The sequence below is a fragment of the Thermococcus sp. SY098 genome (genome assembly GCF_035621495.1).
In the GTDB taxonomy this organism is placed as follows: domain Archaea; phylum Methanobacteriota_B; class Thermococci; order Thermococcales; family Thermococcaceae; genus Thermococcus_B.
In genome coordinates, this window is record NZ_CP141821.1 from 226226 (window position 1) to 282058 (window position 55833).

The 55833-nt window shown below is 41.7% G+C and carries 60 protein-coding genes and 1 tRNA gene (2 of these 61 only partly in view); 33 read left to right on the forward strand and 28 right to left on the reverse strand.

Features of this window, described 5'->3' with window-relative positions; genetic code table 11:
• The 8 genes from VFC49_RS01190 to VFC49_RS01225 form a co-directional block, all read left to right on the forward strand.
• Nucleotides 1–94: the end of a 2-oxoacid:acceptor oxidoreductase subunit alpha gene (locus VFC49_RS01190; RefSeq protein WP_324735831.1), read on the forward strand. Its footprint begins 1094 nt before the window's first position; the window shows 94 of its 1188 coding nt (coding positions 1095–1188); its start codon lies beyond the left edge, outside the window; the stop codon is at nt 92–94.
• A gap of 1 nt (nt 95) precedes the next feature.
• Nucleotides 96–959 carry a 2-oxoacid:ferredoxin oxidoreductase subunit beta gene (locus VFC49_RS01195; RefSeq protein WP_324735832.1) on the forward strand — a complete coding sequence of 288 codons (864 nt, stop codon included), beginning with the start codon at nt 96–98 and terminating at the stop codon, nt 957–959.
• Nucleotides 949–1461 carry a 2-oxoacid:ferredoxin oxidoreductase subunit gamma gene (locus tag VFC49_RS01200; protein ID WP_324736565.1) on the forward strand — a complete coding sequence of 171 codons (513 nt, stop codon included), beginning with the start codon at nt 949–951 and terminating at the stop codon, nt 1459–1461. Before VFC49_RS01195 ends, VFC49_RS01200 begins: the two co-directional genes overlap by 11 nt.
• Nucleotides 1458–2621, forward strand: a complete 1164-nt coding sequence (locus VFC49_RS01205) for a 2-oxoacid:acceptor oxidoreductase subunit alpha (protein WP_324735833.1) — start codon at nt 1458–1460, stop codon at nt 2619–2621. Before VFC49_RS01200 ends, VFC49_RS01205 begins: the two co-directional genes overlap by 4 nt.
• Nucleotides 2612–3457: a 2-oxoacid:ferredoxin oxidoreductase subunit beta gene (locus VFC49_RS01210; RefSeq protein ID WP_324735834.1), complete on the forward strand. Its 846-nt coding sequence runs from the start codon at nt 2612–2614 to the stop codon at nt 3455–3457. The genes VFC49_RS01205 and VFC49_RS01210 overlap by 10 nt, the downstream gene beginning before the upstream one ends.
• Nucleotides 3454–4020, forward strand: coding sequence for a 2-oxoacid:ferredoxin oxidoreductase subunit gamma (locus tag VFC49_RS01215; RefSeq protein ID WP_324735835.1), 567 nt, complete (start codon nt 3454–3456; stop codon nt 4018–4020). Before VFC49_RS01210 ends, VFC49_RS01215 begins: the two co-directional genes overlap by 4 nt.
• A gap of 64 nt (nt 4021–4084) precedes the next feature.
• Nucleotides 4085–4552 carry a DUF192 domain-containing protein gene (locus VFC49_RS01220; protein WP_324735836.1) on the forward strand — a complete coding sequence of 156 codons (468 nt, stop codon included), beginning with the start codon at nt 4085–4087 and terminating at the stop codon, nt 4550–4552.
• A 5-nt stretch (nt 4553–4557) separates the two neighbouring features.
• On the forward strand, nt 4558–5232 hold the full coding sequence (locus tag VFC49_RS01225) for a nucleotidyltransferase domain-containing protein (RefSeq protein ID WP_324735837.1): 675 nt from the start codon (nt 4558–4560) through the stop codon (nt 5230–5232).
• On the opposite strand, the gene trm5b is transcribed toward VFC49_RS01225, so the two are convergent.
• The gene (gene trm5b / locus VFC49_RS01230; RefSeq protein WP_324735838.1) at nt 5229–6221 is read right to left on the reverse strand and encodes a tRNA (guanine(37)-N1)-methyltransferase Trm5b; all 993 of its coding nucleotides are present in this window, start codon (nt 6219–6221) and stop codon (nt 5229–5231) included. The two genes, VFC49_RS01225 and trm5b, sit on opposite strands and share 4 nt — an antisense overlap.
• A gap of 88 nt (nt 6222–6309) precedes the next feature.
• On the opposite strand from trm5b, the gene VFC49_RS01235 reads away from it, so the two are divergent.
• Nucleotides 6310–6387, forward strand: a tRNA-Glu gene (locus VFC49_RS01235).
• A gap of 56 nt (nt 6388–6443) precedes the next feature.
• On the opposite strand, the gene VFC49_RS01240 is transcribed toward VFC49_RS01235, so the two are convergent.
• Nucleotides 6444–8492 (reverse strand): hypothetical protein, encoded by a 2049-nt coding sequence (locus VFC49_RS01240; RefSeq protein ID WP_324735839.1) that lies wholly within the window; start codon nt 8490–8492, stop codon nt 6444–6446.
• Nucleotides 8493–8590: 98 nt separating this feature from the next.
• On the opposite strand from VFC49_RS01240, the gene VFC49_RS01245 reads away from it, so the two are divergent.
• Nucleotides 8591–9589 carry a FecCD family ABC transporter permease gene (locus tag VFC49_RS01245; protein ID WP_324735840.1) on the forward strand — a complete coding sequence of 333 codons (999 nt, stop codon included), beginning with the start codon at nt 8591–8593 and terminating at the stop codon, nt 9587–9589.
• Nucleotides 9582–10298 carry an ABC transporter ATP-binding protein gene (locus VFC49_RS01250; RefSeq protein ID WP_324735841.1) on the forward strand — a complete coding sequence of 239 codons (717 nt, stop codon included), beginning with the start codon at nt 9582–9584 and terminating at the stop codon, nt 10296–10298. Before VFC49_RS01245 ends, VFC49_RS01250 begins: the two co-directional genes overlap by 8 nt.
• Here the strand turns inward: VFC49_RS01250 and VFC49_RS01255 are convergent.
• Both VFC49_RS01255 and VFC49_RS01260 read right to left on the reverse strand, forming a co-directional pair.
• The gene (locus VFC49_RS01255) at nt 10295–10810 is read right to left on the reverse strand and encodes an NTPase (protein WP_324735842.1); all 516 of its coding nucleotides are present in this window, start codon (nt 10808–10810) and stop codon (nt 10295–10297) included. The genes VFC49_RS01250 and VFC49_RS01255 overlap by 4 nt on opposite strands.
• Before the next feature lie 61 nt (nt 10811–10871).
• On the reverse strand, nt 10872–12125 hold the full coding sequence (locus tag VFC49_RS01260) for a hypothetical protein (protein WP_324735843.1): 1254 nt from the start codon (nt 12123–12125) through the stop codon (nt 10872–10874).
• Nucleotides 12126–12423: 298 nt separating this feature from the next.
• On the opposite strand from VFC49_RS01260, the gene mtnA reads away from it, so the two are divergent.
• The 4 genes from mtnA to VFC49_RS01280 are packed head-to-tail and all read left to right on the forward strand — an operon-like array spanning nt 12424 to nt 15926.
• Nucleotides 12424–13488 (forward strand): S-methyl-5-thioribose-1-phosphate isomerase, encoded by a 1065-nt coding sequence (mtnA, locus tag VFC49_RS01265; RefSeq protein WP_324736566.1) that lies wholly within the window; start codon nt 12424–12426, stop codon nt 13486–13488.
• 54 nt (nt 13489–13542) lie between these two features.
• Nucleotides 13543–13719: a hypothetical protein gene (locus tag VFC49_RS01270; RefSeq protein WP_324735844.1), complete on the forward strand. Its 177-nt coding sequence runs from the start codon at nt 13543–13545 to the stop codon at nt 13717–13719.
• Nucleotides 13720–13725: 6 nt separating this feature from the next.
• The gene (locus VFC49_RS01275; RefSeq protein ID WP_324735845.1) at nt 13726–14748 is read left to right on the forward strand and encodes a hypothetical protein; all 1023 of its coding nucleotides are present in this window, start codon (nt 13726–13728) and stop codon (nt 14746–14748) included.
• Nucleotides 14749–14789: 41 nt separating this feature from the next.
• Nucleotides 14790–15926: an iron-containing alcohol dehydrogenase gene (locus VFC49_RS01280; RefSeq protein WP_324736567.1), complete on the forward strand. Its 1137-nt coding sequence runs from the start codon at nt 14790–14792 to the stop codon at nt 15924–15926.
• On the opposite strand, the gene hepT is transcribed toward VFC49_RS01280, so the two are convergent.
• Both hepT and mntA read right to left on the reverse strand, forming a co-directional pair.
• Nucleotides 15917–16330, reverse strand: a complete 414-nt coding sequence (hepT, locus tag VFC49_RS01285; RefSeq protein WP_324735846.1) for a type VII toxin-antitoxin system HepT family RNase toxin — start codon at nt 16328–16330, stop codon at nt 15917–15919. The two genes, VFC49_RS01280 and hepT, sit on opposite strands and share 10 nt — an antisense overlap.
• On the reverse strand, nt 16323–16688 hold the full coding sequence (gene mntA, locus VFC49_RS01290; RefSeq protein WP_324735847.1) for a type VII toxin-antitoxin system MntA family adenylyltransferase antitoxin: 366 nt from the start codon (nt 16686–16688) through the stop codon (nt 16323–16325). Before mntA ends, hepT begins: the two co-directional genes overlap by 8 nt.
• Nucleotides 16689–16739: 51 nt before the next feature.
• Between mntA and VFC49_RS01295 the strand changes: the two genes are divergently transcribed.
• Nucleotides 16740–19517, forward strand: a complete 2778-nt coding sequence (locus tag VFC49_RS01295) for a DEAD/DEAH box helicase (protein ID WP_324735848.1) — start codon at nt 16740–16742, stop codon at nt 19515–19517.
• Nucleotides 19518–19543: 26 nt separating this feature from the next.
• Here VFC49_RS01295 and VFC49_RS01300 read toward each other — a convergent pair whose 3' ends face one another.
• Nucleotides 19544–20938 (reverse strand): ATP-binding protein, encoded by a 1395-nt coding sequence (locus VFC49_RS01300; protein ID WP_324735849.1) that lies wholly within the window; start codon nt 20936–20938, stop codon nt 19544–19546.
• Between the two features lie 127 nt (nt 20939–21065).
• Complete coding sequence (locus VFC49_RS01305) at nt 21066–22118, reverse strand: M20/M25/M40 family metallo-hydrolase (protein ID WP_324735850.1); 1053 nt, start codon at nt 22116–22118, stop codon at nt 21066–21068.
• A gap of 170 nt (nt 22119–22288) precedes the next feature.
• On the opposite strand from VFC49_RS01305, the gene VFC49_RS01310 reads away from it, so the two are divergent.
• The 4 genes from VFC49_RS01310 to VFC49_RS01325 all read left to right on the forward strand — a co-directional run bounded on the left by VFC49_RS01310 (nt 22289) and on the right by VFC49_RS01325 (nt 24367).
• Nucleotides 22289–22978 carry an MBL fold metallo-hydrolase gene (locus VFC49_RS01310; protein WP_324735851.1) on the forward strand — a complete coding sequence of 230 codons (690 nt, stop codon included), beginning with the start codon at nt 22289–22291 and terminating at the stop codon, nt 22976–22978.
• Nucleotides 22975–23238 carry a DUF504 domain-containing protein gene (locus VFC49_RS01315; protein ID WP_324735852.1) on the forward strand — a complete coding sequence of 88 codons (264 nt, stop codon included), beginning with the start codon at nt 22975–22977 and terminating at the stop codon, nt 23236–23238. The genes VFC49_RS01310 and VFC49_RS01315 overlap by 4 nt, the downstream gene beginning before the upstream one ends.
• Nucleotides 23239–23313: 75 nt before the next feature.
• Entirely contained in the window at nt 23314–24075 is a 762-nt protein-coding gene (locus tag VFC49_RS01320) for a YchF/TatD family DNA exonuclease (RefSeq protein WP_324735853.1), read from the forward strand.
• Nucleotides 24076–24079: 4 nt separating this feature from the next.
• Nucleotides 24080–24367: a DUF3216 domain-containing protein gene (locus tag VFC49_RS01325; protein WP_324735854.1), complete on the forward strand. Its 288-nt coding sequence runs from the start codon at nt 24080–24082 to the stop codon at nt 24365–24367.
• 98 nt (nt 24368–24465) lie between these two features.
• On the opposite strand, the gene VFC49_RS01330 is transcribed toward VFC49_RS01325, so the two are convergent.
• Nucleotides 24466–25986, reverse strand: a complete 1521-nt coding sequence (locus tag VFC49_RS01330; protein ID WP_324735855.1) for a dihydropteroate synthase-like protein — start codon at nt 25984–25986, stop codon at nt 24466–24468.
• Nucleotides 25987–26051: 65 nt separating this feature from the next.
• Nucleotides 26052–28622, reverse strand: a complete 2571-nt coding sequence (locus VFC49_RS01335; RefSeq protein ID WP_324735856.1) for a hypothetical protein — start codon at nt 28620–28622, stop codon at nt 26052–26054.
• A 197-nt stretch (nt 28623–28819) separates the two neighbouring features.
• Between VFC49_RS01335 and VFC49_RS01340 the strand changes: the two genes are divergently transcribed.
• The gene (locus VFC49_RS01340; protein WP_324735857.1) at nt 28820–29581 is read left to right on the forward strand and encodes an ABC transporter ATP-binding protein; all 762 of its coding nucleotides are present in this window, start codon (nt 28820–28822) and stop codon (nt 29579–29581) included.
• Between the two features lie 9 nt (nt 29582–29590).
• Nucleotides 29591–31072, forward strand: coding sequence for a hypothetical protein (locus tag VFC49_RS01345; RefSeq protein ID WP_324735858.1), 1482 nt, complete (start codon nt 29591–29593; stop codon nt 31070–31072).
• 5 nt (nt 31073–31077) lie between these two features.
• Here VFC49_RS01345 and VFC49_RS01350 read toward each other — a convergent pair whose 3' ends face one another.
• The 4 genes from VFC49_RS01350 to VFC49_RS01365 are packed head-to-tail and all read right to left on the reverse strand — an operon-like array spanning nt 31078 to nt 33985.
• A complete protein-coding gene (locus VFC49_RS01350; RefSeq protein ID WP_324735859.1) occupies nt 31078–32154 on the reverse strand; it encodes an ATP-binding protein in 1077 nt (358 codons plus the stop codon).
• A 56-nt stretch (nt 32155–32210) separates the two neighbouring features.
• Nucleotides 32211–32564, reverse strand: coding sequence for an Mth938-like domain-containing protein (locus tag VFC49_RS01355; protein WP_324735860.1), 354 nt, complete (start codon nt 32562–32564; stop codon nt 32211–32213).
• The gene (locus VFC49_RS01360; protein WP_324736568.1) at nt 32561–33085 is read right to left on the reverse strand and encodes an NUDIX hydrolase; all 525 of its coding nucleotides are present in this window, start codon (nt 33083–33085) and stop codon (nt 32561–32563) included. The genes VFC49_RS01355 and VFC49_RS01360 overlap by 4 nt, the downstream gene beginning before the upstream one ends.
• Before the next feature lie 48 nt (nt 33086–33133).
• Entirely contained in the window at nt 33134–33985 is an 852-nt protein-coding gene (locus VFC49_RS01365) for a carbohydrate kinase (RefSeq protein WP_324735861.1), read from the reverse strand.
• Between the two features lie 87 nt (nt 33986–34072).
• Here VFC49_RS01365 and dapA point away from each other — a divergent pair, with 87 nt between their 5' ends.
• The gene (gene dapA, locus VFC49_RS01370; RefSeq protein ID WP_324735862.1) at nt 34073–34957 is read left to right on the forward strand and encodes a 4-hydroxy-tetrahydrodipicolinate synthase; all 885 of its coding nucleotides are present in this window, start codon (nt 34073–34075) and stop codon (nt 34955–34957) included.
• Nucleotides 34958–35054: 97 nt separating this feature from the next.
• On the opposite strand, the gene VFC49_RS01375 is transcribed toward dapA, so the two are convergent.
• The 4 genes from VFC49_RS01375 to VFC49_RS01390 form a co-directional block, all read right to left on the reverse strand.
• Nucleotides 35055–35822, reverse strand: a complete 768-nt coding sequence (locus VFC49_RS01375; RefSeq protein WP_324735863.1) for a 7-carboxy-7-deazaguanine synthase QueE — start codon at nt 35820–35822, stop codon at nt 35055–35057.
• Complete coding sequence (locus VFC49_RS01380) at nt 35812–36060, reverse strand: hypothetical protein (protein WP_056933565.1); 249 nt, start codon at nt 36058–36060, stop codon at nt 35812–35814. The genes VFC49_RS01375 and VFC49_RS01380 overlap by 11 nt, the downstream gene beginning before the upstream one ends.
• Before the next feature lie 10 nt (nt 36061–36070).
• Nucleotides 36071–36574, reverse strand: coding sequence for a hypothetical protein (locus VFC49_RS01385; RefSeq protein WP_324735864.1), 504 nt, complete (start codon nt 36572–36574; stop codon nt 36071–36073).
• 195 nt (nt 36575–36769) lie between these two features.
• A complete protein-coding gene (locus VFC49_RS01390) occupies nt 36770–37090 on the reverse strand; it encodes a cupin domain-containing protein (RefSeq protein WP_324735865.1) in 321 nt (106 codons plus the stop codon).
• A 96-nt stretch (nt 37091–37186) separates the two neighbouring features.
• Between VFC49_RS01390 and topA the strand changes: the two genes are divergently transcribed.
• Nucleotides 37187–39370 (forward strand): DNA topoisomerase I, encoded by a 2184-nt coding sequence (topA, locus tag VFC49_RS01395; protein WP_324735866.1) that lies wholly within the window; start codon nt 37187–37189, stop codon nt 39368–39370.
• Here topA and VFC49_RS01400 read toward each other — a convergent pair.
• Genes VFC49_RS01400 through surR form a run of 3 tightly spaced genes read right to left on the reverse strand, consistent with a single transcriptional unit; the run spans nt 39367 to nt 41464 of the window.
• The gene (locus VFC49_RS01400; RefSeq protein ID WP_324736569.1) at nt 39367–40554 is read right to left on the reverse strand and encodes an NAD(P)/FAD-dependent oxidoreductase; all 1188 of its coding nucleotides are present in this window, start codon (nt 40552–40554) and stop codon (nt 39367–39369) included. The genes topA and VFC49_RS01400 overlap by 4 nt on opposite strands.
• A gap of 7 nt (nt 40555–40561) precedes the next feature.
• Nucleotides 40562–40759, reverse strand: coding sequence for a DUF362 domain-containing protein (locus VFC49_RS01405; protein ID WP_324735867.1), 198 nt, complete (start codon nt 40757–40759; stop codon nt 40562–40564).
• 15 nt (nt 40760–40774) lie between these two features.
• Nucleotides 40775–41464 (reverse strand): sulfur metabolism transcriptional regulator SurR, encoded by a 690-nt coding sequence (surR, locus tag VFC49_RS01410; protein WP_013466931.1) that lies wholly within the window; start codon nt 41462–41464, stop codon nt 40775–40777.
• 146 nt (nt 41465–41610) lie between these two features.
• Between surR and pdo the strand changes: the two genes are divergently transcribed.
• Together pdo and trmY are read left to right on the forward strand one after the other, a co-directional pair.
• Complete coding sequence (gene pdo / locus VFC49_RS01415; protein ID WP_324735868.1) at nt 41611–42285, forward strand: protein disulfide oxidoreductase; 675 nt, start codon at nt 41611–41613, stop codon at nt 42283–42285.
• 37 nt (nt 42286–42322) lie between these two features.
• On the forward strand, nt 42323–42928 hold the full coding sequence (trmY, locus tag VFC49_RS01420) for a tRNA (pseudouridine(54)-N(1))-methyltransferase TrmY (RefSeq protein WP_324735869.1): 606 nt from the start codon (nt 42323–42325) through the stop codon (nt 42926–42928).
• Here the strand turns inward: trmY and VFC49_RS01425 are convergent.
• Nucleotides 42925–43383, reverse strand: a complete 459-nt coding sequence (locus VFC49_RS01425) for a single- stranded DNA-binding family protein (RefSeq protein ID WP_324735870.1) — start codon at nt 43381–43383, stop codon at nt 42925–42927. The genes trmY and VFC49_RS01425 overlap by 4 nt on opposite strands.
• A 57-nt stretch (nt 43384–43440) precedes the next feature.
• Here VFC49_RS01425 and VFC49_RS01430 point away from each other — a divergent pair, with 57 nt between their 5' ends.
• The 4 genes from VFC49_RS01430 to VFC49_RS01445 are packed head-to-tail and all read left to right on the forward strand — an operon-like array spanning nt 43441 to nt 45527.
• A complete protein-coding gene (locus VFC49_RS01430; protein ID WP_324735871.1) occupies nt 43441–44115 on the forward strand; it encodes an adenylate kinase in 675 nt (224 codons plus the stop codon).
• Between the two features lie 50 nt (nt 44116–44165).
• Entirely contained in the window at nt 44166–44429 is a 264-nt protein-coding gene (locus VFC49_RS01435; protein WP_056933573.1) for a ubiquitin-like small modifier protein 1, read from the forward strand.
• 4 nt (nt 44430–44433) lie between these two features.
• A complete protein-coding gene (locus VFC49_RS01440; protein WP_324735872.1) occupies nt 44434–45111 on the forward strand; it encodes a class I SAM-dependent methyltransferase in 678 nt (225 codons plus the stop codon).
• Nucleotides 45108–45527, forward strand: coding sequence for a ParB/RepB/Spo0J family partition protein (locus VFC49_RS01445; RefSeq protein WP_324735873.1), 420 nt, complete (start codon nt 45108–45110; stop codon nt 45525–45527). The genes VFC49_RS01440 and VFC49_RS01445 overlap by 4 nt, the downstream gene beginning before the upstream one ends.
• Here VFC49_RS01445 and VFC49_RS01450 read toward each other — a convergent pair.
• Together VFC49_RS01450 and glmS are read right to left on the reverse strand one after the other, a co-directional pair.
• Nucleotides 45524–48367 (reverse strand): peptide transporter, encoded by a 2844-nt coding sequence (locus VFC49_RS01450; RefSeq protein WP_324735874.1) that lies wholly within the window; start codon nt 48365–48367, stop codon nt 45524–45526. The two genes, VFC49_RS01445 and VFC49_RS01450, sit on opposite strands and share 4 nt — an antisense overlap.
• Before the next feature lie 10 nt (nt 48368–48377).
• On the reverse strand, nt 48378–50186 hold the full coding sequence (gene glmS, locus VFC49_RS01455) for a glutamine--fructose-6-phosphate transaminase (isomerizing) (protein WP_324735875.1): 1809 nt from the start codon (nt 50184–50186) through the stop codon (nt 48378–48380).
• A 270-nt stretch (nt 50187–50456) separates the two neighbouring features.
• Between glmS and VFC49_RS01460 the strand changes: the two genes are divergently transcribed.
• On the forward strand, nt 50457–50663 hold the full coding sequence (locus VFC49_RS01460) for a PCNA-inhibitor (protein WP_013466942.1): 207 nt from the start codon (nt 50457–50459) through the stop codon (nt 50661–50663).
• 51 nt (nt 50664–50714) lie between these two features.
• Nucleotides 50715–51506, forward strand: coding sequence for a winged helix-turn-helix domain-containing protein (locus tag VFC49_RS01465; RefSeq protein ID WP_324735876.1), 792 nt, complete (start codon nt 50715–50717; stop codon nt 51504–51506).
• Between the two features lie 3 nt (nt 51507–51509).
• On the opposite strand, the gene VFC49_RS01470 is transcribed toward VFC49_RS01465, so the two are convergent.
• Nucleotides 51510–52640 carry a 50S ribosomal protein L11 methyltransferase gene (locus VFC49_RS01470; RefSeq protein ID WP_324735877.1) on the reverse strand — a complete coding sequence of 377 codons (1131 nt, stop codon included), beginning with the start codon at nt 52638–52640 and terminating at the stop codon, nt 51510–51512.
• 77 nt (nt 52641–52717) lie between these two features.
• Here VFC49_RS01470 and VFC49_RS01475 point away from each other — a divergent pair, with 77 nt between their 5' ends.
• The gene (locus tag VFC49_RS01475) at nt 52718–54361 is read left to right on the forward strand and encodes a dolichyl-phosphate-mannose--protein mannosyltransferase (protein ID WP_324735878.1); all 1644 of its coding nucleotides are present in this window, start codon (nt 52718–52720) and stop codon (nt 54359–54361) included.
• Here VFC49_RS01475 and rnhB read toward each other — a convergent pair.
• The 3 genes in view from rnhB to VFC49_RS01490 are tightly spaced (at most 10 nt apart) and all read right to left on the reverse strand, a layout consistent with a single transcriptional unit that may run on beyond the window.
• Nucleotides 54306–54983 (reverse strand): ribonuclease HII, encoded by a 678-nt coding sequence (gene rnhB / locus VFC49_RS01480; protein WP_324735879.1) that lies wholly within the window; start codon nt 54981–54983, stop codon nt 54306–54308. The genes VFC49_RS01475 and rnhB overlap by 56 nt on opposite strands.
• A 10-nt stretch (nt 54984–54993) precedes the next feature.
• The gene (locus VFC49_RS01485; protein ID WP_324735880.1) at nt 54994–55815 is read right to left on the reverse strand and encodes a metal ABC transporter permease; all 822 of its coding nucleotides are present in this window, start codon (nt 55813–55815) and stop codon (nt 54994–54996) included.
• A protein-coding gene (locus tag VFC49_RS01490; RefSeq protein ID WP_324735881.1) for a metal ABC transporter ATP-binding protein crosses the window boundary here: on the reverse strand, nt 55812–55833 show its final stretch. 767 nt of this gene lie beyond the right edge of the window; 22 of the gene's 789 nt are visible here — the last part of the coding sequence; the start codon falls outside the window, past its right edge; its stop codon occupies nt 55812–55814. Before VFC49_RS01490 ends, VFC49_RS01485 begins: the two co-directional genes overlap by 4 nt.

A 55833-nucleotide genomic window follows, 5' to 3' on the forward strand; every position in this document is an offset into this window, starting at 1 on the left:
TGTGAACGATGACGTAATTCTAAAGGGAGTTAACAAGATCGGTGGAGTTCCTTTAACGGTTGAAGAAATTCTCCGCGAGATAAGGGGTGTGTGAGATGGCCAAGGAGATTTACACCAAATATAAAATGGCAAGATATCTGAGAAAAGAGGCTTTGCCGACAGCTTTATGCCCCGGATGTGGTGGTGGCACTGTTCTCAATGCCTTTGCAAATGCAGTTGACCAGCTCAAGATTGACCCAAGGGATTTGGTTGTTGTGAGCGGAATTGGCTGTTCAGCCTGGATTGCGTCACCGTACTTCTTAGCTGACACCCTTCATACAACCCACGGAAGGGCAATAGCCTTTGCAACAGGTGTTAAGGTTGGTCTGCCAGATAAAAAGGTCGTCGTGATTAGTGGAGACGGCGATTTAGCTGGGATTGGAGGAAATCATCTCATTCACGCGGCGAGAAGAAATATTGACATAACAGTCATCTTGGTGAACAACTTCATTTACGGAATGACTGGCGGTCAAGTGGCTCCAACAACGCCTTTTGGTGCCAAAACTACAACAACCCCCTACAGGAACATAGAGCATCCTTTGAACATAGCCGAAGTTGTGGCTGAAGCTGGAGCGAGTTATGTTGCAAGGTGGACAACTGCTCACGTTTACCAGCTCATTGAGAGCATAAAGAGAGCTCTCCAAGTGAAGGGCTTTTCACTTGTTGAGGTCATCTCACAATGTCCAGTCCAGTATGGCAGGAGGAATAAGATGAAAGAACCGGCTGAGATGCTCAGATGGTTCCTTAAGAACTCCATACCAATAAGCAAGGCAAAGAGCATGAGCAAAGAAGAATTAGAGGGCAAATTTGTGATTGGAGAATTTGTTAACAGACAAAGACCAGAGTTTACGGAAGAGCTTAATAATCTGATTGAAGAAGTTGCCGAGCACTTTGGTCTGGGTGATGAAGATGCAGATTAGGCTTGCCGGTATAGGTGGGCAGGGTGTTGTTTTGGCAGGTGTAATTTTGGGTGAAGCCGCTGCAATTGAAGGACTAAATGTTGTTCAGACTCAAGATTACAGCTCAGCTTCAAGAGGTGGACACTCAATAGCTGATGTTATCATTTCAAAGGAACCAATCTACGACTTGATTGTCACCAAGGCTGATGTTCTTGTGGCTTTGGCTCAGCTTGGCTATGACACTACAAAAGACTCACTCAGAAAAGATGGGCTTTTGATAATCGATACCGATTTGGTTAAGCCAGATAGAGAGTTTATTGGGGCTCCTTTTACAAGATTGGCGGAGGAAAAAACAGGACTGGCTTTGACAGTCAATATGGTGGCTCTTGGTTATCTGGTTGCCAAAACTGGAGTTGTTAAGAAAGAGAGTGTTGAAGAGGCCATAAGGAGGAGAGTTCCAAAAGGAACCGAAGATATTAATCTGAAAGCTTTTAGGGTTGGTTATGAGGAGGGATCGAAATGAAATATCCATTTCCCGTTGGCAAAAGTGATTTTATACAGGGTGATGAAGCTATAGCAAGGGCTGCAATTTTAGCGGGGTGTAGATTTTATGCAGGTTACCCAATAACTCCCGCAAGTGAGATTTTTGAAGCAATGGCTCTCTACATGCCCCTTGTCGATGGTGTATCTATTCAAATGGAAGATGAATTAGCAAGCATTGCTGCTATTATTGGTGCCTCATGGGTTGGAGCTAAAGCAATGACTGCCACAAGTGGTCCAGGCTTTAGTTTGATGATGGAGAACTTAGGTTATGCCATTATGACTGAAACACCTATAGTCGTTGTTGACGTTCAGAGGAGTGGTCCCTCGACGGGGCAGCCCACTTTAGCAGCTCAAGGTGATGTTATGCAAGCAATTTGGGGAACTCACGGAGACCACAGCTTAATAGTATTAACCCCTGCAACCGTTCAGGAAGCTTTTGATATGACCATTAGGGCATTTAACTTGGCTGAAAAGTACAGAACACCAGCTATTCTGCTTACGGATGCTGAAGTTGGACACATGCGTGAAAAAGTTGACATACCTAATCCAGAAGATATAGAATTAGTTTATCGCAAGTTGCCCTCAAATGAAGAGGAAGCAAAGTATCCATTTGGTGATATTCACGGTGATTTAATACCTCCAATGCCGATCTTTGGAAAAGGCTATCGCACCTATGTTACCGGACTTACCCACGATGAGAAAGGGAGACCAAAGACAGTAGATGCCGAAATTCACCGCAAGCTTATTGAAAGAATTGTAAACAAGATTGAAAAGAACAAAAAAGATATCATCGATTATGAAACTTTTGATCTTGATGATGCTGAAGTAGCAATAATAAGCTATGGAATCGTTGCTCGTTCTGCAATTAGGGCTGTAAAGATGCTCCGCAGTGAGGGAATTAAGGCAGGCTTGCTTAAGCTCAACGTTGTATGGCCTTTTGACTTTGAGATGATCGAAAAGATAGCAGAGCAGGTAAATGCAATTTACGTTCCGGAGATGAACCTCGGGCAGGTGTACCATCTTGTCAAAGAAGGAGCAAATGGAAAAGCAAGAGTTGAACTTATTCCGAAGATTGGTGGAGAAGTTCATACACCTCAGGAGATTGTTAAAGCCGTTAAGAGGTGTGAGAAATGTATCTGAAGCTCAGCTATGAAATTAGAGACAAATATCTAAGAAAGGACATGCTTCCAACGATTTTCTGTCCTGGCTGTGGTATTGGTTCAGTTTTACAATACACACTGAGGGCAATCGATGAGCTCGGTTGGAGCAAAGATGAGGTAGTTTGGGTGAGCGGAATTGGATGTTCGTCAAGAGTTCCAGGATTTGTGGACTTTGATGGTCTGCACACAACTCACGGAAGAGCTTTAGCCTTTGCCACTGGAATAAAGATGGCAAATCCAGATTTGAAGGTCATAGCATTTATGGGAGATGGAGACACAGCAGCAATTGGCGGAAACCACTTCATCCATGCAATCAGGAGGAATTTGGATGTCACTGTAATACTCATCAACAACTTCACATATGGAATGACGGGAGGACAAGTAGCACCAACTACACTTAAAGGACTTAGAGGAACCACGGCACCATACGGAAGCTTTGAAAATCCATTTGACATCGCTGAACTTGCTGTTGCCGCTGGGGCAAACTATGTCGCAAGATGGACTGTCTTTAACTATATTCAGGGTATAAACAGCATAAAGAAAGCTTTACAAAAGAAAGGTTTCAGCTTAGTTGAGTTCCTTTCACCCTGCCCAATCAGCTTCGGAAGGAGAAACAGAATGAAAACTGCCCCCGAGCTGATAAAGTGGTACAACAAGATTACAGTGCCAATAAGCAAAGCAAAGAACATGAGCCCAGAGGAACTTGAAGGTAAGATTATTATTGGTGAATTTGTTGACAGGGACAGGCCGAGCTTGGATGAGGAATACGAAGCGTACAAGAAAAGGGCAAAGAAGATAATGGGGTGGGAAGAATGAGGAAAGAAGTCCTCATCAGCGGTTTTGGCGGTCAGGGTGTCATCTTGGCAAGTGTAATTCTCGGAAGAGCTGCAGCAGTTTATGAGGGTCTTTACGCTGTTCAAACTCAGTCCTATGGTCCCGAGTCAAGAGGTGGGGCAAGCAAGGCTGAAGTTGTTATAAGTGATGAACCAATTGACTATCCAAAAACTTTACGTCCAGATTATGCAGTTTTCTTATCACAAGAAGCCTACCAAAAATACCTCACTCATCTAAAGGAGGGCGCCATACTAATCATCGAGAAGGATTTGATCCCACACAGAAATGAAGAAGTCGAGAAAAAATTGAAGCTCAAAGTTTATGCTTTGCCACTTACTAAAATTGCTGAAGAAACAACAGGACTGAGCTTAACGATGAACATTTTGGCATTGGGGTTATTTGTTGCATTAACTGAAATTGTAAGCAGAGAAGCAATAGAGAAGGCAGTTTTGGATGCTGTTCCAAAAGGAACAGAGCAGATAAACCTGAAAGCTCTCCACAAGGGATTTGAGCTTGGAGAAAAAGCTCTAAAAGGCGAGCTTTAATTTTCTGTTTTTCTTAAGTTTTCCTCACGGAAACTTTATCAATCATGACTTTTAATTATTGAACATGCTAATCAACGAAACTAAGAACAGGGTGTGGCACGGAAAAGTCAAATTGGCGGACACTTTTTTTAAAAGGTTTAAAGGTTTAATGCTTACTCCCCACGTCAATTATGCTCTTGTGTTCATTCTGCCAGCCGAAACAAGGGCAAATGCTTCAATACACATGTTTTTCATGCTTCAGAGCATTGATGTCATATTTCTGAACTCAGCAAGAGAAGTTGTAGATTTCAAAAAAGCCAAGCCATGGCGTGTTTACATCCCCAGGGAAGCTGCAAAATACATTATTGAGGGACCCCACGGAATTATCAAAGCTCTTGAGGTGGCAATAGGAGATAAACTAAGCTGGATAGTGGAAGATGAAAAGGAAAAAGCTGTGCCCTCACCAAGTAATGTTATTAATGGAGTGTCATTTAAGAAAATTAACGGAACGATAAGCTTAGCTGAGCCGAAGCCAAAGCTTAAAGAGCCGTGATATTTATGGAGTTTTTAGAGTGCATTAAAAAGCGGATCATCCAAGATGATGAGCTAAAAAATGGGCTTTATTCCTTAATCATTTATGGTTCATTTGTAAGGGGAGATTTTCTCGAAAATGTAAGCGATTTGGACTTTTTTGCAGTGATAATAAAAGACGAGTCAATTATCCCAAAGCTTAAGCAGGTCTTGGAGGATTGCATCAAGGAAGTCAATGCCGTTGAAGTTGACTTGGCATGGGAATATCTGGAGAATATAGGCGATCCACTGAGAAAAGGAGTTCCTTTCAAGTTTTTGACCATCTATCAAGAAGATTTTCTTGAAAACCACATCGTCGTTTACGGCAAGGATATAGCAGATGTTCTGCCAAAATATAAATTTGAGGATCTTCTGGACTGGAGAATAGAGCGAATTTTAAAGCTGATCAAGAGATCTAAGGGGAATACAAAGCTGATGCATATATTAGCTGGAGAAACCGCAAGACTTTTAGCCCTAATTAATGGAGCAAAAAGCCTCAGAAAGAATGATATTATGAACATTCTTGAGAAGATTCAAGATGAGGAGGCAATTGAGATTTATAGGGCCTATCTGGATGGAAGAAAACTTAAGTTTGATGAGAACTTCCTTGTGAGGTTCATAGAGTCAAGAATGACAAAGACAAAAATGGAAAGGCAATGTTAATAAACTATAAAGTCAATAGCGATGTTATATTGGTAGGGGGCATAAGGCCTAACCTTCCTTCGCTCCAAAAATTTGACTTTTTTCCCGAGCTCTCTTGCAACAGTCTTGATTCTCTCTTCATGTTCCCCAAACAAGTTATCTTCATGGGAGAATCCATAATAGTGTACTATCCCCCCGCTCTTTACACTCAGCATAGCCTCTCTTAAAAATTCATGTGCGAACTTTGGAAGGTTCATGATGACCCTATCGGCTTTAATCTGACCAGCAACTTTTCTGACGTCTCCCAAGATTGGAATTACATTGGGCGTTTTATTCAGTCTCTTATTTTTTTCTAAATATTTTACCGCCCAGGGATTGATGTCGCATGCAAAAACGAGCCTAACTTTTTTTGCAAGCAAAATTGAATAAGGGCCAACACCAGCAAACATATCGAAGACTATTTCTCCCTCTTTAGCTTTTTTAAAGATTCTCATTCTTTCTGTAGCTAAGCGAGGGGAGAAATAAACCTTCGCAACATCCAGCTTAAGCTTTATTCCATTTTCTCTATGCAATGTCTCTGTCCTCTTTTCCCCCGCTAAATGGATGAGCTCTCTAATCCTAAATTCTCCAGAAACTGCGCTTCCTTTTGCGAAAACAGCTTTTATATACTTGTGAACTTTTAAAATTGCCTCTCCAATTTGTTTTCCATACTCCATAAGTTCCTCTGGGAGTTCAATTACTGCTATATCTCCAATTATATCGAAGGAAGAGGGAAGAAGAGATCTCAGACGGTCGGGAATATTCACAACCTCCCGATAGCTGTGGGGTCTCTTTTCAATCGGTTCAAATTCAGTCTCAACGATTTCAAATCCCTCAACTCTCTCTTTTATGGGAAAAATTAGGAAATCTCCTTCTCGCTTAACTTTGTAGTTTTTATCCAGAACATCAAGCTCGATAAGCTTTTTTCTTGCTTTTTCACCTTCATGTTTATGAACTCTAATTCCAAGCATTTTTCATCAAATTCAGAAGGGAAGTGCAAATTTAAAAGAATTGTGAACGAAAACTTTTTAAATGGACTTAGGGCTTAAGATATTGGACGCCCCGGTGGTGTAGCCCGGTCAAACATGCGGGCCTTTCGAGCCCGCGCCCCGGGTTCAAATCCCGGCCGGGGCACCAAAACTGCTTGCTTTTTGCTCTTTCGGAAATATTAATAAAAACACACAAAGTAAATTTTACTCCACAAAGAACTCTGCAAGAAGATCTATGTATTCCTCATTTACACCACTTAGGTATTTGCTTACTTTTTTTCCTGTTTGATTTCTGTCTTTTCCAGCAAGAATTATCACAATTTGCTTTTCTGTCCAGACATCTCTTTTAATAAATATCCCCTGCTCCCCTTGGATAACCCTCTCCTGCTCTTCTAAGCTTAGTGCTTGTTGTACATATTTTCCCACTCCATCGTATGCTTTTGGACCCCCAAGGATTATTATAAATCTCGAGCTCTTGAACTTCTCAAACTCCTGAGGTCTTGCTCTAATAACCATTACTCCAAAGCTTTCTAAGGATTTCTTGAGTTCTTTTCCTTTTATCTCCCAATCAATGTCATTTGCAAGTATAACTGTTTGTACAATTGGGGCAAATGTCTTAATGGGTCTAAATTCCGAAGTCCATTCAATCAAGTCCTTTAAGACTTTGAACTCTTTCTTCCCACCAGCTTCAACTTCAAAGGAAACATATGCACTCCTGAATCCGTCTCCTCTATGTTTCTGATCTCTTGTTATTATTGCTCCCATGTAGTCAGTTGAAAGCGCCACTATGTCAATGATATCGGGATTTATTGCTTTCAGCAATCTAATTCTTTCGATAATCTCCTGAGATGCAGTTAAATTGAGCGTTTTAAAACCAACAGGAATTGAAATTTTGTCGTCTAAGATTTTTGAACCAATGATTTTGTCAATCAGTGTGAAATCTAGTGCGGATACGCTTTTTAGATAATTTGAATTCCCAAAAAGCTCTTCTTGAAGTTCGGCAAACTCCTTAATGTCATCTTTAACATCAAGCTTTAAACTCCGAATCCTATCCTTTGCAAACTTTAAGCTTTTAGGAGGCAGCAAATATTGCCATCCAAAAGCAGTTCTTGTCTCATTTGTGAATTCAAGAAGTGAAGTACTCTTGATGATTTCTCTGTTCTTTATTCCGATCTTGGCAGATGAAGGTATAAATGGCAAAATTGAGGGTATCTCCGCTAAGTAGGGCATTCCCAATTCAATTGCTTTCAGCTTTACCTCCTCGATGAAGGGTAAAAGCTCAAGTCCCAAAGCTGTTGCTATACTGCCGTTTTTGTACGCTTCAAATCCTCCAATATGTTTACTCGAACCTAACTTTATGAGTTTGTTGTTAAATACCGTCCCATCATACAAAGTACCGTGGGTCACTATTAGTCCAGCATTGTTTGCTCTAAGATATCTGAGAAGCTTGTATATGTCCTTCATTGAAATTTCCCACTCTTTCATCCACAAGTTAGATAAAATAATCACATCTGGCTTGAACTCTTCTAATGCAGAGGACAGTTCATTGGAAGTTATCACCGCAATGTTGTATTCATCAGCGAGATATTGCCAGTTGTGGAAACTCAGGAAATCGGGGTGTTTACCAAAAGGTCTGAGTATGGAGAGAACATCTTTGTAGTCACTCATGTTATAATGATATCTTTCAAAGGAGAGATTGACCATCAAATCCAAATCCTTGAGATTTTGAACCATTCCCCAAAGTTTTAGGGAAGGATCAACTATAAGTATCTTTTTGCCCCCAGGATTCGGAACAAAATATATCCCTACAGGACTTTCAACAATGTTTCCCTCTTTGTCCTCAATAACTGCCTTGAATTCAACTAAACTTCCTGGAGGTTGAGGGGGTATAGCTACCTTTCCATAAAATGTCGTGAAATTGAATTTCTGGGTTAAGAACCTACTTGTTATTATGTTATACATAGTCTCATTTTCGTTTACCGTAGCTTCTGAAGCATAGAGCCACTTCCAATTTCCTCTGTTTACCCTATAGTAAATTCCCATCTTTACAATTCCAATGTCATCTATACCGTAAAGATAAACTGTATATGAAATATTTGGGGAAACAGTAAGGAATTTTGGATAAAGGTTTCCAACAACTATAACTGGAGGACGTGGATTTTTTACAAGAGCAACAACCTCAGCATGAGTAGGAGGCAAGGCAGTCAATATCATTATCATCAACAAAAATAATGGGATATGTATCCTCCTCATTTTTCATCACCAGTAAAATTGTTTAGACTTCATAGTATTTAGCCTTTTGTTGAGTTAGATTTTTAAGAAAAAGATGGACAAATAATCCAGGTGGAAATATGAAAAAATTCATGACTCTGGTGTTGTCCTCACTCATCCTTATCTTTACCGGCATAGCTTTTGGATCAGTTAATTTGCCTTTTTCTAAGATTTTGGGTACATTCACCCTTGAAAATTTAAAATTGGCAGTATATAACCCCAAGAAACTTGGCACAACTGAGACGATAATACTTCAGATAAGAATGCCCCGTGTGTTACTTGCATATCTTGTGGGACTCAGCCTTGCCTCTGCTGGAACAGCTTCCCAAGCTCTGTTTAAAAATCCTCTTGCAGATCCTTACATATTAGGAATAAGTGGTGGAGCTGCTGTAGGTGCCGCCTTGGCGGCTTTGTATTTTCCAACACACATGGGGGTTTTTGCCCTTATTGGTGCTTTGATCTCAGTTGCTATTGTTTACAATATTTCAAAAGTTGATGACCACATACCGGTGGATACTCTTTTATTGGCAGGAATCGCCTTTGGGTTTTTTGCTCATGCTGTAACTTCGTACCTCCTTTATGTTGGAAGAGAAAGAATCCACATGGCAATTTTCTGGCTCATGGGGACATTCAACGGGGCAACGTGGGATGATGTCAAACTTGTTCTTTTTTCATCTATTGTGGGATTTTCATTTTTGATGCTTAGGTGGAAAGAGTTAAACCTTCTGCTTTTTGGAGAAGAGAGCATAGCACTCGGCTTGGATTTGAACTTCTATCGAAAAATTATAATATTTGTGATCTCCATGCTTACAGCGTTTGCTGTTGCAACAAGCGGAATAATTGGATTTGTTGGACTCATAAGTCCCCATGCCATGCGTTTAGTGTTTGGACCAAACCACAAAAACCTCTTACCAGCAGCAGCTCTCTTTGGAGGGTCATTAATGGTATTTGCAGACTTACTGGCAAGGATAGTACTAAAACCTGCTGAAATACCTGTAGGCATAATAACGGCTCTGTTTGGGGCGCCTTTCTTCATTTACCTCCTTATGAAGCGTAAAAGGGGGGAACTTTATGCTTGAAGTTAATGTTTCATTCTCATATGGTTCACGAAGAATCCTTCATGATGTGGAGTTTTCTGCTCAAAAGAACTCTCTCCTTGCTATCATTGGCCCCAACGGTGCGGGCAAGTCCACTTTGCTGAAGTGCATGGTGGGTATTCTTAAGCCTGAGGGGTATGTGAACTTTAATAACATTAACTTGATTGAGTTAAAACCTAAAGAACGGGCAAAGTTTATCACCTACGTTCCTCAAACCTCTGTTCCGGAATTTGCCTTCACGATTGAAGAGTTTGTTGAAATGGGCACATATGCAACAAGGGGCGATATAAAAGAAGCCCTAAGGAAAGTTGGGATGTGGGAAAGAAGAAAAGAATTTGTGACGAACTTAAGTGGCGGTGAATACCAGCTTGTCCTCATTGCGAGGGCATTGGCTCAAGGAAGCGAGATAATTCTTTTAGACGAGCCTACATCTCACTTGGATATCAACCACGCCCTGCTTGTAATGAACCTCCTAAAGGACATCAAAGAGGAGAAGATAGTTATAGCTGTGATGCATGACCTAAACTTGGCATTACAGTACTCTGATGAAATTATCCTACTAAACAAAGGGAAAGTTGAGTGGAGGGGGAATACAAAAGACCTCAAACCAGAAGTTTTGGAAAGAGTGTATAGTGTCAAAGCCAAGATACTTGAGGTCGAAAGTAAGCCAATAATTCTGGTAGAGATTTAAGGACTTAGTACTTTCAAAAGCTCATGGGAGATTTCTTCTCTTATCTTTTCCCTGTTCCCAACTGTTAGGACATAGAGCTTTCCCCTGTTTTTGAATCTATGCACCCATCTCCTATGCAGAGTTGCCAGCAGAGGCTTTTCACTCCTCAAAGCTTCCTCTATAACCTTTGCAAACTCCTTGCTCTTGAACTCCATCGCACCAATTTCGTCAATTATTATGACATCTGCATTTCGGATGGCCCTTCTTATTGCAGAAACCCCTATTTTGTCTAAATCTTCAACATTCACGACGTACTTTCCAACCCTGGGATAGCCTTCTCCAACCCATGCCAAAATACCCTCCTCGTTAGTATCAAGCGCTCTGATCTTAAATCCAACTCTCTTTCCCTGTTCTCTAACTTCCTGTGTGACCATCCCGCCTATCCTAAAGCCACTTTTTCTGAGATCTTCTGCAATTTTAAGAACAATGGTCGTTTTCCCAACTCCAGGCACTCCCGTTACAAAAATCTTCATGGCACCACCAGACTCTTTTAACATTGCTAAAGATTAAAAAATTGTGGAAATCAAAGATGTGTCAGCCGTTGTTTTCTTCGCCACTCTCATTATGGTGGTCTTCGTGGTGTCCCTCTTCATGATGGTTCTCTTCCTTGTGCTCCTTGCCTTCTCCGTGGTGCTTTTCTTTTTCCTCCCATCTTGCCCTTATGAGCTCTTTTTCACCGTGATACCTTGTTTTTATCATATCTCTAAGCTGAGCTAAAAGTTGCTTAGCTAACTCATAGTCCCCATTATCATATGCTTGTTCTACTTGTTCCAATAGGCTCTTCTCCTCCGTTACATTGAATCCAAGCTCTTCAAGTCTCTCAATTATGTCTTCAAGTTTTTCCAGCTGTATCTTAAGCTTCATAGTTTCATTTTTGTGCATCATTACCTGCATCTCTTCACTGCCCATTTTTATGACGACCTCTGCAAGTGATTTGGCTGCAATGGCAAGTCCGTACGCTTTTCCATATTTCGTTTCATTATATGCCTCTTTAGCTTCTTGGAGATGATCCTTTGCCTTCTCGAGGAGTTTTTCGGCGGCAGGAATAGAGGTGTTTGCAATTAATGATTCAGCAAGGGCTGTTCTGTTCTCTGCAATTTGAATAGCAAGCAAGGCATCTTCTGCGGATATGGTTACATTTTCACAAGTTACATTGGCGTTAAGCTTTTCACGAACTCTTTCCCTGACCTTTTCTGTAATATTCCCTGAGTATGGAGTGTTTATTATAATGACCCCCGTTATGTTTAGCAAATTGAGTATTTGAGTCTGATTTTCAAAATTGTCCTTATCCACATAGATTATGATTGTCCTTCCTGTTATGTTTTCAGCTTTTCTAATTGCCGTTACATCTTCTCCGTAAACGATGACAACTTTAACATTTTTCATCAATTCGGAGTAGTTTTCAAATAGGTACTGAAGTACTGCAAGGTTGGTTTCATATCTGTTTGCTCCCCATCTCCTGACATATGGTATTCCAAGATCTTGGAGGTCACTTAGATATTGATCAACTACAGCATTGGGGCCTCCGATTACAAGAACTAAGTCGGGAGCTCTTGCAACTATCTCCGACGTAACATTTGGATCGTAGATTCCCCACGGTGTTACGACCACAGATGCATTTAGGTACTCAGCAATTTTCTCAGCCAGAGCATGGTCAGCTTCATTATCACTCACTAATATTACTAAATTTAAGCTGGTTGCTGTTTCACTCTGAGCCCTTGATAAGGGTGTTGCACTCGCTAAAACCAAAAACCCAAACAAGAGGGCAAGTATTTTTCTTCCCATCATGCGCTTTCACCTCACTTATTTTTACTAAAAACGTTGTATTTAAGCTTTTTTCACGAAATCGTCAATTAACATTCACGTTTGTTTATAAAAAAGTCCCCATATCACTTTTTGTCCTTTTTATCGTTAACAACCGTTTTTAATCGTTTATTATTGTTTAACCTCGAAAATAATGTTCGTTTTTAGAATTTTAGTGGTTAGCTACAGCAAATCTCAGATATATTCGCCACATCTTTGATTTTTAAATTTATAAAGAACAAAGCTTAAATCGGAAATTTGAGAAGTTCATTAGGTGATGAAAATGAAGCTTAAGTACAAGCCAGAGGAACTTACAAAGCTCCCAAGGAGTGTTGAGTATAAAGATAAGAAAGTTTACCTCATTGATCAGAGGCTTTTACCCCGGGAGTTTAAGGTCATACCTCTAAGCACTGTTGAGCAGGTTGCAAAAGCCATAAAGACAATGCAGGTGAGAGGTGCTCCAGCTATAGGAGCAGCTGCTGCTTTTGGTTTAGCCTTATATGCCGAGAGGAACAAGGCAGAAACAAAGGACAAGTTTTTTGATGGGTTTTACAGGGCATATGAGATCCTGAAAAACACCCGTCCAACAGCGGTGAACCTCTTCTGGGCATTGAATAGAATAAAAAAACTTGTCGAAGAACATAGAGAGGACAGCTTAGCTGAAATAAAGCGTTTGATAGTCAGGGAAGCTCAGAAAATAGCGGATGAAGATGTTGAAGCAAACCTAAGGATGGGACACATTGGAGCTGAAATTCTGCCAGAGGGAAATGTACTAACTCATTGTAACGCCGGAAGCTTGGCAACTGTTCATCTCGGCACTGTTGGTGCTGTTCTAAGAGTTATGCACAAAGAAGGAAAGCTCAACTTACTGTGGGTTGACGAGACAAGACCGGTTTTGCAAGGTGCTCGCTTATCTGCGTGGGAGTATCACTATGATGGTATCCCACTCAAGCTCATTGCCGATAATATGGCTGGCTTTGTGATGCAGCAGGGGAAGGTCGATGCCATAATTGTTGGTGCCGATAGAATCGTTGCAAACGGCGACTTTGCAAATAAGATTGGAACTTATACTTTGGCTGTATTAGCTAAGGAGCACGGGATTCCATTCTTCACAGTTGCACCGCTATCAACAATTGACATGAGCCTTAAGAGCGGCAAGGAGATACCAATTGAAGAGCGCAGCAGGGAGGAAGTGCTGACATGCGGCGGCTGTAAGATCGCTCCAGACGTTGATGTCTACAACCCAGCTTTTGATATTACGCCTCACAAGTATCTGACGGCAATAATAACAGACAGAGGCGTTGTTTATCCTCCATTTGAGAGGAACTTAAAGAAGTTGTTTGAGTAATCTTTTCTATTCATAAAATTTTATAAACCTTTTAGATTAGTAATTCTTGGTGATGTGATGAAAAAACACTTCATAGCCTTGATGCTCCTTCTGATGATTAGCATTGCATCTGCACAGACAAACAATTTGATGTGGATCACCCAAATTGAAGGTAGACCTGTTTATTTTGCCTCTTCGGACAGTAGTATCGTTATTGGGAGCTTTATTTACAATGGAAGCTGGACAAGCTGAGTTTACATGATTAAAAATGGGATCATCCTTTGGAGCAATGAATATGAAGGCAGAAGGATAACTGGAATCCTTATGAGTGGTGAGTTGGTTTACATTGCTCTACCCAATTCCGTGGAGATTTTTGACTCAAGTGGAAACTTTGTCGGAAACTTCACTCCAAAGGGTAGAATTCTGGGTATTCAAAAAACTATCAAAGGGGTCGTGGTAAGGACATCTACGGGTTTCTACGTCCTTAATGGGAGCAGAGTCATTGAAAAGCATGAGGTGGGAGTTCCAGTTGCATACGTAAATCTTGAGCAGAAAAAACTCCTTAGTCTTACATCATATACCCCAAAACTCACCTGTTATGATTTGAATGGAAATAAGCTCTGGGAAAGAAACTTTTCAAAGAACAGAATCCTTACGATTGTTGCTGACGAAAACGGCATAGCAGTCAGTCATGGGCATGCCAAAGAAGAGCTAGCTTATGGGTATATTCAGATTGGCTACGTTAGCTACATGAACTGGGAGGGTGATCTCATATGGACGCAGAAGATAAAAGCAGAAATTGCTGGTTGGGCGCGCTTCTTAGCAATGGACAATGAAAGAATTTTAGCTGGTGCTGGTGTTGTTCACTTGCTTGACAGGAAAAACGGAAAAATCATCACTAGGATTGAAACACACGAAGACAGTGCAAGGGTGTTCTTAAAAAACGGTGTTGGTGTTTTAATAACCCAGAATATGTGGAGGAACTATGGGCTTGTTTATCTGCTTAAGGAGGATAATGGACGGGTCTTGTGGAGTTTAAAAACCGATCCGATACTTGGAGGATACTTTGATGGCAGATACATATATGTCGGCGTTCCAGTTGAAGAGAAAAGGAGTGAAGTTAGGGTATATTCCGTAGAAGAATACATTCCAAAACGCCAAACCATTTTACCATCTCAAATGAACTTCCAAGGAGAAGATTATTGGTTTAAGAAAGAGCTTCTCGCAGTAGCTTTTGTCCTGATTCTAATCATCTTTCTGATAAAGAGAAAAAGAGGTTAAAAATTAAAAACGATTCAGCATAATTTCCCATGGTGATGCTCATGCAGTTCTTCAGCTTAAAGACGAGGATAGTCTTAGGAGAAGGAAGCTTAAGCTACATAAAGAGCGTTGCAAAAAAGCACAGCAGAGTTTTAATATTCTCAAGCAAATCAATGAGGGTTCACGGGTTTTTAAATGAGGCAATGAACTATGTGGAAGATGCAAATGCAGAGGTTGAAGCAATAACCGGAGTTCCAGCAGAGCCGAGCTATGAATACGTCGAAAGTATAATGCCAAAGGTCAGAGAGTTCCAGCCCGATTTGATCATTGCCCTTGGTGGGGGGAGTGTAATTGACGTGGCAAAGGCAGTTAAGGTTTTCTATGATGCCCCAGAGCTTAAGTTTGAGGAGGTAGCTTTTATCAGCCGCTTCGAGAAGCCAAAGCCGATCCCTAAGCTCAAGACTCCGTTAATAGCAATCCCTTCAACGAGCGGAGCCGGGAGTGAGGTTTCAGCAGCAAGCGTTCTTAAAAAAGGAGATATCAAATACAACTTGGTAAACTTTGAAATTGCTCCAGAGTTTGCAATTCTCGATCCAAGGTTGCCGAGGACAATGCCAAAAGAAGTTGCGAGGAACTCTGGTTTAGATGTTCTGGTTCACGGAATTGAGGCTTATACAACAACCGCAGCGACACCCTTCAGCGATGCAATGGCGATCAAAGCCATAAAGCTCGTCTACAAGTGGTTACCGCTCTCAGTTCAAGGTGATGAAAAGGCAAGAGAAAATGTCCACTACGCAGCGACAATGGCTGGAATAGCTTTTCTTAATGCCCGTTTAGGATTGTGCCACAGCTTAAGCCATAAAGCAGCTTGGATTGCTCCTCACGGCTTATTAAATGCAATATTCTTGCCTCATGTTATGGAGTTCAACATGAGGAGCGAATATGCAAGAAAACGCTATGCAGAGATAGCAAGAGAGCTGAACCTAAGAACTGCCCAAGAGCTGATTGAAGTCATCAAAGAGTTCAATGAGATGCTTGGAGTTCCAAAGCTGAGTGAACTTGTAAGTGAAGAAGAATTCCTTTCAAAGCTTGACGAAATGAGCGAAAAAGCCTACCACGATCCACTGATAAACTTCAATCCAGTTGAGCCAAGCGCTGAGGAAATAAAAGAGCTGTATGAAAAGGCTTTTTACGATTGAAGGATTTCTTTTACCCTTTTTACAAATCTTCTCACGGCGTCAAGGGAATTTATTACCTCAAAGATCTCCTCCTCATCAATATCATAGTACTCATGGGCGATAGCATTACGGTAGAACACAAGACTCTCCAGCACAGTTTGAAGATTTTTGTCAATGATTCCAGCTTTTCCGAGCTCTTTAAAAATCGCTCTATATGTCTTTGGAATTCCCAACCCATATGCGAGGATTAATTCCTCCCCCAAGTCTATTACCCTATTTAAAATAGCAAAGATAAGCATTGAAGAAGCATAGAACGTTTTTCTATCCCTTAGATCATCAACGTTCTTAATCTCCATGCTATCTAAATCACTAAGAAACCTCTCTATATCGCTGATGATCTTTCCAATTCTCTCGATGTCAAACATTACTTAGCACCCTCTTCAGATGCCTTTCTAAAAGGGGTTTAAAATCCCAGTACTCCTTGAATGCCCTTGCTTTTATTCTATGGAGCTTTTTTTCATCTCTAACGAACAACGGCTTTCCTTCACTAAGAACTCTGAAGCGGATATATATCGGCAAATCCCAGAAAATTGAAATATCAATCTTTCGTGAGGAAAGACTCAAAATTTCACGCCTTTGGGCTTTGGTTATTCTGGGTTCAGTTATCACGCAAATATCATAATCGGAGTATGGTTTAGCTTTTCCAGTAGCCCGAGAACCAAAGAGATAAACAGCAATGACCCATGGATACAGCTTTAATTCTTCGACAACTTCCTCAATCATCAGTTGCAAATTGATATCAAAATTAATAAAGGTTACCAATTATCCACTAACATGCACATCCTCCTCAGAAAAGCCATTGGAGAAAAGTTTGGCAGGCTTAATGAACTCCAAGTTAGGGCTTTTAGGGAGATTAGCGCAGGAAAGAGTGTTTTAATTATTGCCCCCACGGGAAGCGGAAAAACTGAAGCTGCTGTTCTGCCCGTTTTAGATGCAATTTTGAAGAATGGTTTAAAACCAATCTCCGCCCTCTACATCGCTCCCATCAAAGCTCTGAACAGGGATCTGCTCGAGCGTTTGGAATGGTGGGGAGCTAAAACTGGGATTAGAGTTGAAGTAAGACACGGCGATACTTCCGCATATAAAAAAGCAAAGCAGACAAAAAACCCTCCACATCTTTTGATAATCACCCCCGAAACTCTTGGAGTTATTTTGACAATGAAATCGCTCAGAGCTTATCTGAAAAATGTCAAATTCGTCATTGTTGACGAAATAGCAGAGCTTGTTGATAATAAGAGAGGAGTACAGTTAATTTTGGGTCTTGAGCGCTTAGCTGAGATTGCAGAATTCCAACGAATCGGACTAAGCGCAACGGTTGGAAATGAGGAAGAAATTGAGGAATGGCTGAAAGCCGATGCAATTGTAAAGCCTTCGCTCAGGAAGGAGTATTCGGTAAAAGTCTTCTTTCCTTCTCCTGATGAAAGAGATTTAAAGCTTGCTGAAAAGTTAAAGCTTCCCGTAGATGTGGCAACTCGTTTGAGGGTTCTCTGGGATATTGTGGAGAAGCATAAACGGGCTTTGATTTTCACAAATACAAGGCAGTTTGCTGAAATCTTGGCTCATCGCTTAAAAGCTTGGGGCAAACCAGTCGAAGTTCATCATGGGAGTTTGTCAAAAGAAGCGAGGATACAAGCTGAGAGGTTCCTAAAAGAGGGGAAAATCAAAGCTTTGATATGCACTTCTTCTATGGAGCTCGGCATAGACATTGGAGATGTGGATGTTGTCGTTCAATACATGAGTCCGAGACAAGTAAACAGACTAATTCAGCGCATAGGGCGAGCAAGGCATAGATTGGGAGAAGTTAGCAGGGGCTACATAATCACAGCTAATGTTGAGGATTATCTTGAAAGTCTAATAATAGCCCAGAGAGCTATTGAGGGAAAGCTTGAGAGAGTTAAGCCGTATGAAAATGCTCTCGATGTCTTAGCTCACTTCATTGTAGGCTTGCTGATTGAATACAAGCATCTGCCAAAGGATAAGCCATTTGAGATTGCCAAGAGAGCTTACCCATACAGAAACTTAAAATGGGAAGATTATGAGGGAGTTTTAAACATCCTGCAAGAGGCTCATCTGATAGGCTATGATGAAGATAAAGGCATTCTCTTCTTGAGGAGAGGGGCTTATGCTTATTACTACGAAAATCTCTCAACGATTCCCGATGAGGTATCTTACAGAGTTTTTGACGTTTCAAGCGGGCATATAATAGGTCGTTTGGACGAGAGCTTTGTCATGGATTTGGAGGAGGGAACGGAGTTCATAATGAATGGCAAAAGTTGGATTCTCCTTGGTATTGATGAAGAAGCAAAGTTGCTCAAAGTGAGAGAGAGCAAAAGCCTTGAGAGTGCGATTCCGAGCTGGGAAGGTGAGATGATCCCCGTTCCTTTGGAAGTTGCTTTGGATGTTGGAAGACTGAAAAGGGAGTTGCTGTTTGACTTTGAGAGAGCGAAAAGGATTATTAAAGATGTTGAATTTAACGAGGAAGAGCTGGGAAAAGCCAAGGAAATTCTCAAAATGCAAGAGCCTTTAAGCACAGATAGAGATGTTGGCATTGAATCCCTGTCAAAGGCTCTTGTAGTCCATGCGGACTTTGGGAATCAGGTTAATGAAGCCATTGGAAGGTTTGTGTGGAGTTTCCTCTCAATGAGGTATGGTAAAGTTTTCACAATGAGAGCACAAGCCCATGCAATTGTGTTTAAAACTCCATTCCAGCTCAATCCGAGTGAAGTGAAAAGCTATCTCCTCCAAGACGGCAGAGCTTTACCCTTTGTGATTTCAAAAAGCTTAAGGGGGAGCATAATTTACAGGTGGAGAATGCTGAACGTGGCAAAGAGGATTGGCGCTTTGAGGAGAGAGGCTAAAATAAGAAAAGTTGAAAAGCTTTTTGAAGGCACGATAATTGAGAAGGAAACCCTAAATGAGCTTTTCCATGACAAGCTCGACATCGAGAATGCAACTGAAATTTTGGACAAAATAAAAAGCGGCATGATTAGAATTAAAACCACCTTAAATTCTGAACCGTCACCCCTAGCAGAGATGAATATAAACATCGGCGGAGAGTTCCTAATCAGCGGAGAGCTTGAAAGAGACGAGATCCTTGAACTGTTCAAGCAAAGGTTGTTGGATACTGAAGTTATGCTGATCTGTATAAACTGTGGCTGGAGCTCAAGAACGAAGGTTTCCCGCTTGAGAGAGCGCTTAAAGTATCTGGAGTGTCCCAAGTGTTCTTCAAGAATGATTGCCGTTGCTCATCCAATTGATGCAGAGGAATTCCTCAAAGCTTTTAAAAAGCTTAAAAGAGGTGAGAAGCTGGAAAAAAGCGAAGAGAGAGCCTACGGAAAGCTAATAAAGGCAGCCGATTTGGTTCAAAGTTACGGTTTCGATGGGGTTTTGGCTTTAGCGAGCTACGGGACGGGGCCAGATACAGCTGCAAGACTTTTGAGCCAGTACAGAGGTGAGGCTCTGCTGGTTGCTCTGATGGAGCGTGAGAGAGAGTTCATAAGGACGAGGAGATTCTGGGTGGACAAAGAGGAAAGGAAAGCAAAAGAGGAGTAACTCACAGATTACTAATTTCCTAAATATCATAAGCATTTCTTCCCAATAAGCCTTTTGAAGTCTTTCAAATCCCAGACGAGCCAGTTTTCGGCTCTTAGCTTTTCTTTAGCTTTCACATTCTTCGCCACAACGCCGTAAAGTTTCTCCCATCCCTCCAATCCCCCGAGTTCACTTTTCCTCTCTAGATCTTCCAAAATCCCCTTAGCTTCTCTTTCGCTCAGCTCCTTCCATTTCACCTCAACGAAGAGAGCCGTCTTCTCCCTTTCGTTTAACCCAACGAGGTCAATCTCCTCGTTTTTGTGCCACCACCTTCCAATTTTCATGAACCCGAAAGGCAACTCTTTCCGTTTATTCAGCTCAATAAGAAACTGCTTTGCAATTTCCTCAAAAACCCAGCCGAGGTAGCTGTTGAAGTCTTCCATCACGAGCTCAACGAGCTCTTTTTTCTGTCCAGTCTCTATCAAATCTGAGTTGGGATAAACATAGCGGAACCAAAAGGCAAAATACGGGTCAGTTATGTAGTATCTCCCCTTCCTGGTCTTCCAGCTTGCTGTTATGGGAATTTCTCTTCGCACTAAGTCGAGGTCAATGAGAACACTTAAGTATTTCCCTACAGTGGACCTCTCTAAACTCGTTTCGTTTACGATTTCATTGAGCGTAGTTTTTCCCCTTGCTATCGCCTCCATTATGGCGAAGTAATTTCTCGGCTCTTCAAGCTCCTCCCTTAGGATGAAAAGTGCATCTCCATAGAGGAACGAATCCGGTCTGAAGTAATCCAGCAGATTCTCTTCAACGCTTTTTTCATCATTGAACTCAAGAAGATAGGCTGGGGTCCCTCCCAGTATTCCGTAGACCTTTACAAACTCCTCAAGTGGATACCGCGGAAAGAATTCCTTCGCACTGAAAAAACTCAGGGGTTTGAGCTTAATCTGTGCAGTTCTTCTGCCGTAGAGGGGGCTTTTATAACCGAGGAGCTTTTCCATCATGGAAACGCTGGAGCCGCAGATTATGAGGAATATCTTTCCCTGCAAGAGCTTTAAATCCCAGTATTCCTGCAATATCGAGGGCAAGGCCTTGTTTCCTTTCATGATGTAGGGAAACTCATCAATAACGATAATAAACCTATCTTTGAGAGATTTTTGATAAAGATACTCGAAAAACGCGTCCCAGCTCTGAAGTGGATTTTTCCTCAGAAATTCATCGTTAAAATAATCAGCTAACTTTTCCGAGAAGCGTTTTAGATTCTCAGTTTCACTCGTTTCCCTTGCGAGAAGATAAAGCCCTCCATGTTTTTTTATGAACTCAAGCAGCAGAGCTGTCTTTCCAACCCTCCTTCTTCCGTATACAACTATAAATTCTGCTCTTCCCCTTTCCAACCTCTCCTCAAGCAACCTAATCTCGGTTTCCCTATCGATGAACATATTATATACTCACCAGTAAATTACTTGCAAGTAAACTATTTAAGATTTTCGAAATTTTGACTGTTCTCCAAGGCAATCGCAAAATCTCTGACAAGGAAGTCTTATTGAAAAAAAGAAAAACAAAACTTCAGCTCTTTCCAAAAATGTCATTCACGGCAGTTAAGAACTCGCTCGCTTTAACGACGTCTCTCACATCTATATGCTCATTCTTCGTGTGGGAAATATCCAGGTTGCCGGGTCCAAAGACTATGGTCTTTGTTCCGTTGTACATGAAGTTTATTGCATCTGTCCAGCTCCTCATTCCTCCAAATTCATCCAAGCCAGTTGAATCCATTGCCTTCTTGGCTATCTGCACAATCTCCTCGTTCTCATCGAGCTCATAACCATCCCATATCTCTGTGTATTCATATCTCAGCGTGTACTCCTCAAGTATTGGATCAAATAAGTCAAGAATATCCTCAACTTCCTGCTCCGGTAACAGACGAGCTTCAAGACGACCCTTACATAGAGCTGGGATTAGGTAATACGGGTTTTCACAGACAAGCTCCTGCAGTCCAACATGGGGATCAAAGTATTTACCCTTCTGATTAAACGGTTCCAGAGCTTTAAGCTCCTCCAACATCTTGTAAGCCAATTCAATGGCATTTTCTCCACTTTCAGGACAAGCTCCGTGGGCTTCTTTTCCATCAACCTCAAAGTAAGCCTCAATGTTTCCGGCATGGGCTATGTGGACTTCAAGGTCAGTTGGTTCCAAAACAATTGCCATCTTTGGTCTGTACCGTTCCATGAACAGGGCAGATCCTCTTCCTCCTTTCTCCTCATCGCTGACAAAGACAATTCCAACGTTTAAGTCTTTACCTTCCTTCTTTAGGCTCTCAAGCATGAGCAAAATGCTCGCCAAACCTCCTTTCACATCGCTCGCTCCAGTTCCATAGACGATGTTGCCTCTTATGAATGGTTGAACCCTTATGTCAATTGTATCCATGTGCACTTCATAGAAGAGCTCGGCATCTGGGTTAACGATGAGGTTTATTATCTCGCCATCGCTCTCTATATGGACATCATAACCGAGTTTGTGGAGGAACTCCATGATATGCAACGCCAGTCTGTCTTCCTTTCCGGAAGGGGAAGGGATTCTCAGCAGATTAATCAAAATTTCCTTGGCTCTCTCAGCTTTCATTCAAATCACCTAACCATTAGTAGTGGTGAGCCTTTATAAACTCTCCCTAACTTTTTAAACCTTGGCGCTAATTTTCAAATGGGCGATGAAGAGTTTTACCCTTGCTGACGAGACTCGCTCCCTCGGATGAGGACGCGGTCCCCCCTGGAGCCCCTTTTGAGGTGATGAACATGATTCCCATCGAGATTCCGCCGAACACTGTAATGCTCAAAGGCATTGGCTGGGACTCAAACATATACTTAGTTAGAGACGAAAATGAAGCGCTGATAATAGACACTGGAACTGGAGTTTACTGGCACAAATACATAGATGTCTGGCTCAATGAGAACTATTTGAAAGGTGTTGAAAAAATTACAATTTTCAATACCCATGAGCATTTTGACCATGTTGGTGGGAACATGGCTTTTATGAGATATTTTGAGGAAAAGGGTTTTGACGTTTACTTTGCTGCTCATAAATATACGGCTGAAGCATTGGAAAGCGGAGATGACTATGTGATACTTTCATTCTACCATGGAAGAAGCTACACCCCTCATGAAGTCCACCTAAAGCTGAGTGGTGGGGATACTTTACGAGTTGGCAACCTTGAGCTGATTGTAATTCACACTCCCGGACATACAAGGGGAAGTACTTGCCTGTATGAACCGAAGGAAAAGCTGCTCTTCACTGGAGACACAATTTTCAACAAGACTGTTGGAAGGACGGATTTTCCTACAGGAAGCTTAGAGATGCTCAAAAAGTCTCTCCAGAAGCTTGAAAAGCTTGACGTCTATCTTGGTTTGCCGGGTCATGGGAGGGTAATTAAAAACTGGAAAGAAAATCTTGAGTACGTAAAGCACCTTCTGGAGGACTTCGAATGAGAAAGGGCTCAGTAAAAGAGGCATTGGCAAAGATAAAGTACGATCCAAGAGAAAACGAGAGCGATTACTACATAGTGATTGAGCACCGGGGAGCTTATGGAAACATCAAGAAAATCCCTGTAGAAATTATTGAACTTGGGCACGGCTACTTCTTTATTGGCGAAACGCAGATTCCTTATCATAGGATTTTGGCGGTTGTTAGGAAAGATGGGAAAATCGTGTGGAGGAAGAGGGGACTAAGCGAAGAGCTTAAATTCTGAAGTTTTATATAGTATGTTTCTCATCAAGAAGTTAGGTTTTTAATCAATCAAAATCTCCCCTCATCTGGTGATGGCATGATAGACGCTCACGCTCATTTTGAGTTTTATAAGCGAGATGCACCAAAAATTATAGAGGAGTGCAAAGCTGAGCTTAAAGCCGTTGTTGACTCAATAACGGAGTACAGAAAAGCTCATGTATGGAAAAGCTGGGAGATGCTGAAGCCTTACTTCGGCTTTATCTTCCCAACGCTTGGCTATCATCCAAACGAAGCGAGGCGAGGGAATTGGGAGAAGGTTGGGAAGGTTGAGGAGTTCATATGGGAGCATAAAGATGAAATCGTTGCAATCGGTGAAATCGGCTTGGACTACCACTACGCTGAAAATGAAAAGCAGAAAGAAAACCAGATGCAAATTTTCAGGCACTTCCTTGAATTAGCACTTGAAATTAAAAAGCCTGTAGTCATTCATGCCAGGGAGTCTGAAAAAGAGGCATATGAAATTGTTCAGCGCTATGGTGTAAAAGCATACTTCCACTCTTTCGCTGGAAGTAAAGAGCTGGCGAAGGAGATTGCAGAGAACGAACATTGCATCGGGATAAACACTGGTATTGTCTTCATACCAGAAGTCAAAGCTGCGGCAGAAGTTCTCGATGTTGAGGTAGTTTTGGTAGAAACAGACTCTCCTTATATGAGCCCATTTAAAGGGCAGAGAAATAAGCCCTGCTACGTAAAGGTAGCAATTGAAGAGATAGCAAAGCTTAAAGAGCTGAGCTTTGAAGAAGTGGAGAGGATAACTGAGGGGAATGCTATTAAATTTTTCAATCTAAAGCTGAGGTGATAAGATGGAGGTTTTGGAAGAGCTCAAAACCCTTTGCAGAGAGCTTGGGGAGGAAAGCCTAATTCCAAGAATTGAGTCATTCATAGCCCTAAATAAAGAGTTCGAATCCAAAAAGGGCAAAGAATTTGTTGAAGTTTCCATATTGGGATTTGCAGAGGGAATTCTGACAACACTCAAACTCAAGTATCCTGAGAATGAGAAAGTTAGGAGCTTGCTTGAGAAAGTAAGCACTCAAAGGAAAGAACTCGATATAAAGTTCAGAAAACCAAAACCGCCGATTTTTGACGAATGAATCAGCCCTGGCTGTAGTCATCATCGCAGAGCTCAGACCGTAGAAAGGTCATCACATGCCCGCCATTAAATTGTCTTATTCCTCGGTTTTTAAGCCTTTCAGTAGAACTCCTTGAAGAGCTCAACCTCCTGTACATAGGAGCGCTTTAATCTTAAAGCGGTTTTAGCTCTCTCGAGCTCTCTTCCAAGGTAAAAAGCGTGCCTTGGCGAGATTTGAAAATGTTCAAGAATTGTGTCGATTATTGCATTTGGTTCTTCTCCCACTATCGTTAAAATCTGCTCGGTTCCTCTATGAGCAATCACCCAGATTTTCTCCTCTTTTGTAAAAATCCTGAAGTAAATATCCTCCAGCTTAACTTCCCTTTCTCTGGCTTCAACTATAGGGGATTTAGCTTCATACTCAACTTTTTCACTTCTCTTCTCCTTCAAAATCAGCAGATCAAAACCTAAATTCTTGGGCATGTCGAAGAGCATCATGTCCAAAGCTCTCCTCAGCTCTTTGACACTTCCATGGCACTTGGGGCTAACTTCTGTGGTTAAAAGCAGAGGAATTTTCAGTTCTTTGGCAAAACCTGCCATAACTGCGTTTATCCCAACGCTATCAGCATCAATCAGCTCAACCACATTGCCAACACCAGCCAATAGCACATCATCTGGATTTCTCTCACGATAGAGCTGAAAAGCTGTGATTGAGCGGGCTAAGTTAGGGATATGCTCAAGGATGAGGTCGGGGATAATTCGCTTATATCCCAGCTCGAGAGCTTTTTCCTTGAGCTTTTCCAAAAACTCAACCCTTTCCTGTGGATTCCCCGGAAAGAATCCTTTTTTCTGGTTTGTGGGTATTAAAACCACTGGCTTCTCAGTCACAAGCTCCTCGAGGTTGCTCTCGTCAACGCTGAGGAAAAGGTCGGCATAGTCCAAAGCCCTCTCAATTTCCTTCGTGTTTAAGGAATCAAAGCTTACCGGTGCATCATGTCCTCTTTCCCTCAGAGCATCCCGAACTTCTGGAATCAGCTCGATAAATTCCGGATTCGTTTCTCCGCTTACCATGCCGATGTCTATTATGTCCGCTCCGCTCTCGAGGTAATAGATGGCTCTGCTCACTATCTCATTAACGCTCAGCTTTGGTGCATCAACTATCTCAGCCAGGATTCTGTGCGGGAAGTCAAAGCCTACTGGCAGGTTTCCAATTAGGAAGTTATGGGGTTTTTTGAGGGCTTTTTCAATATAATCCCTGTTTTTTGTCTTATTTTTAATATCCTCAACTTTCTTAAGTGCATCCCGTTGAAAGAGGTCATCGGCTGGAATTTCTTTGCTCAGCTTGAAGCCTTTTTTCAACGCTTTCAAAATTTGAGGCAGGTCAAATGCATATCTCGATCCTTTAAATGCTGGAATGCCAAGCTCATCTTCGATTATTTGAGCTGAACCCCTAACAAGACCTGGTATTAAAACCAAATCATAATCTTTACGCTCTATTCCTGCTTTTCTCAGATAATAGGCTATGAGCTTTGGCGTTAAAAAAGCGGCTACGCTGACGGGAGTTACAAATACATCGCAGCCTTTACCGTATTTTCTCACCAGTGGCTCAGCAAGTTTTCCCGTCACGAGGAGGATCTTCATATTTGGATGTTTGGATACGAAATATTTAGGTATTTTGGAAAGTTAAAAAGAAAAAGATAAAGGGATTAGTTCTCAGGCTTCACCCTGACCCACAGCCAGACCTTCGAGCAGCCGCCGGACACGCCGCAGCTCGGGAACTCCATGCTCCACTCCTTCTTTGGAATCCCCGAGAAGGCCTCCCAGTCGAAGTAGTCGTCGTCGAAGAGAATCGTTATGGCAACTTGCCCCATCGGGTCGTCGTCGTTGCCCCAGTTACCAGCGTCTTCCTCCCAGGCGTTGTATTCGAGGTAGAGGAAGGGCACCGTCGCCATCGTGTGCTCTATCAGCTTTAACTCAGGCCTCACGGTGACCTTGTTCCCGGCTATGACCCTCTTTCCTGAAGGATAGCGGTGGGTAGCCTCCACAGGTATCATGCCCGTGGTTTCCTCCGCAACTATGTCCGGGACGTCCACCGATTCTTCAGGGGCAAAGTGGGTAAAAGCCCTGGCGTAGAGGTAGTACTCATCATCGCCCCACTCTGTGTCCTTAGTGAAGGAAACCTCGGGGAGATAAGCCCCAAGCCTGTCGTAGCGGAGCGTCCTCGGCACCTCCACCTCCTGGACGAAGTAGGTAACCCTCATGTTGCCCCAGTACTCCCAGACCTCAATCAGAACGCCGTCCCTGTAGTCCTTACTTAGGTCTATCGCGTAGCCGTTGTAGCCGACCCTATCCGGTTCAGCCCCAAGGGCCTCAAAAATCCTGCTCCCCCAGAAGTCGCTCGCGCTCGCTCCAGTCACGAGCTGGTTTATCAGCATCGCTCCAGAGTAGCTGTACTTGACTGCCGTGCTTATCTCCCCCGTTGCAAGGCCCAGCGCGGTGTCAATCAAAAAGCCGGTTCCGAGTTCAAGGTATTTGCCGGGGTTGTCCAGATCCCAACCCGCTGTTTGGACGTATACCTTCTTCCACTTCTCGACTTCTTCCATCGGCATGACGAAGATGGGGTAGCCGTTGATGAAGGGGTAATTAACGCTTATTGCTCTTTCATCGTGGTAGAGGAGCCTGCTGTGGTCTTCTGCTTCGATCCATCTCTTGAAGGGGTAGTCAACGGCGAAAATCGGCCCCACCTTCCAGTTCTCGTCGCTCCCCTCCCATGTAACAGGAAACGCCCAGGAAACGAGCTGTATCTCGCCTTCGGTGGAATCCTTGTTGCCCTTTATGTAGACGTCCTCAACGAGGACCACCAGATACCTGTCCACATCTTTCTCAATAGTTAAACCATGTGTGGCGTTAACCCAGATGTTGCTCTTCTCCGGGAACCTTTCTAGGCCAGCTGAACCAGAAAACCAGAGGCGGAAGTATCGCCAGGGAACCAGGGAGAAGAAGTTCTCAATTGTGAACTCAACGGATTTCCCAATTGGGGTTTCGGCCACATTAACGCTTCCGGAGCGGGGGGTACTCCCAGCTGAGTCCTTCATTTGGAATTCGTCCCTGTGGACGAAGACGGTCCAATCGGCTTCACCGTTGTCAGAGCTGTCTATATACATAACAACTGGCATCATACGGCTGTAGTAGCGGTCACTGAAGTATAGCCTTACAACGAGGTCGTAGCCTTTTGCCTCCATCTGAAGGCTGATTTCCCCATCGGAGAACCAGGCTGAGGTGTAGTAGTCTATCAACCCCCTGGAGCCCTCGACGACAAAGCGCCCGGTTTTGGGATATGTGAACGGTGGGAACTGCTTATCGTTGATGGATTTTCCGCGAATCTTAAGGTAAACGCTCTCCGGGAAGATGCGTGAGAAGTTCTCAACGTTGAAGCTCACGCTGGCCCCGTTTATTTCCACGTTTCCCCTCTGGATTTCCTCGAGACCATCCTCGGTAACGTTGTACACCGTAAAGTAGCCGGAATCACCGCTCAGGGTTGAGTAGAGGTGTACCTCCCACCTCCTCCCGAAGTCTCCGCCTTCATAGAACTCAAGGATCGTTGGCTCATACGTTACTTTCTCGCCCGTGAAAGGGTTCATAAAGGTCTCCATGTGAACGTACGCCAAAGCCAGGCTCTCGTTTTCAAAGGTTATCGTGAACTTCACGTTCTTTCCCGGATCAGCTGAAGAGGTCACGAGCGATATTTTCCTGATTATCCTACCGTTTGGCTCAAAGGCCTCGCTTGTGAGCGGGAGGAAAAGGGTGAAGTTTCCGGTGATCCTGTAAACGGGAGTCAGGACAGGCTCGAAGGTCACGTTGAAAATCCCGACCGAAAAACCAGCCCCAGTTCCGTTCTCGTTGGTTTCTCCGACTTCGCAGCCGAGGTCAGGGTCGTCTCCGATGCAGATAGCCTTTCCGTCCTCATCGTATTGAATGCTCTCATTGGTAGGAGCTTCTGTTGATGTTTCCGTTTGGCTATTAGTTTGAGTTATTGGCTCAGTTATTGTTTCTGTAGCAGTGGACGTTGGAAGCTCTGGGGTTGTTGAAGTTTGGGTAGTTGATGTCTCAGCTGATGATGTCTCTTCCTGTGAGCTGCTGGTACTTTTAGTCTCAGTTGTCGTTACAGTTACAGTTTTTGTGGGCACATTTATAGGGGCATTGCTTACGCAACCGCTAATAAAAACTAAACTGATAAATAAAAGAGCCACAACAAATTTAAGAGAGTGTAACTTCATAAATTGGCCTCCTGTATCAAACCAATGCAGAAGAAAGAAAGGCAAATTCTTGCAAGATTAAACCTTCTACATCAGTCTCGGTTTGTGATATTACACAATTGAGATATTTAAATTTTTTGCAAGGGTTGAAAAAGCATTCAATACTATGAGAAAAAAGTTATTAAATAAAGCAGAGGTTTTTACTTCAGGTGTGATTGATGATTGAAGTTGAAAACCTCACTAAAAAGTTCGGCGATAAGGTTGCCGTTAATGAAATAAGCTTTCATGTTCATGATGGTGAAATTTACGGTCTTCTGGGACCAAACGGGAGTGGGAAGTCAACCACCATGAAAATCCTTGCTGGGATTTTAAAGCCTACAAGCGGAAAGGTTCTGGTTGAAGGAATAAACGTTAGTAAAAATCCGATTGAAGTCAAAAAAGTGGTTGGCTATGTTCCAGAGACACCAATTTTGTATGAAAGCTTAACACCAAGCGAACTTTTCAACTTTGTCGGAAGTATAAGGGGGATTCCGAAGAATAGACTTGAGGAGAGGGTGAACTATTTCGTTAAGGCTTTTGGCATTGAGGAGTATTTAGAGCAGTTTATTGGAACGCTCAGCTTTGGAACTCAGCAGAAGGTTTCTTTGATAACTGCTCTTTTACATGACCCAAAAGTTCTCATCTTAGATGAGGCTATGAATGGTTTAGATCCAAAGTCAGCCAGAATCTTAAGGGAGCTCTTGCTTGAATTTAAAAAGGAAGGAAAGAGCATAGTTTTCTCCACACATATTCTGTCCTTAGCTGAGGTCATCTGCGATAGAATCGGCGTCATCTATCAGGGTAAGATAATTGCAGAGGGAACAATTGAAGAGCTTAAAGAGAAAGCCCATGAAGAAAGCCTCGAAGATATCTTCCTCAAGCTCACAGAGAGCAAAGATGAGATTGTCCATATAGTTCAAGCTCTCAAGGAAAGCCTATAGGTGTGTTAAATGTTCGAGGTTGTTAAGATTCTTTACCGCGAGCTTCACTACCAGATTTTAAAGAGAAATCCCCAGATAGCCAATGATGAGAAGAAGTTTAGAAAGCATCTTAAGAATGCCGTCAGCATAAAAAGAAACGTTGCAATTCAGAGCATAGCTTTCATTTTCTTTGGAATCATGATGGCTATAGGTCTTTCTTTCTCTAATGACAAAACCTATATAGTTGCGATGCTGTCTTCTTTGGCATTAATTCCATTTATATTTTCACTTTATGTTACATCAGTCCAATCGTCTTATGTGATCTCGCTCGGTTTGTTTGAACCAATGAAAGCCCTGCCAATAAGAATTGGAGCACTCTATTTAAGTGAGCTATTGGTAATTGATCAAATCCCAGCGTTGGCAATAATTTTGCCAAGTATAGCTGTTGTCAGTATGAGATATCCTTTGAACGGAATTTTAGCTCTGCTGTGGGTTTTCGTGGGAATGCTTGCTGGTCACACACTTGGATTAATAATCTACTCTGCTTTTGGGCTTAGAATTAGCTACAGAAAAAGCAAAAGCGGAAGCTTAAAAAACTTTCTTAAAATTCTGGCAATATTTGCGTTTATGGGGCTGTTTTATGGAATAAGTTACATGCAGGGGTATATTCAGGAGCACAGCGAAAAGGTTGCTGCAGTCATTGGTAGGTACTCTATAGCGTATCCTTTTACAATTTCCTCAATTTTTGATCCAAAGAAGAGTGTTGTGATGCTTTTGCTTTATGTTGCGGTGTTTATTCCTCTCTACCAGCTTGCTCTCAAAAGAGTCTGGAGCGGGATTCTTGAACCCAAGCTCGAATCTGAAAAAGCTGAGGTCTCAAAATTCAGAGCTTCTCTTGGTGGGAAAGTTTTTACCCTCATGCTCAAGGATTTGAAAATAATCTTCCGAAAGACTGCAATGATAACCGGGTTTTTAATGCCAATTTATGTTTTATTGCCCCAGATATTCATGACAATACAAAGCGGAAGTCTTTCACTTATGAGAGCAACTTACTTCCTCTTCATCTTAGGGGTCTTTACAATTCCGGGAGCAGATGCCGTGCTTAAGGTAGAAGGCAAAGTTTTAGACTTCCTCAAATCCTTGCCGCTCACCAAGAGGGAATACGCCCTCAGCAAAGCTCTCTCAATGTCTGTAATCCCTATGCTGCTTTCAGGCTTGATTTTAATTCTCGCCATCTACTATGATTCAAAAGCTCTTGTCCTGTTTCCCTACATATTACTACTCCCCCTGAATGCTTCATTCCTGACAATGGCATATTTCTTCCGCTATGAAGGAAGTGAGCTCGGAATTCCAGAATTCAACATTGGGCATATGATTGTACTCATGATTCTGGTTGGGATGCTTTTCGGAGTAATTACCCTTCCATTGTTTCTGCTTACGTATCCACTTGAATATTTCATAAGCTTCGGAATTGGTTTGATGAGTTTGGGAATTTTGTATAGGCTACTTTAGGTATGTCACTTTCTTAGAACTCTCTCAACAACGGGATCAATAATTTTGTACCTCTTCCTACCATCTTTAAGCTCCGGCGTAATCCAGCTCATTTTTTCAAGATTCCGAAGCAATTCAGCGAGCCTGGAGTTTGGAACTCTCTTGCTCTTTCTCTCCAGATAATCTTTTATAAGCTCCCATCTGTCGTACCCTCTTGCTATTGCCTTTAGTATCAGAACGTAGCGGGGGCTTCTTTTTTCCAGCTCCTTTAATTCTCCTTTTAAAAACTCTTCAGCTCGTTTCATAACACCTTCCAAGGCTTTTTCGAGGCTTTTAATTTTAATATATTCGTTACCAAAATCAACAAGCCAACCTGGAATCCCATCGAGTATCTCAACGGCTTTTTCAATGTCATCTTCGCTTATTTGAATGCCTACTTCTTCAAATCCCCGTCTAAGAAATTCCTTTGAGAGTTCTCTTGAGAATGGGACAATTGTAAGTTCCTCGCAGACTCTCCCATAAAGAGGACTTTCATAATTATCAATTCCAATAAAGTCATGAAGAAGTCCTACTTCAGAACCAGTTAAGATAAAATGAACGTTCCTAAGATTATCATAGCTGTATGCAAGCAGTGCCAAGAACTCTTTTCCCCCTTTGGAGCCATAAAACCTCAGATACTGGGCTTCATCAATTCCTATTACAACACCAACCTCATCAAGAGCTTCGAGAACTTCCGAAAGAAGGACTTCTCTTTTGAACCTTATGTCAACTCCAAAAAGTTTGACACCTTTAATATATTTCAATGCATCTATGATTTTTTCCTTGAATTCACCTTTTAGAGAGTTTAGGGATTTTTCGAATATTCGAATTAGCACGTCATTTGTTATCCAGCCTCCAGAGTCAAAGTACAGTTTTCTTGCGTCAATATAAATACCATTTCCGAGTTCATTAAGAGCGACCCTTAAAATTGAACTTTTGCCTATCCTTCTAATTCCTAAAAGCAGAACCAATGGTTTATCAGTGAGCTTCTTAAGCGACTCAATTTCTTCTTCCCTGTCAAAAAGCTCTTTCCTATCCATCTTCGGTCGTGGATCAAATAACATAAGTAATGCCCCCGTTACTAAGTAACACCCCCATTACTTATAATCCTTTTGAATAATCAGCATGTAATGTGAAAAACTCCCAGAACCTTCTTTTCCTTTCTCAACTCATTGAAGAGCTTTATTGCCTCTGGAGTCGGTTTTTCTACAATTTCCTTACCTTTGACAAGTTCTTTAGCTTCAGGTAATAGCCTTAAAGCACCATAAACCCCTGTTCCTACAATCAAAATATCAAAATCCTCCCTAAGATACTCCTTCAGCTCATCTGGATCAAACTTATGACTTGTTCCATGTTTTTTCTTTGACAGCTCTTTTTTTCTCCGCTCAATCTTTCCGGACGGATAGATAACGATATCGTGAGCGTATCTTTTCCCATCAATAACAATCTCTCCAAACCTCACAGAATCAATCACAAACTCACCCCCCTCAGAGCTTTTAATGCGTCACCAATTATCTTATCATGATCAAAAGCCAGCTTTAAGCTCTTAATCTCATCAAAGCTGAAGACTTTTGCCTCTCTGGCATCGTCTCCTCCCTTAAGATCTCCATGTCCCTTGGCTAAGAATGCTATTGTAACTGTATGCCCCCTTGGGTCTCTGTTAGGATCGCTGTAAACTCCAATGAGCTTTATCAGCTCAACATTCAACCCTGTCTCCTCTTTTGCCTCTCTAATTGCCGCATCTTCTACTCTCTCTCCATACTCAACGAAGCCACCTGGCAAAGCCCAATGGTCTTTGAAAGGCTCGTGTTTGCGTTTTATCAAAACAATACCGTTTTTATAAAGAATCACTAAATCAACCGTTAAGCCAATGCATCTATGGACCTCAGCTTTTAGCTCAGGATATTTTTCTGAAAGGAGCTTTTTTATATCCTCTTTAACTGGAGTTATGTCATAACCTTTAGGAGCTTTAATTAGTAAAACGTATCTGTCCATGACTCTCACCCCAAGTTTTACCTCAGAGAAGTCCCATATCATCACTTCTCAGCGTGCTGACGTCTCTTCATCGGTCACTATTTTTTCGACTTTCACATTTTTAGCATTTTCTCTGGCTTCGTCAAAATCAAAGAAAGGAGTGCGATATTTAAGGAAAAATGCGGTGAATGAGACCGTCATTTTTAATGCTTTCATAAATGGATATCGCTTGTAGAAATATGAGAAATATGCCAAAAAAGAATCACCGGCTCCTGTTGTTTCAGCAACTGACATTTTTATGGGCTCAAAGTGATACCTTTCCCCTCTATAAACTGCTTCTCCTCTATCAGCTCCATTAGAAATGAGCATGACTTCTGGTTGCTTGCCTCCTATCCCCTCGAGCATCTCAAACTCATTAACATCTGCATGGACAATTCTGGCATTGCTTAGAAATGAAGCGTTGGTTTTCTTCAGTCCAACTTTCCCGTTTTCAAAGCTCCTGACGAATCCCTGGACATCAATGGAGATAAAGCCTCTCATTTTCTTCACGATCTCTCCTGAAATCTCATTGGCAACAGGATTTAGAAGTATAATGTCCCAGTTATCAGTAGGAATCTCAGATACTCTAAAAGGGTCAGCTTTGGACAGCAGCCTTAGGATTCGTGTGTTCTCATCGAGATATCTAAGCTCGTAGGTTGTAGTGTATCTTGAGGGAAGAAGTGTAATCCGAATTCCTCTTTCTTTAAGTTCCCTCAACCATTCTTTTGGAAAATCCTTTCCAACTTTGGTTATAATTTCCACGTCACAGAAAGGAGAGAGCACCAAGGCGGAATAGTACACTCCCCCACCAATTCTCTCAATTCGAACATTCCCCCTGAGTATTATATCATGGGTTAAATGTCCTACTATCAAGCACTTCATACTTAAATCCCACTTCAGCTCTTATACACTATAATTTAAAAGCTTGTTTATCAAAAAGTTTATTACTTGAAAATCCAACTTTTGTTGGTGTTTCGTTTGATTGAGGGCATATATGTTCCCCATGTAACGCCTTTCAATGATGATGAAGAGATCAATGAAGAAGCCCTGAGAGATCTTATTCACTACTTTGAAAATGCCAGGGTGAGCGGTTTTGTAACTTTGGGGAGCAATGGTGAGTTCCCGTATCTGAACTTTGAAGAGAAGATGAGAGTTCTAAAAATAGTTTGCGAAGAAACAAACCTGCCAGTTATTGCCGGTGTAACTGAAAATTCAACACGAGAGACTATAAAACTGGCAAAAGAAGCTTGGAATCTTGGTGTTGATGCCCTTTTGATAGCTCCCCCCTACTATTTCAAACCCAATGAAAAGGAACTCTTTGCCCACTATTCTGCAATAGCCCAGAGCGTTGAAGCCCCGATCCTGATCTACAATGTTCCTAAGTTTACTGGCATAAACATTCCAATCCAGGTAATTGAGCACTTAGTTGAGGAGTATTCAAACATAATAGGTATTAAGGATTCAAGTGGCTCAATTGGGAGGATAGGTGAGCTTATCAGAAGACTCGGCGAAGATATGAGCATCTTAGCTGGAACTGCGGATTTGATTTATCCCGCATTGGCATTGGGAGCTCATGGGGCAGTTATAGCTGTTGCAAATGTTGCTCCCCGCTTATGCGTTGAGCTTTACACCGCTTTTCTTGAAAAGAAATATGATAGGGCTAAGCGTCTGCAACTGATGATAAACTATCTCAACGAGGTCTTGGTGAAAAGATACAATCAAATAAGTGCAATAAAAGAAGCTATGAACATGCTTGGCTTAAATGTTGGTTACCCACGGATGCCATCTCTTATGCTCGATGAAGAGGCTGTTCGAGAGATCGAATTTGTACTTGCAGATGTTGGGTTGCTGTGAAGGCTCAGCTTTACCGGTTAGGGCATCAATACCCCAAAGGCCAATCTACATCATCGCCTGAGTATACATTCAAAGAGATATTTAAAAATTTTTTAAATCACAAAACATTCAGGTACTTATGAACCTGAAAGCTCAGCCCAACGTTTTCTCTTCCTAAGATTTTAGTAGCGGCTTTATAAAACTCCATCAGTTGCTTATGGGGCAAATCAATTGGTTCTTTCGGCTGAATTGCAAGAGGAGCTATACCCCTGAGAAGAGAAGCATACCATTCTATGTTTTCAAGCTTGGTGTCTTTTGTAACCACAAGCTTGGCATAGACCTTTGCACCAGCCTTCCTTAAGATTTTAATGCTCTCAACTTCCATCATCACTAAATCTCTCCATGCACCTGTTGCTCCTGCGCTCTCATCCTTTATGTCAACGCTTGCGTAATCGACGAGATGGGCAATCTCAGCAATCTTCTCTGGAAAACCTCCGTGGGTTTCGAGGAAATTCTTAAAGCCAAGCTCATTCATTTTTTCCATTAGTGCTTTCAGAGGTTTAATTTGTAGAGTTGGTTCTCCCCCAGTGTAGCTGATTGAATGAATATCCCCCGTGTCAAGGCTCAAAATAACATCAACAACTTCATCCAAGATGGCTGGATTGGGTTTATATCCAAATCTTCCAGAAAAAGGCTCAATTTCGTAGCGCCACTGTGAGACTTTTGAGGCATCTATAAACTGTCTTGAGTCGCACCACACACATCTAAGGTCGCAACCAGCAAATCTGACAAAAATCTGCCTTCTACCGAAAGCTGAGCCTTCCACACTCCCGCCTTCACCCTGCCAGCTATTAAAAATCTCAGCTAAAATAAGCCTATAGCTCAATTCCCTTCACCTTATCGCTCACATAGCCCTCAAGGATCTCAATTCTAACCTCTCTCTGTTCTCCAGTTAAATCTGCCATCAGTCTCACCGCATTTGCATAGTCCCACAGCCTCCTCTTTGCATCTTCGTCGATTGCCTCACACATCACTATGATCTCTTTTGCATTTTCCCTGCTTGCAATCTCAACTACCCTCATTGCATCACTAACTGTGAAGAGCCCCTTCTTTTTAAACAGCATGAAACCCACCTCAAACGTATTTCATTAAAAGCCTTACAGCTTCTTCCAAAACTTCTCTATCTTCAGCGTCCACTACTCGGTCGAGATAATGGAGCGCTTTGATGTTTAAAATTAGGTATGCCTCATCTCTATTTAATCCTAAGTCATATGCCTCATAGAACACAATTTCCCGCTCCAATGCTTCATTGAGCATCCTAATGAAATAATCAATCTCCTCAACGCTTAAATCACTCCAACGGCTTTCAATTTCATCAAAATACTTCTCTAAAATTCTCAAGGTTTCATAATCAACTTTAAGCGTGCCCTCAATGTACGGAAACTCTCCAATACGAAATATCTTTATCCCTTCATCGTCCTGAATTCCCACATAATCCCACAGAAGAAACCCCTCAATAACATTTCCTCCTCCATAGCGGCTTGTTAAGTATGTGAAGCGTTCCATGATATTTTCCATATCTACTAAAAATTCCTCCTCATCTTCAAATCTCACAATTTTGCTTATTGTTCCAGCCATTGCTTACACCTGCTGTACTTTCATACTTCATGTAGGGTTAACGGTTATAAGTCTTTGGCCCTTACATTATTATGCCCGAGGAGTATTGGGTTGCGATGACCTCGGGACCCCCAGGGGGGCGACATCTTTAATGCCCCCCGAATTTCCCACACTTCAGAAAGACTAAAGGGTTTAGAAAAGAGAAAAAAGATGAGTTCATTCCTCTTTTATCATTACTAAGACCATCTTGAATTTGTCTACCGCCTTTAAAGCGTGAAGTTCGTTGGCTGGCATCACTATCATGTCTCCTTCTTCAAGGTAATAGGATTTCCCTGAAATCACAACTTCAGCCTTGCCTTCTAAGATATAAACAAGCGCGTCAAAAGGAGCAGTATGCTCGCTCAATCCTTGATCCTTATCAAATGCAAAAACTGTTACTGTGCCGGTTTTCTTATCTATTATGGTTCTGCTTACTACCGCACCTTCCTGATACCCCACCATATCCTTCAGCTTTTTAACTTCCGGGTGTGCATTCATTTGAGGTCACCTTTATAAACCTCTCCGGGAACATATAAATACCCTGTGCCACACAGTATTTTTAATATTCCCTTTCAACTGTCTCAAGGTGTTACTATGGTCATCCTGATCATAGCAGAAAAGCCGAATGTAGCAAAAAAGATTGCATATGCCCTTGCTGAAAGGAAACCAATAAGAAAAACACTTTATGGAGTTCCCTATTATGAATTAATCCGTGATGGAAAGAAGATCATCGTAGCTCCGGCAGTTGGTCATCTCTATACATTGGCTCCAAAAACCAAAACTTACGGCTATCCGATTTTTGACATCGAATGGGTTCCTGTCTATGTTGCTGAAAAAGGGAAAAGCTATGCTAAGGACTACATCAAAGCTTTGAGAGAGCTTGCAAAAAGAGCTGATGAATTTATTATTGCTTGTGATTATGATACTGAAGGTGAGGTAATTGGTTATACAGCACTAAAATACGCCTGTGGTATTGATCCAAAGAAAGCGAAGCGCATGAAGTTCTCCGCACTAACTAAGCGGGACATCCTCAAGGCGTGGTACAACCTTGAGCCGACAATAAACTTTGGAATGGCAGATGCTGGAATAGCCAGGCACATTCTCGACTGGTACTGGGGTGTTAACCTTTCAAGAGCTCTGACGCATGCCATAAAGCGTGCAAGCGGTAAATGGATGATTTTAAGTACGGGAAGGGTTCAAGGGCCGACACTCAAATTCTTAGTTGAGCGGGAAAAGGAAATTGCAAACTTCAAACCAACCCCATACTGGGTCATAAAGATGATTTTGGAGAAAAACGGAAAGCAGTATACAGCCACCTACGAAAAAGAGCGCATCTTAGATGAAGAAGAAGCAAAGCGCATTGTTCAAGAGGCTAAGAAAGGGCCAGCTTTTGTCGAGAAAGTTGAAGTCAAGCAGCAGAAGAGAAATCCCCCACATCCATTTGACTTGGGAACACTCCAGAGAGAAGCCTACTCTGCTTTTGGTTATTCTCCAAAGAAGACTTTGGATATTGCACAAAGGCTGTATGAGCGGGGTTTTACGAGCTACCCCAGAACCTCCTCCCAGAAGCTCCCTAAGAATCTAAACTACAAATACATAATTCAAAGCCTCGCAAAGATCCCTGAATATAAACCTTTCACCCATGAGCTTTTGGGTAAACCTCAGCTAAAACCAGTTGAGGGGCCAAAAGATGACCCAGCTCATCCAGCAATTTACCCTACCGGTGAACTACCCAAACCCGGAGAGCTAACTCAGGAGGAAAAGAATATCTACGATTTGATAGTTAGAAGATTCTTGGCTGCATTTGCAGATCCAGCAGTTAGGGAGATTATGAAGGTCATAATAAACTCAAACAATCACCGATTCATCTTGAGCGGAGCAAGAACAGTAAAGGAAGGCTGGCTTAAAATTTACGGGAAATATGTCAGCTTTGATGAAGTTATTCTGCCCAAGTTTAGAGAGGGGGAACCTGTCAAGGTTATTCAAATCAAACGTGAGAAAAAGAAGACAAAACCTCCCGCAAGGTACTCTCCAGCGAGTGTTATCAAGAAAATGGAGGATTTAGGAATAGGAACAAAGGCGACAAGGGCGCAAATTTTGGAAACGCTTTATCAGAGGGGATACATTGAAGGAAAAAAGAAAATTAAGGTAACTCCTCTTGGCATGAAGGTAATTGAGGCATTAGAAAAGAACGTGCCAGAGATTGTAAGTGTTGAGCTTACAAGGGAGTTTGAAGAGAAGATGGACGAAATTATGAAGCGGAAACTCAGCAAGGATAAAGTTATTGAAAAGGCAAAGGAACAGCTGATAAAAATTCTCAGGGAGTTTAAAGCAAAAGAGCTTGACATAGGCAGGGAACTGGTGGAAAAACTCATTGAGAGTGAAGAAAAGAAAACAAAAAAATCAAAGAAAAAGGCTGCTAAAGAGCTGACAGCTGAGGAAGAAGAAGCCATAAAAAAGGCTGTTGAAGATAATGAAAAGAAAAATAATAACCCAATAATTGTGGGAAAATGCCCCAAATGCGGTGGAGATTTAGTCGTAAGGTACAACAGAAAAACCGGGAAGCGGTTTGTCGGCTGCTCTAACTGGCCCAGCTGCGATGTCACATACCCCCTTCTTCAGAGAGGGAAAATAATCCCAACAGGAAGAGTTTGCCCAGAGTGCGGCAATGCTCCAATAGTGAAGATTAGAGAGGGGAATAGGGAATATGAGGTCTGCTTAAATATGAACTGCAAGAAATGGAAATACAATAATAAGACAAATAAAAGGAGACCCTAAAGTGCCTCTTTTAAAAGTTTGAGCATTTTTGGCTTAAGTAAAATTCTTGGATGCTTTATCAGTGCTTTGAAAACTTCCTTGTAATCTCCAGCAGCTATTTTTTCAGCATCTGCACCACTCAATGCCTGAACTGCAACATCAAGCTCATCATCACTGAGCTTCTCACTTATCTGCCTGACCTTTAGAATCCTAAGCAATTTTTGGCCTTCCCCAGCCCACCACTCTTCGGTGTAGCCTTTGAGAAGTTCAAGGTTTTCTTCGCTCAAAGCTTTGTCGATCCACTTACTCGCTATTGTTGCCGCTTCCATGGCTTCCGCCATTCCTCCTCCGTGCATTGGATTTACCTGTCTTGCCGCATCACCAACAACTACAACGTTGTCTTTGACAAGCTCTTTCAAAAAGCCGCCAACAGGGACTCCACCGACGTTAACCTCCAGAATCTTTGTTCCCTTTATGTTGTTCTCTTTGAGCCACTTTTCGAGGTAGTATTTTGCTGTTTTGGGATTATCCCCATTTATCCCAATTCCAACATTTGCCCTATCTTCATCTTTTGGAAAGATCCATACGTAGCCTCTTGGGGCGACGTTATTTCCAAAGTAGAGGTGAATCAAATCTGGATCAAACTCGAAATTCTCGATTATCATTTCATATTCATAGGCTGAGTCAAGCTCGTGAGGTGGTAAAAAGCTGTTTAGTCCAGCCCATCTCGCTACTCTGCTTTCTACCCCATCAGCCGCGACAATAACGTCAGCGTAAATCTCCAAAGGTTCGCCTTCGTGCTTAGCCTTAACTCCAGCTATCTTGCCTTCTTTTCTTATTAAGCCAACAGCCTCTGTCTTTGCCATAACCTCTGCTCCAGCCTTGGCTGCATAATATGCCAGCATCTTGTCAAAGATTTTCCTTTCCAAGATTACGCCTGCAACCCTATCATACCTGATTTCAAGTCTATAGCCGCTCGGGGAATATATTGCAGCACCATAAATTTCCCTATTTATAAAACGCTTATCCAACGGAATGTTATACTTTTTAAATGCCTCTATTCCCAAGCCTTCTCCACATCTTTTTGGCGTTCCAATTTCGGCTTTTTTATCAATCATGAGAACTTTGTATCCCATTTTAGCCAAATTCCTTGAGAGAATTGGCCCCGCAATGCCGGCTCCAACCACTACAACATCATAATGCAACTCCATTTCACTCACCCTCCCTGGCACTCAATGCTCCGACTGGACATGCCAAAACGCAGAACTTACACCCAATGCATTTTTCTTGGAAGAACTTCCATTCGTCGTTTTCAATTATTATTGCTTCTTTTGGGCACACTGCCACACAAGAGCCACAAAGATAGCACTTTTCTTTATCAATTAGAATCTCAACCTGTGGAAGCGCCATAGATGGACCCCCTTGCTATTTTGCCACTTTTCTCAATTTTTCCTCGTCTATCTTTATTGTTCTGTCTTTTATTGTTAACGGTACAAACTTGTTTAGCTCTTCAGCCTTCTTGATGACCTCCCTCTCCTTGATGTTTAAGCGATCGCTGAGATCTTCAATTGTAGCTTCACCATAAAGCATCAAATAGTGAAGTATTGCCAGCTGTGTCATGTCTCCGATTTCTTCCAAATAGCGCTCCTTTATCGTCTTCACAAGCATATCCCTATAGCTTTCGAGAGACTTTAAAGCCTCCAGCAAGATGTGCAACTGTTTATTAGCATCAATAAGGTTGAGAACCATAGACTGAAGGGTATTTGGAGACTCTTCAAGGTTTTCCAAATCTATTTCAAATCTCTTCAACTTGGGCTTTTCATCCAGTTTTATACCCCTATACCAAAATAAATTAGGGGTCACCGTGACAACATAAGTGCTGGATAGGGTTATTTTATAATACTTCCTAACGGGCCCTATGAATTTACCTTCCTTCTCATATGATTTGAGGAGTCCTTCCCTTTCCATGATTTTGAGGTGTTTTGAGACTGCTGTTGAGGAAACGCTAACCTTATTGCTCAATAAGCTGAAGTAGCATTCAGTACAAGTTAAATGACTGAGCAAATCTCTCCTCACCTTGTTTCCCAGAATGTAAAATATATCCGGTTCAGACATGTCCCCCACCTACTCAAATTTGTAGCGTAAAGCTTATATAGTGTGCATCCAACCTTTGGTTGACAACTTTAAATTTGCAAACTTTATTAAAATGTTGCACTCTAAAGGTTATAAACCTTTAGCTCAAGAATTTGGAGGTGTTTGGAATGGGATTGATAAGCGACGGAGATAAGAAGGTCATAAGAGAGGAATTTTTCTCAAAGCTAACCAACCCAGTCAAGCTCATCGTGTTCATTGGCAAGGATCACTGCCAGTACTGCGAGCAGTTAAAGCAGCTTGTTCAGGAAATCAGCGAGCTGAGCGATCTTGTTAGCTTTGAAGTTCATGATTTTGACACTGAAAAGGAACTGGCACAGAAATATAGGGTTGACAGAGCTCCAGTTACAGTAATCACTCAAGACGGAAAGGATTTTGGCGTCAGATACTTTGGTCTCCCAGCAGGTCACGAGTTCGGTGCATTCCTTGAGGACATAGTTGATGTTTCCAACGGAACAACGGACTTGATGAAAGAAACCAAGGAAACACTCAAAGAAATTGATAGGGACGTCAGAATCTTGGTCTTTGTCACCCCAACCTGTCCGTACTGTCCTATGGCAGTTAGAATGGCTCACAAGTTTGCCCTCGAAAATGCACTTGCTGGAAAGAACAAAATACTTGGAGACATGGTTGAGGCTATTGAGTACCCAGAATGGGCTGACCAGTACAGAGTGATGGCGGTTCCAAAGATTGTCATACAGGTTGACGGTGTCGACAAAGTTGAGTTTGAGGGCGCATATCCAGAGAAGATGTTCCTTGAGAAACTTCTTGAGGCACTCGAGTGATTTTTAAAGCCCTTTTTCTATTTTAATTTTGATAACAATGAGGATTTTCATCATCAAAGCAAACCATGCTCATACAAAAGCGGATTTCAGCCTGAAAGATCTACCTGGGACAAGCGGTAGGATTGATTTACTCTGCCGAAGCATTAACTCCGCTTTTCTGCTCTCCCACGGCTTTCGCAAAAATGTTAGAGTTTGGCTAAATCTGAATGGTCCTCCGAATCCACCTAAAACCATTCGATTCGAAGGTAACGAGATTAGACCCAAGACAATAAATCCAGATGAGAGGAGCATTGCAAAACTGATAATTAAAGCACTAAAGGCTGGTGAAAGAATCAGAGATCCCGGCAAAGAGCATCAAGTCTTGCCCGGGATTTACATCAGCAATTTAACCTTTGAGGACATAATCAGAAAAACCCTCAAGAGTGCAAAGCTCTACTACCTTCACGAAGAAGGTAAACCGATAGCTGAGGTTAACTTTAAAGGAAACATTGCGTTTGTTCTTGGAGATCACGTTGGATTATCTGAGGAAGATGAGGCTTTCCTTGAAAACATTGCAGAAAAGATTAGCATCGGAAGAAAGAGTTACCTAACCTCACATGTTATTGCTTATGTCAACATCTTTCTGGACAATTTGGGCAGCTAAACTTCTTCTTTTTCAAATTCAAGCTTTAATGCTGTGTGTTCCTGCTTAATTTTTTGGACGAGTTGTGATATTTCATCACTTAAGCTTCTTAGCTTTTCTGATAGCTTGCTGAGCTCTTCAACTACAAGTTCGAGGGCTTTCTCGCTCTCTTCTACCTCACGCATTGCTTCTGCAAGCTTTTCTTCTTCCTCCTTCTTGTAAATCTCGATTTTCAGGCTGTCAAAATTCCATTCAATTTTTCCATCTTTAATATCAAACTCAGCCTCAATTCTTACAACGTCCTCTTTTTTAACTCCAATTTCTTGGAATTTGTTGAAGAGATACTGGTTAAGCTCAGCGGCAGCCCTAACAACTTCTTCGGGATTAACTTTTCCCCTTGTAATAGCGAATAAAACTTTTCTCACTTTGTTTGCATAACCAGCCGCTCTAACAAAACCAGTTAGGAGACGCGGCATGTTAACCACCATATTCTTTTTATTGTTTAAAATTATAAATCAGTATCGGTGAACTGCATGAATATCCTGATTTTTGGACCTCCTGGAAGCGGAAAATCCACACATTCTCGAAAAATAATTGAAAAATACAATCTGGTGTATATCTCCTCCGGCGATATAATTAGGGGAGAAATAAACAAAGGCACTACACTTGGAAGAGAGATGGAGAAATATCTTTCACAGGGAGATTTAATCCCCGACATTGTTGTTAATACTCTCGTCCTCTCAAGACTTAGGAGAACACGAAACAACTTTATAATCGATGGATACCCCAGAACTGCAGAGCAGGTTTTGGCATTGGAGAACTATTTATATGATCATGGAATTAGGCTGGATGCTGCAATTGATATATTCATATCAAAAGAGGAAAGCATTGAAAGAATAAGCGGAAGGAGAATATGCAGTAAGTGCGGGGCAGTATATCATGTCCATTATAAGCCACCAAAGATCCCAAACACGTGTGACATATGTGGCGGGAAGATCATCCAGAGACCTGATGATAAGCCGGAAATCGTTTCAAAAAGGTATGACGTTTATATAAAAAACATGAGACCAATAATCAAGTTCTATAGAAAACAGGGGGTATATGTCCAAATTAACGGTCATGGTGGAATTGAGGAAGTGTGGGAGAGAATCAGACCGCTTTTAGATTACATCTACAACAAGGAGAAAAAGAGAAAGGAGCATGAATGACAGAAAAAATCTTTTATTTCAAACAACAAACTTGACTTGGGTGAGTCTTGATGAAAGTGAAGTTTTATGCAACATTGAGAGACCTGACCGGAAAAAAAGAGATTGAAATCAGGGGCGTAAAAACCGTAAAGGAGCTCTTAGATACGCTTGACAAGATGTTTCCAGGGATCAAAAAAGAGCTAATTGATGAAGATGGAGACGTTAACGGCATGATACTCGTCAATGGACACAATATTGTCCATCTGAAGCTTTGGGATACAGAGCTGAAAGAGGAGGATGTGGTACATATATTCCCCCCAGCCGGCGGTGGATGATGGAATGGCACAGTACTTTGATAAAATTGCTTACCGCTATGATGCATGGTATCAAACAAAGGTCGGGCAGTACGTTAATAGAACGGAAAAAAGGCTCATTTTCTCTATGATCAAAACGAAAAGAGGACGAGCACTTGACTTGGGCTGTGGTACTGGAAATTACACCTTCGAACTCTATAGAAGAGGCTTTGATGTGATAGGGGTTGACTTGAGTCAAGAAATGCTCAAAATCGCCAAAGCTAAAATCCCAGATGTTCTTTTTATCCGAGCCGACGCATACAACCTGCCATTCAAAAAAGAGGCATTTGATCTGGTATTGAGTGTTACAATGTTTGAGTTTATTCACGAACCCGAGAGAGTTCTGGATGAAATATACCGGATATTAAAACCGGGAGGGGAAGTGGTTATTGGAACTATGAATGGAAAAAGCTTATGGTTCCTCTTCAAGCGGGTTAAAAGCCTGTTTGTTGAAACGGCATACAGGTATGCAAGGTTCTACACTCCAAAAGAATTAGAAACACTCTTAGCAAATGCGGGATTCAGCGATGTGGAAAGCAAGGGTGTTATATTTTTCCCATCATTCTTCCCGTTTGTTGGGGTTGCAGAGAAAGTTGACCGCAAAGTTAACAAAAAGTTGAAGAATCTTGGGGCATTCATAGCTGTTAGGGGAGTTAAGAAGTGACAGAAAAGGAAGAGATAATCTTGATCACGAGAGAAAAAGCATTCGAAAGAGCAAGGCGTCTCAAACGGGAGAATGAGCTTATCTATGGCGTTAAATTCATCATAGACCATAAATATCTTCCGCTTGATATCCTAATACCTACACAAAGAGAACTAAGTGAAGCGAAGCTGCTAATTGTTTTACAGGAGATCAAGCATGGTTATGATGCTCCTATTATAGTGTTAGAACATCAGAAGAAATATTATATCCTCGATGGTCACCACAGAGCTTATGCACTTAAAAAGCTGGGGTTTTCCCAAGTGGAGTGTCTAATTCTAAAACCAAGAGAAGAAATTAAAACAAAAATTGACGAAACAGTTCAAAGGTCAAAATTAAAAAGCTTAGACGACATAAAAATAGTAAGAGACAAGCGCTAACCCTGGCTATAGATCACATACTCTTTGTCTGCTATAAACACTGGCTCAATTCTCTTGCCTCTTATAATAACTTTATCGGCACCGTACTTCTGCTTGAGCTGTTCTATATACTGAGCAAAGACTTGAGGCATCTCCACCTCTGCTGTTATCGTATTCACACCGGCTTTTACTGAAATGCCTTCTTTAACTGGAACATACTTTATGATGTCCATGTATGGCTCAAATGCTGCATTCTCGTCCTCATTGTTTGTTCCTTGTGTTCTGACCAGATAGATAATTGTAGCCCTCAAATATAGGCTAACTGTGTAGTCCTTGTCAAACTCTGCCTTTAATGTGAGCTTACCTCTTTTTCCCTCTGGGACAACATAGATTGGGTTGGAAAGTTTGCCATTGAATTCTGGGGCGCCTACTAATGCTCCCACAGGGCCTTTTTGGATGAGTACAATCTCATACTTAGTTGCATTTGGAACATTAAGCATTACTTCAACTGGTTTCTCATTCAGATGATCAATGTTAACATTGGTTGCTATTGTTTCATCTGCTATTAGCTTTCCGTTCTTGTATGCTCTGAGCTTTATTGTTGCATCCTTCACGTCTCTACCAAAGGCTGATATGTAGAGTCTGGCTTTATACTCTCCAGGTTCAAGCTTTTTGATAGTACTCCACGTTCCATTTTTATAAACCTCTATCTTGTAAACTACAAACGGGTGGAACTCATAGACGTTAATGTCGCCCGTTGATTTAACAAGCCGGAAGTTTGGAACACCATTTCCTCCTAAAAATGCCATCCTGATAAAGTTGCTGAAGGCTATCTTGTGATATGTAAGAAGAGCATAATTGGGGAATATCCACACGATACCGGGATATGTTCCCTGTTCCCTGACTACTTCTCCAGTCTGAACAAATATGGCCTGTATAGGTTCAAGCTGCTGATTCCCAACCTGGATCACGACTTTCTTTTTCCCGTTTTCTGTGAGGACTCTTATCATTTGATTTTGATTTAGAACGTAGAGATTGTTCCCATATTTCTGGAAAGGAAGTACCATGGCGAGATTGTCTCTTTCCTTTCTGCTTATTGCTCCACCAAGATAGCTTATCGCATTAAATTTGAAGATATCCTGAGTCCACACTATGAAGTAGTTGAGCTCCCAGCTTTCAAAGTCGACCTCACTTTTTGTTCCATCATTTGCGAGGAATCTTGCTAAGATGTAATCCCTATCCCTTGCATGCCCCCCATCAGCAGGAGCTCTCCTATTACCGAGAAGGCTCGACTCTATCCAGTACCCATAGTCCCACCATGAAGTGGCAGTTGAAAGCTTGGGCGTATTCTGGTTCAGCCACTTTAATGTTTCTTCCCAAGATGGTGTTACTGAGCCCGCTCTTGCCATGGCTTTTGCTTGAGAATTCATGCTTGTTGCACCAACTACTGGAATTGGAATAAAGAGGATTATTAGAAGCACAGCATACAAAGCCTTCGTGGATGCTTTCTCCTTCATGTTCTCAACAAAGCTAAACAGCTCTCCTATTAGTATCCCAAATACCAAAATGACAGCACCCGAAGCTAAGAACAGGAACCTCACCGCAGTCCACATTAGGTAGAGGGACATTGTATAGTAGATCAGTACAAACAGTTGTTTTTCGTCGATTTTTCCTTCTCTGGACAAGCTAAGCACAAAGCGAAGTGCCACTGCTAAAATTCCAAGCAGAGAGATTAAAAATATCATTCCATCCGATGATTTCACTGCATAGTACCTTGAAACATCATTCCAAGTTGTCTTTGCAAGCTCTTGAACTGTTTCATAAACCTGAGTTGACTGGTATGCCCCACTCATGAGCTTAAACAGCTTTGGACCTACATATGCGTATGCTCCAGCGAATCCCAGAAGGACTATTATTGCAACTACAGCAAATCTGTGTTTTCTGTCGGAATAGTTCAGCTTAAATCTCTCACCATAGAGCATCACCAGGGTTAACAGTACAAGTGCTATGAACACTTCGAAGGCAAACCTGATAAAGCTCCTGACGCGTATTATGCCGGGTAAAGTTAGCAGATATCCCAAAATGAGCACTGCAAAATATGCTGGGTAAAAGTCTTTGATGAACTCTTTGAATTTTTCAATTTTTCCAAAGATAAACAGAAGGATAGCATAAACGCTCCCAAAACCAAGAAGAACCATTAATCCAAATGGGGAACCGTTCCACACACTCAGAGAGGTGACGGAAAATATCACAAACAATGCTCCCCACAGATATCTCTTTCTGCTCTTTGAATCCAGATACATAAACAGTACAATGACGGCATAAAGGAACAACATCAAAAACGGTCCATCACCTCTGTTGTTTCCTGAAAATGTCCTCACAAAGTGTGCTGTGGAAAACATCATTACTGCAGCTGCCCAGAGCCCAGCCCAGTCTGAATGGAACTTTTTCCCAAGTAAATATATCGCAATAATGCTGAAGAATCCGACCAAAGGTGGCCAAAGCTTAAAGACCGCTATTTCGCTATATCCAAATATGGAAAGGAATTTGTACAGCAATGCCGGTAGCATGTAAAGTCCAAGGGGTTCAGCTATCTTAGATCCAAAAGGTGCATCCGCCATCATGTAGTATTTTGGTATCCACTCCTTTATTGTGAGCTTATAAATTTCAAAATGATAGAATGTGTCGGGATCTATGAAGTACTTGTAGCTTGCTGTCTGATATCTGATTTTGAAACCAATTAACGCAACAATCACGACTAAAATTGGAAAAGCGTACTTTCTGAGTTTGTTAAAATCGAATGATTGTTCGGAATGGGTTTTTTGCTCTTCGGATTTTTCTTTAACTTTCGTCTTCACCATTCAAACCACCTCATTCAACGGTAACGGATTTTGCCAGATTCCTTGGCTTGTCCGGATCATTACCCCTCAGGACCGCTAAGTGATATGCTAATAGTTGCAGAGGAACTATATAAACTATAGGACTTAGAACTTCATCAACTTTGGGCATCTTTATCAGAGTATCACTCACTTTTTTCAGCTCTTCGCTGTCTCCCAAGCTTATTATCAGTGCTCCTCTGGCTTTAGCTTCTTGAATGTTAGATATCATCTTCTCCAAAGTTTTTCCACTTGGTGCTATTGCAACTACGGGAACACCCTCCTCGATCAACGCCAGAGGGCCGTGCTTCAGCTCTCCTGCAGAGAGCCCTTCGGCATGTATATAGCTTATCTCCTTGAGCTTGAGTGCCCCTTCGAGGGCAGTAGCAAGGCTTATGCCCCTTCCAATGTAGAAGAAGTCCCTCTTATCTTTAAGACGTTCTGCAAGGTTCTTTATTTTGTTTTCGTACCCAAGAGCGGCTTCAATGTACTTTGGCATATCATACAACTCCGCTTCAATCTTCTGAAGATACTCTCTATCAGCAGTGTTGAGGTACTTCGCAAGTGCAATCGCAAGCATGCTAATAACAGTCAACTGAGTCGTGTATGTCTTCGTTGCGGCAACACCAATTTCTGGTCCTGCATGGGTGTAAAGCACAAGATCACTGAGCCTTGTAGCCATGCTTCCGACAACGTTTACTATACTGAGAACTTTAGCACCCCTCTTTTTAGCCAACTTTATTGCAGCCAAAGTATCTGCAGTTTCTCCGCTTTGTGTGATTGCTATAACAAGAGTGTCTTTGTCAATTAAATCCTCAAACTCGTACCTAAACTCACTTGCATCTTCAACTACCGGCACTTTCTTCACGAGTCTCTGGAAGAGGTATTTGCCCACGAGTGCAGCATGGTAAGAGGTTCCCATGGCGACGATGTATATCTTTTCATAATTTGCAATTTCTCTTGCGATTTTGTCAATCATCTCCAGGTTTCCATATATAGCCTCTTTTACAGCTTTTGGCTGTTCATGAATCTCCTTAAGCATGAAGTGCTTATATCCTTGTTTTTCTGCCATTTCTAATGTCCAGTTAATTTCGTGAACTTTCTTTTCTTTGACTTTCCCTGTTTTTAGATCTTTTACAACAAAGGAATCTTTTGTCACGACGGCATATTCCCCATCATCAAGGAACACAGCCTTATTTGTATACGGTAAAAATGCCGGAATATCTGAAGCAGCAAACATCTCTCCATGTCCAATCCCTAAAACGAGCGGGCTCTCATTTCTAACAAAATACAAATGCTCTCTATCATGAGTGTATATTATCCCGAGGGCGAAAGAGCCTTTAAGTCTCAACAAGGCATACCTAAGGGCATCTTCAAAGTTATTAAAATCCTTCAGGGCATCTTCAATTAAATGGGCGATAATTTCAGTATCTGTATCACTTTTGAACTTATGCCCCTTTCTGAGGAGCTCATCTTTGAGCTCAATATAGTTTTCTATTATTCCATTGTGAACCACTGCAATTTTGCCGGTACAATCAGTGTGCGGATGAGCATTGATATCATTTGGAATTCCATGTGTTGCCCATCTTGTGTGCCCTATTCCCCTCTTTCCGGGCATCTCAAGAAGCCCAAGCTTTTCTTTGAGCTCATCAATCTTTCCAGCTCCCTTTCTGATGTGGAGTTTCCCATCCTCTTCAGTGACAATGCCGACAGAGTCGTACCCTCTGTACTCTAACCTCTTCAGACCATCAACAAGAACGTGACATGCCTTTCTTTCGCCGATGTATCCGATAATTCCACACATACGCAATCCCTCATGTGATCCTTTTTACTCCCTTTTGTTAGATGCTTTCCTCAATTAAAAGAGTTTCTCTAAAACCATTTCAAAACTGTTTTTAAAGTAATTTCTTAAGGTTTTGTATGGTGTAGAACGGTTTAGCATCCTTCCGCTGTATAACAGCTCCCGTTTCTGCCCTCCGATACGTTCATCAATCTAAATGGTTGATTTCCCATTTATCAGATTGTTATCAAAAAGCCTATATAATCGAACCCTTCAATTTCTTCGGGTGGGAGAATGGACAAAAAGCTCGATGAGTTCATAGGGTCTCCAATAAAGGTAAGACAAGAGAAAGCCAGAAAAAATAATAAGAAGAAACGTCTTCGAATGACCAAGCTTGACAATTTCCTTCCAGAAGAACACATAAACTATTTCAAGGCGTTAAGAATTGGGTCAAAACGGATAAGAAATGTTAAAATTAGTGAAATATCTAATGAGGAATGAAGAAATTTTTAAACCTTAGTTGTTGCCGGTAAGAATAAAGAGGGGATAGCAATGGATGGTGAGAATTTACTTAAGCTGATATTTACTTCAAGACTGCGACGTGATCTGATATTGGCGCTTGGACGTGGGCCTAAAGTCTTGAGAGAACTTCAAAATGAGCTTAGATCAACGCCTTCTTCAATACTCCACGCTTTAAAAGCTTTGGAAAGCAGAAATATTGTGCGTCAAAATGAAAGCACAAGAGAGTATGAGCTTACAAACATTGGCTATTTAGTCTACATTCAGCTCAAGAATGTTGTAGATTCACTTGAAGCTATCTCAAAATTCGAAAATTTTTGGCTAACTCACGACGTTAAACCGGTTCCAGAAGAGTTTCTCAAAACCATTGGAAGCCTCAAAAATTCCAAGCTTGTTGTGGCTTCACCGGATGAATTAAAATCCCCTCACGAACTGTACACGGATCTCATCAAGAGGGCAAAATGGGTGAGAGCAATTTCCTCTGTGGTGTTCAGGGAATATTCAGATGCCTTTTTAGAGCTTGCATTTAAAGGGGCTGATATTGAAGCAATTTTACCAGAAAAGACATATGAAAAGTTCATCAACATGCTTGAGGATAAAGAGCTGGGTGCCCTAAAGAAACTCTCCAATATGCGGATTTATACCTTAGAGTGGAATCCGAGAGTTTCGTTTACAGTTACAGACTACGTGCTTGCCTTTGGGCTCCTCTTTCCTGATGGACGATATGACATGACCATGGATTTGGTCAGTTATGATCCTAAAGCAAGAAAGTGGGCTCTTGATCTTTTCCACCACTACAAGCAGTTTGCAAAGAGAGTGCTTTGAGTTTCAGATGGGCTCAGCAATTATGGCTTTGTCCTTATATTGGAACACATATGCCCTCCTTTCACCCTTCAAGTTATTTTCAACTTTTCTTCTAAAGCGCCAGTATTCGCTATCGGGTATCGAAATTCTAAGCGTTGCCCTTCCAAATCCCTCTCTCCTCAGGAATTCATTAATTCTAAGAGGGTGAAACTTAACGATTCCGGTAATGACATAGGCCCTTTTGAAGTACTCGCTTTTGATTTCTTCATTACTGGTCGCTAATACACGGCGTTTTTCTCTTAATAACATGTAAAGTTCGCCCTTGACTGTGTGAAATAGCTCGTTTATTAAATCGGCATAGTCAATACTCTGGGGGATTTCATAGAGATATTCCTTAGGCTCACTCCATTCGATGATGTTTTCAAGATCTGGATTGCTTTCAAGCCTAACCTCTTTCGGCAAAAGAACCGCCGAACGTTCAGCTTTTGCTAAAGGCTCAAAGTAGAAAGTTAATCTGTTCAGCTGTCCGTATAAGTCAATATACTCAAATTCGCCTTTCCAGGGAACTTTTTCGCGCCTGATCTGTGGGGGCAAGTCAAATATGAATGCATCTGTTTTATGTTTGTAAGCTTCATAAATCTCAAGCGGACTTGGAAGTAAATCTTCCAGCCTCCTTTCGGGCATTTCTGGTGGACGAGCGGGGTCAGAGAATATCACATCCGCATTTACCTGCTTTATAACTTCCTCACTTAAGGAATCGCCATGAATGAATTTTATCTTCTCTTTAACACCATACTTCTCCGCATTTTTCATTGCATAAAACAGCTTCCTTTCATCAATATCAATTGCATAGGCTTCCTCCGCATATTTAGCGAAGAATATAAGCTGTATTCCAATCCCACAGCTCACATCAGCTATGCTTTCTGGTTTTACCCTCTTAGCCCTGTATTCGGCAACTGCCTCATGAGTGGCATACCTCAGCCCTTCTAAATCCATCCATAAATCCCTTCTTGAAAATTTATCTTTAGCCCTAATTCTTGCTCTCGCTATCTCGATTATCTCGTCAGCATTCTCTCTTGGAAGTCTCGCCCTAATCTTTCTCTCATCAAATCCTTTCTTTATCATCTCAACTGCAAGTTCGATATACTCTTCCATTCTCTCACCGCTATTTCCTTAGGATGGACTCTTTTAAATTTTTGCGAAAAAGTTTAAAGCAGAAAAGAAAAGAAAAGATGGGAGAAGAAATGAAGAGAAGAGAAAAGCTCTACTTTGCACTGCTCGCTCTCGTCATTGTTGGAACATTTTACTACACATACAAGCAAGCTTCAAGCGAGGGTTTATATGATTATATTGGTGATGAAGTCTGGTACGTTTCAGCTTCTCGAAACGTTTTACACCGCTTAGGAATTGATGTCCACTACATCAATGAAACCACTGGAAGTGAAGGCGTTAACATAGTATTTCTCACTGAACCTGAAGTTAAGGGAGAAGTAAAGGTTTCTTTTTGGAGGTTTACAATTCTAAGAACTTATACTGCAGCTGAACCTCCAAAGGTCCCGGATTTTGTCTCAAAACTTGGGATAAAGGTTGAATACATTCCATTTAATTTCTCCAAAGAATACAATGTTGATCTCATGAAAGTTAAGATTTGGCGGATTGCCCGAAAATACAACTACACAAAGTACACCCCATATACGAATTTTCCAGCCGTGTACTATGAGATTCCAAAGAACAATTTCAGCAGATTTGTTAAAGACGTAAAAAAGATTGAAGGTGTTGATGTAATCCCGGGTTTTCGATATCCTGACAAAGAAGGCATCCAGAATTACCTTAACACTGAGCATCCGTTTTTGGCAAAAGATTTTATAATGCTGGGCATGCTAATCCAAGACAAACCAGTATTCTGGCGTCTGCCAGGTTTAATTGCTCACGCAATAATTAACCTCCTCGTATTTTTCGCGGCATTAAAAATTACGAGAAGCTACCTGGCGGCATTCATTGCCCTGATATTCTCTGCCTTTGACCCTCTGCTGTATGCTACTTCACTGGCAGCAATGCTTGACATTTATGTTGCCCTATTCACTGCAATTTTTATGTATGTGATGGTTATTGGTGACTATCCTTTGAGTGGCATTTCAATTGGTTTAGCTGCAGCAGCAAAGCTCAACGGTGCATTTCCTTATCCCGTCTTGGTGATAAAGGCACTAAAAGATAGGATGAACCTTAAGCGATACCTCCTGATTCTCTTTGTGCTACCCGGAATTGCCTTTTTAATCCCAGAAATCCCAATAATAATGGCAATCGGCTTTCAGAGATGGATTGAGGAGTTCATAGCAAGCTTTTCATGGCATCTGAGCTTTAAAGGTGAACATCCAGCAAATTCGCCTTTCTGGCAGTGGTTCATAAGCCTAAAGCCTTTCCCCTTTCACTACAACCCCGATGTCTTTGCAGCCACTGATCCAATTCTAATGCTCTCGATGATAGTCTTCATATTCGCTATTCCCTATGCCGCCAAGAAGAGGGGAAAAATCCTTATACCCTTTGGCATCTTTTGGTCAACAATTGGGTTTTATGCTCTCCAATGGGTTCTCGGTGGAAAAACACAGTTTTCGTTTTATGCAACTCCCCTCGTCCCAGCTGGGGCTGTGACACTTGGGGTTATGGCGTATGAACTGATAAAATGGGAGTACTTTGAGGAATCGCTGAAGTTTTACTGGGGCTGGATTTTGAAGATTGTAGGTCCAATTGTTCGGCTAATTCAGAAGGAATTTATTCAAAAAACTATGAAAGCTAAAACCGAAGAGAAAGAACCTCAAGAGTTCACTTCAGAAAATCAAGAAGATTCAGCTGGCTTCCCTTTCGAGTCTGAGCCTTAAGCTTTTCTTCAATTTTCCTTAAGGTCTTCCAGCTCTTTCTAACTATGGGCGGAAATTCGCCATGCTCTTTGTAGTACTCCTCGAGAAATTTTACCGTCCTTGGGTCACTTGGGTAACCAGAGCCAATTTCACCGTACTGCTTTTTGAGCCTCTCAATTGCTTTATCTCTCGTGACTTTGGCTAAAATTGATGCAGCGGAGACTGGAAGATATTTGGCATCAGCTTTATGCTCCGCTATTATTTTTGGAGAGAAGTTCAGACCTTTCCCAATTATTTCGCCAAAACGTTTCTCTTTTACGTCGGCGGAATCAATGTAGAGGACATCGGGTTTCACTTTTAGGGAATTAAGAGCTCGAACAAAATTTTCAATCTCAAACTCATTCATCGTCCCTTCTCTCTCATCTATCTGCTCCGGACTCAGCTCAATAATTGCATAATCGTCTAAAAGTTCAATTATCTCATTGAACAGCTTTTCTCTCCTCCTTGGTGTCAGCTTTTTGGAATCTCTGACTCCAAGAGCCTCAAGCTTGCTTAAGTTTTTCTCATCAATTACAACTGCTGCTATGACGAGAGGACCTATAACCGGCCCTCTTCCTGCTTCATCAATTCCTCCAAGCTTCATTCTTGACACCTCATTTCCTGAATACTAACGTTCCGTAGATCACCCCCAATAAAATAGTTGCTATTCCGCTCGGAGGAATGTTGGTGGCATATGCCAAAAATATCGACAGGATTTCAATACTAAGTGTCAGAAAGAGACTTATACCCACGATTTTTCTTAAATCATCACTGAGCATCATTGCAATTGCACCGGGAAGCACAGCGACAACTTGGAGCGTTATTAAACCAACGGTTTTGACTATCAAAGCCCCAATTGCACCCACAATGACGTAAAGTATCATTAGATACGCTCTAACATTTCCCCCATAGCTTTCCACTCCCTCAGGATCAAAACTTACATAAAGGAAATCCCTATAGAGAAGGAACATGAGCAGGAAGAGCAAAAAACCGCCAAAGATCAACATTTCCAGATCAGAGATTGTTATCAAAAAAACTTCTCCAGTGAGATAAGCAACTATGCTTTCCGAAAGAGCAAAATACGGTTTTGATGCTGTGACTTTGTAGAGAATTCCAAAGCCAAGAACTGTTGCTCCTGCAACAAAGCTTGAAATTATTCCAATGGCAGTATCGCTTGTAAATCCTCTGTTTTCAATTTCTGCTATTGTGATAACAACAATAACTGTCACAATGAGAGCAACCCACACAATTATACCAAGATTGCCAACTAAGAGTCCCAAAATCATTCCCAGCACTGCTCCAAAGAGAAGGGAGTGGAATGTTGCATGAGTCAGAAAAGCCAGACCCTTCATGTTGATTAGGGGACTGAGCATGCCAAGGAGAACGCTTATCATTATGCTTGCAAAAAGTGCCCTTAGGAGGTATTCCGGAATCACTTTCTCTCACCTCTGTGG

Bases quoted from the DNA above. Each gene is read 5' to 3' on its own strand.
- VFC49_RS01195 (WP_324735832.1), top strand. From the start codon at position 96: ATGGCCAAGGAGATTTACACCAAATATAAAATGGCAAGATATCTGAGA.
- VFC49_RS01200 (WP_324736565.1), top strand. From the start codon at position 949: ATGCAGATTAGGCTTGCCGGTATAGGTGGGCAGGGTGTTGTTTTGGCA.
- VFC49_RS01205 (WP_324735833.1), top strand. From the start codon at position 1,458: ATGAAATATCCATTTCCCGTTGGCAAAAGTGATTTTATACAGGGTGAT.
- VFC49_RS01210 (WP_324735834.1), top strand. From the start codon at position 2,612: ATGTATCTGAAGCTCAGCTATGAAATTAGAGACAAATATCTAAGAAAG.
- VFC49_RS01215 (WP_324735835.1), top strand. From the start codon at position 3,454: ATGAGGAAAGAAGTCCTCATCAGCGGTTTTGGCGGTCAGGGTGTCATC.
- VFC49_RS01220 (WP_324735836.1), top strand. From the start codon at position 4,085: ATGCTAATCAACGAAACTAAGAACAGGGTGTGGCACGGAAAAGTCAAA.
- VFC49_RS01225 (WP_324735837.1), top strand. From the start codon at position 4,558: ATGGAGTTTTTAGAGTGCATTAAAAAGCGGATCATCCAAGATGATGAG.
- trm5b (WP_324735838.1), bottom strand. From the start codon at position 6,221: ATGCTTGGAATTAGAGTTCATAAACATGAAGGTGAAAAAGCAAGAAAA.
- VFC49_RS01240 (WP_324735839.1), bottom strand. From the start codon at position 8,492: ATGAGGAGGATACATATCCCATTATTTTTGTTGATGATAATGATATTG.
- VFC49_RS01245 (WP_324735840.1), top strand. From the start codon at position 8,591: ATGAAAAAATTCATGACTCTGGTGTTGTCCTCACTCATCCTTATCTTT.
- VFC49_RS01250 (WP_324735841.1), top strand. From the start codon at position 9,582: ATGCTTGAAGTTAATGTTTCATTCTCATATGGTTCACGAAGAATCCTT.
- VFC49_RS01255 (WP_324735842.1), bottom strand. From the start codon at position 10,810: ATGAAGATTTTTGTAACGGGAGTGCCTGGAGTTGGGAAAACGACCATT.
- VFC49_RS01260 (WP_324735843.1), bottom strand. From the start codon at position 12,125: ATGATGGGAAGAAAAATACTTGCCCTCTTGTTTGGGTTTTTGGTTTTA.
- mtnA (WP_324736566.1), top strand. From the start codon at position 12,424: ATGAAGCTTAAGTACAAGCCAGAGGAACTTACAAAGCTCCCAAGGAGT.
- VFC49_RS01275 (WP_324735845.1), top strand. From the start codon at position 13,726: ATGATTAAAAATGGGATCATCCTTTGGAGCAATGAATATGAAGGCAGA.
- VFC49_RS01280 (WP_324736567.1), top strand. From the start codon at position 14,790: ATGCAGTTCTTCAGCTTAAAGACGAGGATAGTCTTAGGAGAAGGAAGC.
- hepT (WP_324735846.1), bottom strand. From the start codon at position 16,330: ATGTTTGACATCGAGAGAATTGGAAAGATCATCAGCGATATAGAGAGG.
- mntA (WP_324735847.1), bottom strand. From the start codon at position 16,688: ATGATTGAGGAAGTTGTCGAAGAATTAAAGCTGTATCCATGGGTCATT.
- VFC49_RS01295 (WP_324735848.1), top strand. From the start codon at position 16,740: ATGCACATCCTCCTCAGAAAAGCCATTGGAGAAAAGTTTGGCAGGCTT.
- VFC49_RS01300 (WP_324735849.1), bottom strand. From the start codon at position 20,938: ATGTTCATCGATAGGGAAACCGAGATTAGGTTGCTTGAGGAGAGGTTG.
- VFC49_RS01305 (WP_324735850.1), bottom strand. From the start codon at position 22,118: ATGAAAGCTGAGAGAGCCAAGGAAATTTTGATTAATCTGCTGAGAATC.
- VFC49_RS01310 (WP_324735851.1), top strand. From the start codon at position 22,289: ATGATTCCCATCGAGATTCCGCCGAACACTGTAATGCTCAAAGGCATT.
- VFC49_RS01315 (WP_324735852.1), top strand. From the start codon at position 22,975: ATGAGAAAGGGCTCAGTAAAAGAGGCATTGGCAAAGATAAAGTACGAT.
- VFC49_RS01320 (WP_324735853.1), top strand. From the start codon at position 23,314: ATGATAGACGCTCACGCTCATTTTGAGTTTTATAAGCGAGATGCACCA.
- VFC49_RS01325 (WP_324735854.1), top strand. From the start codon at position 24,080: ATGGAGGTTTTGGAAGAGCTCAAAACCCTTTGCAGAGAGCTTGGGGAG.
- VFC49_RS01330 (WP_324735855.1), bottom strand. From the start codon at position 25,986: ATGAAGATCCTCCTCGTGACGGGAAAACTTGCTGAGCCACTGGTGAGA.
- VFC49_RS01335 (WP_324735856.1), bottom strand. From the start codon at position 28,622: ATGAAGTTACACTCTCTTAAATTTGTTGTGGCTCTTTTATTTATCAGT.
- VFC49_RS01340 (WP_324735857.1), top strand. From the start codon at position 28,820: ATGATTGAAGTTGAAAACCTCACTAAAAAGTTCGGCGATAAGGTTGCC.
- VFC49_RS01345 (WP_324735858.1), top strand. From the start codon at position 29,591: ATGTTCGAGGTTGTTAAGATTCTTTACCGCGAGCTTCACTACCAGATT.
- VFC49_RS01350 (WP_324735859.1), bottom strand. From the start codon at position 32,154: ATGTTATTTGATCCACGACCGAAGATGGATAGGAAAGAGCTTTTTGAC.
- VFC49_RS01360 (WP_324736568.1), bottom strand. From the start codon at position 33,085: ATGGACAGATACGTTTTACTAATTAAAGCTCCTAAAGGTTATGACATA.
- VFC49_RS01365 (WP_324735861.1), bottom strand. From the start codon at position 33,985: ATGAAGTGCTTGATAGTAGGACATTTAACCCATGATATAATACTCAGG.
- VFC49_RS01380 (WP_056933565.1), bottom strand. From the start codon at position 36,060: ATGCTGTTTAAAAAGAAGGGGCTCTTCACAGTTAGTGATGCAATGAGG.
- VFC49_RS01385 (WP_324735864.1), bottom strand. From the start codon at position 36,574: ATGGCTGGAACAATAAGCAAAATTGTGAGATTTGAAGATGAGGAGGAA.
- VFC49_RS01390 (WP_324735865.1), bottom strand. From the start codon at position 37,090: ATGAATGCACACCCGGAAGTTAAAAAGCTGAAGGATATGGTGGGGTAT.
- topA (WP_324735866.1), top strand. From the start codon at position 37,187: ATGGTCATCCTGATCATAGCAGAAAAGCCGAATGTAGCAAAAAAGATT.
- VFC49_RS01405 (WP_324735867.1), bottom strand. From the start codon at position 40,759: ATGGCGCTTCCACAGGTTGAGATTCTAATTGATAAAGAAAAGTGCTAT.
- surR (WP_013466931.1), bottom strand. From the start codon at position 41,464: ATGTCTGAACCGGATATATTTTACATTCTGGGAAACAAGGTGAGGAGA.
- pdo (WP_324735868.1), top strand. From the start codon at position 41,611: ATGGGATTGATAAGCGACGGAGATAAGAAGGTCATAAGAGAGGAATTT.
- trmY (WP_324735869.1), top strand. From the start codon at position 42,323: ATGAGGATTTTCATCATCAAAGCAAACCATGCTCATACAAAAGCGGAT.
- VFC49_RS01425 (WP_324735870.1), bottom strand. From the start codon at position 43,383: ATGCCGCGTCTCCTAACTGGTTTTGTTAGAGCGGCTGGTTATGCAAAC.
- VFC49_RS01430 (WP_324735871.1), top strand. From the start codon at position 43,441: ATGAATATCCTGATTTTTGGACCTCCTGGAAGCGGAAAATCCACACAT.
- VFC49_RS01435 (WP_056933573.1), top strand. From the start codon at position 44,166: ATGAAAGTGAAGTTTTATGCAACATTGAGAGACCTGACCGGAAAAAAA.
- VFC49_RS01440 (WP_324735872.1), top strand. From the start codon at position 44,434: ATGGCACAGTACTTTGATAAAATTGCTTACCGCTATGATGCATGGTAT.
- VFC49_RS01450 (WP_324735874.1), bottom strand. From the start codon at position 48,367: ATGGTGAAGACGAAAGTTAAAGAAAAATCCGAAGAGCAAAAAACCCAT.
- glmS (WP_324735875.1), bottom strand. From the start codon at position 50,186: ATGTGTGGAATTATCGGATACATCGGCGAAAGAAAGGCATGTCACGTT.
- VFC49_RS01460 (WP_013466942.1), top strand. From the start codon at position 50,457: ATGGACAAAAAGCTCGATGAGTTCATAGGGTCTCCAATAAAGGTAAGA.
- VFC49_RS01465 (WP_324735876.1), top strand. From the start codon at position 50,715: ATGGATGGTGAGAATTTACTTAAGCTGATATTTACTTCAAGACTGCGA.
- VFC49_RS01470 (WP_324735877.1), bottom strand. From the start codon at position 52,640: ATGGAAGAGTATATCGAACTTGCAGTTGAGATGATAAAGAAAGGATTT.
- VFC49_RS01475 (WP_324735878.1), top strand. From the start codon at position 52,718: ATGGGAGAAGAAATGAAGAGAAGAGAAAAGCTCTACTTTGCACTGCTC.
- rnhB (WP_324735879.1), bottom strand. From the start codon at position 54,983: ATGAAGCTTGGAGGAATTGATGAAGCAGGAAGAGGGCCGGTTATAGGT.